The 57,671-nt window shown below is 35.6% G+C and carries 54 protein-coding genes and 2 riboswitches (1 of these 56 cut by a window edge); of the genes, 15 read left to right on the top strand and 39 right to left on the bottom strand.

The features are described 5' to 3' along the window. Positions 1-592: 592 nt before the first annotated feature. The 4 genes from H7K77_RS18665 to H7K77_RS18650 form a co-directional block, all read right to left on the bottom strand. Positions 593-1,072: a hypothetical protein gene (locus H7K77_RS18665; protein ID WP_186580144.1), complete on the bottom strand. Its 480-nt coding sequence runs from the start codon at positions 1,070-1,072 to the stop codon at positions 593-595. A 19-nt stretch (positions 1,073-1,091) separates the two neighbouring features. Continuing rightward, complete coding sequence (locus H7K77_RS18660; protein WP_186580142.1) at positions 1,092-2,444, bottom strand: RHS repeat-associated core domain-containing protein; 1,353 nt, start codon at positions 2,442-2,444, stop codon at positions 1,092-1,094. A 48-nt stretch (positions 2,445-2,492) separates the two neighbouring features. Continuing rightward, positions 2,493-3,758 (bottom strand): hypothetical protein, encoded by a 1,266-nt coding sequence (locus H7K77_RS18655; protein ID WP_186580140.1) that lies wholly within the window; start codon positions 3,756-3,758, stop codon positions 2,493-2,495. A 190-nt stretch (positions 3,759-3,948) separates the two neighbouring features. Next, a complete protein-coding gene (locus H7K77_RS18650) occupies positions 3,949-4,290 on the bottom strand; it encodes a cupin domain-containing protein (RefSeq protein WP_186580138.1) in 342 nt (113 codons plus the stop codon). Between the two features lie 358 nt (positions 4,291-4,648). Here H7K77_RS18650 and H7K77_RS18645 point away from each other — a divergent pair, with 358 nt between their 5' ends. From H7K77_RS18645 to H7K77_RS18620, 6 genes are read left to right on the top strand one after another with little or no spacing between them, the layout of a single operon-like run. Beyond that, positions 4,649-5,470: a PHP domain-containing protein gene (locus H7K77_RS18645; RefSeq protein WP_186580136.1), complete on the top strand. Its 822-nt coding sequence runs from the start codon at positions 4,649-4,651 to the stop codon at positions 5,468-5,470. Next, complete coding sequence (locus H7K77_RS18640) at positions 5,467-6,276, top strand: sugar phosphate isomerase/epimerase family protein (protein ID WP_186580134.1); 810 nt, start codon at positions 5,467-5,469, stop codon at positions 6,274-6,276. Before H7K77_RS18645 ends, H7K77_RS18640 begins: the two co-directional genes overlap by 4 nt. Further along, positions 6,254-7,054: a 5'/3'-nucleotidase SurE gene (gene surE / locus H7K77_RS18635; protein WP_186580132.1), complete on the top strand. Its 801-nt coding sequence runs from the start codon at positions 6,254-6,256 to the stop codon at positions 7,052-7,054. The genes H7K77_RS18640 and surE overlap by 23 nt, the downstream gene beginning before the upstream one ends. Further along, positions 7,047-8,057 (top strand): ABC transporter substrate-binding protein, encoded by a 1,011-nt coding sequence (locus H7K77_RS18630; RefSeq protein WP_186580130.1) that lies wholly within the window; start codon positions 7,047-7,049, stop codon positions 8,055-8,057. The genes surE and H7K77_RS18630 overlap by 8 nt, the downstream gene beginning before the upstream one ends. A gap of 8 nt (positions 8,058-8,065) precedes the next feature. Then, on the top strand, positions 8,066-9,802 hold the full coding sequence (locus H7K77_RS18625; RefSeq protein ID WP_186580128.1) for an ABC transporter permease: 1,737 nt from the start codon (positions 8,066-8,068) through the stop codon (positions 9,800-9,802). Next, on the top strand, positions 9,799-10,872 hold the full coding sequence (locus H7K77_RS18620; protein WP_186580126.1) for an ABC transporter ATP-binding protein: 1,074 nt from the start codon (positions 9,799-9,801) through the stop codon (positions 10,870-10,872). The genes H7K77_RS18625 and H7K77_RS18620 overlap by 4 nt, the downstream gene beginning before the upstream one ends. 85 nt (positions 10,873-10,957) lie before the next feature. Here H7K77_RS18620 and H7K77_RS18615 read toward each other — a convergent pair whose 3' ends face one another. Further along, on the bottom strand, positions 10,958-11,578 hold the full coding sequence (locus tag H7K77_RS18615; protein ID WP_186580124.1) for a cysteine hydrolase family protein: 621 nt from the start codon (positions 11,576-11,578) through the stop codon (positions 10,958-10,960). Between the two features lie 349 nt (positions 11,579-11,927). On the opposite strand from H7K77_RS18615, the gene H7K77_RS18610 reads away from it, so the two are divergent. Next, positions 11,928-12,647, top strand: coding sequence for a metallophosphoesterase family protein (locus H7K77_RS18610; RefSeq protein WP_186580122.1), 720 nt, complete (start codon positions 11,928-11,930; stop codon positions 12,645-12,647). A 140-nt stretch (positions 12,648-12,787) separates the two neighbouring features. Here H7K77_RS18610 and H7K77_RS18605 read toward each other — a convergent pair whose 3' ends face one another. The 4 genes from H7K77_RS18605 to H7K77_RS18590 form a co-directional block, all read right to left on the bottom strand. Beyond that, complete coding sequence (locus tag H7K77_RS18605) at positions 12,788-13,264, bottom strand: hypothetical protein (RefSeq protein WP_186580120.1); 477 nt, start codon at positions 13,262-13,264, stop codon at positions 12,788-12,790. Positions 13,265-13,506: 242 nt separating this feature from the next. After that, positions 13,507-13,806 carry a DUF5658 family protein gene (locus tag H7K77_RS18600; RefSeq protein WP_186580118.1) on the bottom strand — a complete coding sequence of 100 codons (300 nt, stop codon included), beginning with the start codon at positions 13,804-13,806 and terminating at the stop codon, positions 13,507-13,509. An 80-nt stretch (positions 13,807-13,886) separates the two neighbouring features. Further along, positions 13,887-14,561: a response regulator transcription factor gene (locus H7K77_RS18595; protein ID WP_186580116.1), complete on the bottom strand. Its 675-nt coding sequence runs from the start codon at positions 14,559-14,561 to the stop codon at positions 13,887-13,889. A gap of 836 nt (positions 14,562-15,397) precedes the next feature. Next, positions 15,398-16,261 (bottom strand): NAD(P)-dependent oxidoreductase, encoded by an 864-nt coding sequence (locus H7K77_RS18590; protein WP_186580167.1) that lies wholly within the window; start codon positions 16,259-16,261, stop codon positions 15,398-15,400. A gap of 387 nt (positions 16,262-16,648) precedes the next feature. Between H7K77_RS18590 and H7K77_RS18585 the strand changes: the two genes are divergently transcribed. Continuing rightward, positions 16,649-17,227, top strand: a complete 579-nt coding sequence (locus H7K77_RS18585) for an RNA polymerase sigma factor (protein WP_186580114.1) — start codon at positions 16,649-16,651, stop codon at positions 17,225-17,227. Continuing rightward, positions 17,224-18,000, top strand: coding sequence for a DUF4367 domain-containing protein (locus H7K77_RS18580; RefSeq protein WP_186580112.1), 777 nt, complete (start codon positions 17,224-17,226; stop codon positions 17,998-18,000). The genes H7K77_RS18585 and H7K77_RS18580 overlap by 4 nt, the downstream gene beginning before the upstream one ends. An 85-nt stretch (positions 18,001-18,085) precedes the next feature. On the opposite strand, the gene H7K77_RS21390 is transcribed toward H7K77_RS18580, so the two are convergent. Next, positions 18,086-18,529 (bottom strand): DUF6147 family protein, encoded by a 444-nt coding sequence (locus tag H7K77_RS21390; protein ID WP_186580110.1) that lies wholly within the window; start codon positions 18,527-18,529, stop codon positions 18,086-18,088. 267 nt (positions 18,530-18,796) lie between these two features. On the opposite strand from H7K77_RS21390, the gene H7K77_RS18570 reads away from it, so the two are divergent. Next, complete coding sequence (locus H7K77_RS18570; protein ID WP_235988998.1) at positions 18,797-20,257, top strand: methyl-accepting chemotaxis protein; 1,461 nt, start codon at positions 18,797-18,799, stop codon at positions 20,255-20,257. Positions 20,258-20,467: 210 nt separating this feature from the next. Further along, positions 20,468-21,943, top strand: a complete 1,476-nt coding sequence (locus H7K77_RS18565) for a methyl-accepting chemotaxis protein (protein WP_186580106.1) — start codon at positions 20,468-20,470, stop codon at positions 21,941-21,943. Between the two features lie 244 nt (positions 21,944-22,187). On the opposite strand, the gene H7K77_RS18560 is transcribed toward H7K77_RS18565, so the two are convergent. The 4 genes from H7K77_RS18560 to H7K77_RS18545 form a co-directional block, all read right to left on the bottom strand. Next, on the bottom strand, positions 22,188-23,291 hold the full coding sequence (locus H7K77_RS18560; protein ID WP_186580104.1) for a 5-methyltetrahydropteroyltriglutamate--homocysteine S-methyltransferase: 1,104 nt from the start codon (positions 23,289-23,291) through the stop codon (positions 22,188-22,190). A 138-nt stretch (positions 23,292-23,429) separates the two neighbouring features. Then, a riboswitch (SAM riboswitch) is annotated at positions 23,430-23,532 on the bottom strand. Between the two features lie 119 nt (positions 23,533-23,651). Further along, positions 23,652-23,846, bottom strand: a complete 195-nt coding sequence (locus H7K77_RS18555) for a hypothetical protein (protein WP_186580102.1) — start codon at positions 23,844-23,846, stop codon at positions 23,652-23,654. A 205-nt stretch (positions 23,847-24,051) separates the two neighbouring features. Then, positions 24,052-24,255, bottom strand: a complete 204-nt coding sequence (locus H7K77_RS18550; RefSeq protein WP_186580100.1) for a hypothetical protein — start codon at positions 24,253-24,255, stop codon at positions 24,052-24,054. 283 nt (positions 24,256-24,538) lie between these two features. Beyond that, positions 24,539-25,063 carry a hypothetical protein gene (locus tag H7K77_RS18545; RefSeq protein WP_186580098.1) on the bottom strand — a complete coding sequence of 175 codons (525 nt, stop codon included), beginning with the start codon at positions 25,061-25,063 and terminating at the stop codon, positions 24,539-24,541. A 141-nt stretch (positions 25,064-25,204) separates the two neighbouring features. Here H7K77_RS18545 and H7K77_RS18540 point away from each other — a divergent pair, with 141 nt between their 5' ends. Next, entirely contained in the window at positions 25,205-27,250 is a 2,046-nt protein-coding gene (locus H7K77_RS18540; RefSeq protein ID WP_186580096.1) for a choice-of-anchor I family protein, read from the top strand. A gap of 77 nt (positions 27,251-27,327) precedes the next feature. Here the strand turns inward: H7K77_RS18540 and H7K77_RS18535 are convergent, their stop codons facing one another. The 25 genes from H7K77_RS18535 to hemG form a co-directional block, all read right to left on the bottom strand. After that, the gene (locus H7K77_RS18535; protein ID WP_186580095.1) at positions 27,328-32,424 is read right to left on the bottom strand and encodes an Ig-like domain-containing protein; all 5,097 of its coding nucleotides are present in this window, start codon (positions 32,422-32,424) and stop codon (positions 27,328-27,330) included. A gap of 12 nt (positions 32,425-32,436) precedes the next feature. Then, positions 32,437-32,922, bottom strand: coding sequence for a hypothetical protein (locus tag H7K77_RS18530; RefSeq protein WP_186580093.1), 486 nt, complete (start codon positions 32,920-32,922; stop codon positions 32,437-32,439). 15 nt (positions 32,923-32,937) lie between these two features. After that, positions 32,938-34,878 (bottom strand): protein kinase domain-containing protein, encoded by a 1,941-nt coding sequence (locus tag H7K77_RS21770; protein ID WP_186580091.1) that lies wholly within the window; start codon positions 34,876-34,878, stop codon positions 32,938-32,940. Positions 34,879-34,888: 10 nt separating this feature from the next. Then, positions 34,889-35,659, bottom strand: a complete 771-nt coding sequence (locus H7K77_RS18520) for a PP2C family protein-serine/threonine phosphatase (RefSeq protein ID WP_186580089.1) — start codon at positions 35,657-35,659, stop codon at positions 34,889-34,891. Between the two features lie 69 nt (positions 35,660-35,728). Further along, complete coding sequence (locus tag H7K77_RS18515) at positions 35,729-36,985, bottom strand: DUF6382 domain-containing protein (protein ID WP_186580087.1); 1,257 nt, start codon at positions 36,983-36,985, stop codon at positions 35,729-35,731. 100 nt (positions 36,986-37,085) lie between these two features. Then, positions 37,086-37,388: a pore-forming ESAT-6 family protein gene (locus tag H7K77_RS18510; RefSeq protein ID WP_186580085.1), complete on the bottom strand. Its 303-nt coding sequence runs from the start codon at positions 37,386-37,388 to the stop codon at positions 37,086-37,088. A gap of 33 nt (positions 37,389-37,421) precedes the next feature. Further along, positions 37,422-37,724: a WXG100 family type VII secretion target gene (locus tag H7K77_RS18505; RefSeq protein WP_186580083.1), complete on the bottom strand. Its 303-nt coding sequence runs from the start codon at positions 37,722-37,724 to the stop codon at positions 37,422-37,424. Positions 37,725-37,812: 88 nt separating this feature from the next. Then, positions 37,813-38,007 (bottom strand): hypothetical protein, encoded by a 195-nt coding sequence (locus H7K77_RS18500; RefSeq protein WP_186580081.1) that lies wholly within the window; start codon positions 38,005-38,007, stop codon positions 37,813-37,815. Positions 38,008-38,024: 17 nt separating this feature from the next. Next, positions 38,025-39,410, bottom strand: a complete 1,386-nt coding sequence (locus H7K77_RS18495; protein WP_186580079.1) for an Mbeg1-like protein — start codon at positions 39,408-39,410, stop codon at positions 38,025-38,027. Between the two features lie 5 nt (positions 39,411-39,415). Next, positions 39,416-40,129 (bottom strand): hypothetical protein, encoded by a 714-nt coding sequence (locus H7K77_RS18490; protein WP_222599449.1) that lies wholly within the window; start codon positions 40,127-40,129, stop codon positions 39,416-39,418. 32 nt (positions 40,130-40,161) lie between these two features. Continuing rightward, the gene (locus H7K77_RS21605; protein WP_268911935.1) at positions 40,162-40,284 is read right to left on the bottom strand and encodes a hypothetical protein; all 123 of its coding nucleotides are present in this window, start codon (positions 40,282-40,284) and stop codon (positions 40,162-40,164) included. A 273-nt stretch (positions 40,285-40,557) separates the two neighbouring features. Beyond that, on the bottom strand, positions 40,558-41,244 hold the full coding sequence (locus H7K77_RS18485; RefSeq protein WP_186580075.1) for a hypothetical protein: 687 nt from the start codon (positions 41,242-41,244) through the stop codon (positions 40,558-40,560). 124 nt (positions 41,245-41,368) lie between these two features. Further along, positions 41,369-41,731 carry a hypothetical protein gene (locus H7K77_RS18480; protein ID WP_186580073.1) on the bottom strand — a complete coding sequence of 121 codons (363 nt, stop codon included), beginning with the start codon at positions 41,729-41,731 and terminating at the stop codon, positions 41,369-41,371. Between the two features lie 6 nt (positions 41,732-41,737). Continuing rightward, on the bottom strand, positions 41,738-42,490 hold the full coding sequence (locus tag H7K77_RS18475; protein WP_186580072.1) for a hypothetical protein: 753 nt from the start codon (positions 42,488-42,490) through the stop codon (positions 41,738-41,740). A 55-nt stretch (positions 42,491-42,545) separates the two neighbouring features. Further along, complete coding sequence (locus tag H7K77_RS21095; RefSeq protein ID WP_222599448.1) at positions 42,546-42,689, bottom strand: hypothetical protein; 144 nt, start codon at positions 42,687-42,689, stop codon at positions 42,546-42,548. 19 nt (positions 42,690-42,708) lie between these two features. Then, positions 42,709-42,897 carry a hypothetical protein gene (locus H7K77_RS18470; RefSeq protein ID WP_186580070.1) on the bottom strand — a complete coding sequence of 63 codons (189 nt, stop codon included), beginning with the start codon at positions 42,895-42,897 and terminating at the stop codon, positions 42,709-42,711. Positions 42,898-42,900: 3 nt separating this feature from the next. Then, positions 42,901-43,653 carry a hypothetical protein gene (locus H7K77_RS18465; RefSeq protein WP_186580069.1) on the bottom strand — a complete coding sequence of 251 codons (753 nt, stop codon included), beginning with the start codon at positions 43,651-43,653 and terminating at the stop codon, positions 42,901-42,903. 309 nt (positions 43,654-43,962) lie between these two features. Next, positions 43,963-44,706, bottom strand: coding sequence for a hypothetical protein (locus tag H7K77_RS18460; protein ID WP_186580067.1), 744 nt, complete (start codon positions 44,704-44,706; stop codon positions 43,963-43,965). Positions 44,707-44,928: 222 nt separating this feature from the next. After that, complete coding sequence (locus tag H7K77_RS18455) at positions 44,929-45,681, bottom strand: hypothetical protein (RefSeq protein ID WP_186580065.1); 753 nt, start codon at positions 45,679-45,681, stop codon at positions 44,929-44,931. A gap of 175 nt (positions 45,682-45,856) precedes the next feature. Continuing rightward, positions 45,857-46,108 carry a methyltransferase gene (locus H7K77_RS18450; protein WP_186580063.1) on the bottom strand — a complete coding sequence of 84 codons (252 nt, stop codon included), beginning with the start codon at positions 46,106-46,108 and terminating at the stop codon, positions 45,857-45,859. Then, positions 46,101-50,717: a type VII secretion protein EssC gene (gene essC, locus H7K77_RS18445; RefSeq protein ID WP_235988997.1), complete on the bottom strand. Its 4,617-nt coding sequence runs from the start codon at positions 50,715-50,717 to the stop codon at positions 46,101-46,103. The genes H7K77_RS18450 and essC overlap by 8 nt, the downstream gene beginning before the upstream one ends. An 84-nt stretch (positions 50,718-50,801) precedes the next feature. Then, positions 50,802-50,942, bottom strand: coding sequence for a hypothetical protein (locus H7K77_RS18440; RefSeq protein ID WP_186580059.1), 141 nt, complete (start codon positions 50,940-50,942; stop codon positions 50,802-50,804). Between the two features lie 1,114 nt (positions 50,943-52,056). Next, positions 52,057-52,380 carry a hypothetical protein gene (locus H7K77_RS18435; RefSeq protein WP_222599447.1) on the bottom strand — a complete coding sequence of 108 codons (324 nt, stop codon included), beginning with the start codon at positions 52,378-52,380 and terminating at the stop codon, positions 52,057-52,059. Positions 52,381-52,603: 223 nt separating this feature from the next. Then, on the bottom strand, positions 52,604-53,476 hold the full coding sequence (galU, locus tag H7K77_RS18430) for a UTP--glucose-1-phosphate uridylyltransferase GalU (protein ID WP_186580055.1): 873 nt from the start codon (positions 53,474-53,476) through the stop codon (positions 52,604-52,606). Between the two features lie 68 nt (positions 53,477-53,544). Beyond that, complete coding sequence (gene hemG / locus H7K77_RS18425) at positions 53,545-54,936, bottom strand: protoporphyrinogen oxidase (RefSeq protein WP_186580053.1); 1,392 nt, start codon at positions 54,934-54,936, stop codon at positions 53,545-53,547. Between the two features lie 283 nt (positions 54,937-55,219). After that, positions 55,220-55,307, top strand: a riboswitch (SAM riboswitch). Between the two features lie 140 nt (positions 55,308-55,447). Between hemG and H7K77_RS18420 the strand changes: the two genes are divergently transcribed. The 3 genes from H7K77_RS18420 to H7K77_RS18410 all read left to right on the top strand — a co-directional run. Beyond that, entirely contained in the window at positions 55,448-56,236 is a 789-nt protein-coding gene (locus H7K77_RS18420; protein WP_186580051.1) for an ABC transporter ATP-binding protein, read from the top strand. Beyond that, positions 56,220-56,969, top strand: coding sequence for an ABC transporter permease (locus H7K77_RS18415; RefSeq protein ID WP_186580049.1), 750 nt, complete (start codon positions 56,220-56,222; stop codon positions 56,967-56,969). Before H7K77_RS18420 ends, H7K77_RS18415 begins: the two co-directional genes overlap by 17 nt. Before the next feature lie 97 nt (positions 56,970-57,066). Next, a protein-coding gene (locus tag H7K77_RS18410; protein ID WP_186580048.1) for an aliphatic sulfonate ABC transporter substrate-binding protein crosses the window boundary here: on the top strand, positions 57,067-57,671 show its 5' portion. It continues 397 nt past the right edge of the window; only the first 605 of its 1,002 coding nucleotides appear in the window; the start codon lies at positions 57,067-57,069; its stop codon lies off the right edge, out of view.

The following is a 57,671-nucleotide window of genomic DNA, read 5'->3' as shown; positions in this document are numbered from 1 at the left end:
CGAAAATTACAATTTATGTAACGTTTTTTAAACGAATAGCGAGTATTATACGACCGTCTCTAGTAAAAATACAACCCAAAATTTAATAGAAAAAATAGTATAAGAACACTCTTTCACGTTACCCATTGTTTATCGCCACGAGCTTTGTCATTCTCGTTAGTTTGTTAGCTATGCCATGTCATAACTATTCCTGCCATGTAAAATGTCATCTGGCCTAATTCTCGTTAACTATCAGCCCATCCAAGTATTAACATGATACTCCATGATGGTACTACCTTCATGAGTTATGAATTTCAGAGAGAAAATCAATTATGTTGTCCCCTTCATAAATTTCTTTATTTTCTTTTTTTGTCCACATCCCTTATGTACCAGTGTATTTCCGCTTTTATCACTACGAGCTTTGTCATTCTCGTGTGCAATTATATATCGAGTAGTAAGTATGTTCGTTTTATGTCTTTGTCACTGTAACCAATCTCGTACATCTGCTTACCATTAGACTTTTGATTCAATTTTCGGCTATTTTTAGCCATAAACACTTTTAGTCAAGAAAAAACCTTGAAAGCCATGTAGCCAATCAAGGTTAATAAATCTTTTATTCCCAAATTTTATTTTTCCTAAAATAATTTAATATTGTTTCTTTCACTTCAATATTATTAGCGTAAATCTCAAAAAATGAATAATCAAAAGTACGAATTTCTATTTCTGCTAATGGATGTTGTAACCCCTCACTTTCTTCAGTTTCAGGTAAATGGTCGAAATCCCAATTAATTTTTTTCCCTTTTTCAACAGCTATAAATACACCTGATTCAAATTGTATTACCCTTTTTACTTTATCTATCAATTCATCTGTTGAAAGTACAGTACAATGTTCCTGTGGATTCTTAGGAAACAACTCATGAAAAGATGACTTACTTGTACCTAATACATCAAATATATACCAATCATGACTTTCTGTATAATCCTTAAGGGATAATAAAATTTCAGCAAATTGGCAACCTAAACAAGAAAGCTCTTCATTAAAATAATCACTACCACGTACCTTTAGCATAAAAGCTGGTTCTTTTAAATCCATGTTTTTACTCCTCTAAGAATTATTCTTTAAAGCTCCATGACCCATCCTTAAAAATAGCTGGGTGTGAATGTGGATTTACATGATCCCCTCTACCATGGTCTGTCCAGTCTGTCCGTTGTACCGGCTTACCATTTCTTCCCCACTCAAGTGTTTGAATATATTCTCCTTTCCGACCCTTTTTAATGCCAATTTGAGTGTGTGGATTCATAGAGTGCGGTTTATGAGAAGTACCGTTTACCAATTTTCCGTCTTTATTTTTTGGTAACCCTAATTTTTTTCCATTGCTATCCTTTGGCACATAATTAGGTTTTACCGTACCCTTAGACGCAAATGTTTGTAAATAACCAGGTCCTCCCAACATACTATCGTTCGAACCAGTATCTTTAGCTACAATACGTGGAACAGAAGGCTTCCGGTCTGGTGTTTTGACTACACTAGATTTTGGTGGTGACTTGGTTGGTGTCACCTGCTTTCCAGGATTAGCTGCTTCTCCCTTCACTTTTTTCGTTGACTGAATTGATTTGGCTGGCAGTGTCTTTGGTTTCTTCTTCAATAATTGGGATGCTTTCTTCGCTGTACTTTTGATCGCCTTAACTGTTTTGGTTACAGCTTTTGTGGCCTTTACTGCTTTTCGTGCCGAAACCGTTCCCTTAATTGCTAGTTTCGCTGCTTTTGAAACGACTCCTCCCCCCGGGATAAAGTTTGAAGCAATCGATACTGCAGCAAAAGCTTTTTGATACCACTTTGTATTCTTACTTTTAAGTGTCTTGATATCATCACCAATGACAAAGTTGTACGTCTTTTTTGCAGCTTTCTTTATTCCCTTTGATAACTTTTTCAACCACTTAGGCGCGTATCCATCTGGATCAATATTATTTACTGGATCTGACTCCGCGTAGATATAACTATTAAACGATATTGGATTCGTATCGTCCCCTTCATAAGCATCTGCGACTATGAAGCGCCCAGTGCTAGAATCATAGTCTCTCCAACCCATGAAGTATAGGCTCGTGTCTTGATCATATTGTACACTATACTGTCCTACATAGCGGAACGGATTTGCATGCGCAATTTCCTTTCCCAACTCTGTGGAAGATTCTAGTGACGTCATGTTTCCCCATTCATCATACGTATAACTCGCAATTTCTTCTTGTAACTCATTAGTAATGGCTACTACGTCTCCGCGCTGGTTAAACACGTAATCGTATATGTTACCTTTATACTCAAAATTGATGAGGCGACCGTTTCCATCCCGGTAGAAATTCATCGAGTTTTCTACCAAATCGTTTCCTACCTGTTGCGCAACGCTTACCAAATCACCATTTGTATCGTAATAGTAATACAACAGCTGTTCGCCAGTTTCATTTTTCACTCGTTTCGGCGAGCGATTTTCTTCACTATCATACGTATAGTCTATCTGTTATATAACAGTTGTTCCACGTTTTGTTGTAACGCTTTTTAATAAATTGTTTCCTGCATAAGCAAAGGTCTTTACAAGATCCACATTAGCAGTTTTTGCAGCCGTGTACGTACTTACTTCCTCGCTTATCGTTTCCTTAGAAAGTGAACCATCTACATTAAACGTATAGGTCTTTTTCACATACTTGTTTCTTTCTCTATCTAATAGAATAGAAGTATTAATGCGATTTCCTTCGTTATACGTATTCTCTTGGAGGACGGTTCCATCTTGTTTGACTGCTTTAAGAATATTTCCATTGACATCGTAGGAATACGTAATTATATCTGCACCTTTTTTGACCGTCTTCAGGAATCCTTCTTGGGTATATGTGTAGGATTTCTTCCCTTCTCGATCATTATCAATTTGTTCTTGTCCATTGTACAAGTATGACTCAGCAAAGATAACTGTATTGGAATCTTTTTTCTTAGTTATTATTTCCGTCATCTTTTCATTTGGCCCATAGCTCATGTCCATTGTAAGACGTGGACCACTTACTTTATCGATTAACTCTGATGCCGTGTAAGCAATATTAAATTCTTCATTTAAAGGCATAACTATTTTCTTCGCTAGATCATTTTCATTATAGAATACAGTTGTATTCCCAATTGCAGATTGAACAATTTCTGCGTTTTCATCGTCCTTATACGTCTTAATCGTTACCATGCCATTTTCTGTTTTCTCTTCTCGAATGAAACGATTATTAGCATCATATTCGTACGTACTTTCTGATCGTATAAATGGATAAACTGTATTATTCGTTACGGTATTAGATGTTTCATCATATACCCACTTTTTCATTAGATTTCCATTTAAATCATAAAGGAACCTTGTATCGGAATGCTTTATTGTATCGCCATTGTAATACGTCAGATACTTACGAACCACACGCCCTAGTTCATCATAAGTTATATCTGTTGAATTCACCTTAATCTGGGAAGTTTGTTTTGTCGATTTCTCATAAATCTCTGCATTAAGCATTTGCTTCTCTACTTCACCAGCTTTACTATATTGATACTTCGTTATCAGATAGGTAGTAGTTTTATCCGTATCTTCCACACGTTTCTTTTCTGTATTAATTTGTCCGTTACTATTGTATGTCCACTCTATGGTGCTTCCATCAAGGTTCGTTTGCTTAACCTTGTCACCTGCTTTATTGTACTCATAGCTTGTTTTAGTTCCTTTAAAATTGACTGATTCAATCAGATTACCCGTCGCATCTGTAACCATGAAGTTAATTGCACTTCCTCACCCCTTGGAGCGCAAGAACCTTCCCATTCCCATCTAGTGAATCTTTTATAGATGTAATATTATAATTACTATCGTACATAAAGACAGCATTCGACAAAGTATAAGACAAGAGGAATAACTGTACTTTCATCGAACAAAAAAAATGGCAGGAGAAGTTCTCCTGCCATTTTTAGATATCTTTCGCGTATTCATCACTTGGAATTTTACTTAGTACTACATACAAACTAGTATTAGCTTGGCTATTGTTGTGAAACGCTAGTTCTTCGTCGCCTGTAACCACAACGACATCCCGCTCCACTACGGTTACCTCTTGATTATCGATGTTAAATACACCTTCGCCTTGAACCACATTTAAATGTACGTTTGTTCCCGGATGCTTATGCGCTGGAAGACTTTGGCCCGGTTTAAAATTCAATACAAAGGCTGTACTAGTCCCTTCTTTGTACACCACTCGCTTTGTAAATCTTTCGTCACTATACTCTATATAAGAAGCTAAACTTTGTTTTTGCATGATATTTTCCTCCTTCAAACTATCTATAGTTACATTATAAATGAGATTAATTCTCAACTAAGTGATATCCATCACTTGTCGCGTTAAAATAAATTGCCCGTCTTCTAAACTGACGATATGAAGAAACGGTTAATTTCTTTACATTCTATTAACTAATAGAAAATCAAATCTATCTCTTACCTCCTCCAAATAGGTGGCACAACAACACTTTCACCTATTTACCCTCAACCTAAAACCTCAACGATACAATTCCTATTCTTTACATATTCTTTACGATTTTTCAATTTTCTATTTAAACAAGATTAATATTCACCTTGTAACATAATAAGTAAGAAATCACAGATCGAGGTGAATGAAGATGGAAATAGATTTACATATCCATACAACTTATTCGGATGGTGAACTAACACCTGAGGAAGTCATTCAAACAGCAGTAGACAATGAATTGCACATGATTGCGATTACTGACCATGATGAGATTGGCGGTTATCTTGCTAGTAGGTCTATGGCACAAACGTTAGGAATTACACTAATTCCTGGAATTGAGCTAAATACTGATGGCCCAGATGGCGAATTACATATTTTAGGTTATCAATTTGATCCTAACTCTCCTTCTCTGTTAGATCATTTGAAAAGAAGAAAAGAACAACGAATAGAGTGGGCTAAGCAAATTTTAAGAAAGCTAGAAAACATGCACTACACCATATCCTTTGAAGATTGTATGGCACGAGCACAAGGAGCTGTCATCGTTAGAACGCATATTGCAATGGAGCTATTCGCAAAAGGGTACTTCCCTTCCCCTAAAGAGGCTTATAACACTTTGTTACGAAAAGGCGCACCCGCATTCTGTTCCCGCCCACCTTTTACAGCAGAACAAGCAGTTCGATTGATCCATGATGCAGGGGGGAAAGCATATTTAGCACATCCAGGAATCTATGATTTCCCTGTTCCAATAGAGCGTCTAATAAGTTATGGATTAGATGGTATCGAGGCATACCATGCTAAGCATTCTCCTAGTCAAACAAGTTACTGGGAGCTAAAAGCAATTGAATTGGGACTCGCACTCTCAGGTGGTAGTGATCATCATGGTCCAAACTCACGTAATCCTTTTCCAATTGGAAGTGTTCCAATTGACGAACAATGTATCCTCCAATGGGTTAAAAAGGAGAGTATTTTATGAGATTGTATTTATCTTCTTCCCTATGTTGGGCTTATCCGTTACCAGACGTTATAAAACTAGCAAAGCTATTCCATTTCGATGGTGTTGAGGTATGGGCAGAGCATGTATGGCATTATCAAACATCGGTAAATTCCATTCTCCATGCTAAGGAAGAATACAATATAGAACTTTCTCTTCACGCAGCAAGTTGGGACTTAAACATATCCGCTATCAATGAAGGAATAAGAAAACAATCTATCCAGGAAATAGAAAACTCTATGATGCTAGCTAAACAATTAGAGGCAACAAACGTAACGATACACCCTGGTAGACGAACGTTAGCAAATCAATGGTTAGATAAACACGAGCAATTACTTATCGAAAATTTACAAATGCTCGCATATAAGGCTGAGCAGCTAAATGTAACATTATCAATAGAGCAAATGGAGGCTATTAAAAAGGAATTTATTACTAGTCCTAAACCTCTTAACGGTCTATTGGAGCAGCTACCTGATTCAATCCAAACAACTTTTGATATTGCACATGTACCATTATCAGAAAGTCCCGAAGCGTACTTTCATCAAATCAATCGTATTAATAAAATTCACATTAGTGATGCAACACATCAAATTTATCATGTACCACTCGGAACGGGACTAGTAAAGTTAGATCCTATACTTAGGATACTAAGGGATACTGACCTACCTGTTGTAGTAGAGGGATTCGAAAGTAATCGCTCACTCTCGATGCTACAACAAAATGTTAATTATCTCGACCACAAAAATCTACGAAGGAGGGAAAACGTTGAAAATCTTAGTTACGAATGATGATGGCATTTTCCATCCTGGTTTAGAAACGATGGTGAATGTTCTTCAACATTTCGGAGAGGTGTATGTTGTATGCCCTGACAAAGAACGCAGCGCAATCAGCCACTCTATTACACTTAGAAATCCATTAAAAGCAATCCAAACAAGCCTCTTCTCAACAGGTGTTCATTCCTGGATGGTGAATGGCACACCGGCAGATTGTGTGAAGTTAGCACTAGAAGTTTTGCTAAAAGAGCCTCCAGATATTGTTTTTTCCGGGATAAATATTGGCCCTAATTTGGGCAGAGATGTCTATTATTCTGGCACTATTGCAGGAGCAACTGAAGCTTCGCTATCAGATATACCAGCCGTTGCAGTTTCACTTGCATCGTTTGAAAATACAAATATCCACTACCAACAAGTTAAGCCGCTCTTTTATCAGATTGCAGAGGTGATCTTGCAAAACAAAATACCAAAAGGGATGATCCTAAACATTAACTTACCTTATACATCAAAAGAGCTATGTAGAGGTGTAAAAGTGGTCCCATTAGATATGTCTGTTCCCCGCTACCGCTATGTCGGATTAAATGATCCACATGGACAGCTTTATTATTGGCTGAAGGATGAATACCAACAACTTAGTGGTCTTGCGAAAGAGAAAGACTTTAGTGCATTAAAAGAAGGATTCATTACCGTTTCCCCTGTAGAGATGAGAGGCACTCAAAAGAGAAAAACGGATCAAATAAATAGATGGTTCTACCATTTTAATAAAAACAAGGAGGAATTTTTCCATGTCTAAATTTAAGCTCGGAATTGCTGCACTATTAAGTATAGGTCTTATCACAGGATGTACGGCACAAGGTGAAACAAAGGATTCTGGTGAGATTTCTGGTGACTTATCCTTTTATACATCTCAGCCAGATGTTGATGCAGAACAACTCGTTTCCGCTTTTAACGAAAAATACCCCGATGTAAATGTTAGTGTTTTCCGTTCTGGAACAGAAGAAGTGATCAGTAAAGTACAGGCTGAAGAACAGGCTGGTGATGTTCAAGCAGATGTATTACTAGTAGCCGATGCCGTAACATTTGAAAGCTTAAAAGAACAGGACATGCTATTATCCTATAAGTCAAAGGAAACAAGTGAAATACCAGAGGAGTTTGTCGATTCGGACGGTACATACACTGGAACAAAAGTAATGTCGACTGCTCTAGTTGTCAACACAGATGATGTATCTGAAATGCCTACATCTTGGAACGTATTATCTGATTCTGCATCTAGTGGTAGCACGATTATGCCAAGTCCACTCTATTCAGGTGCTGCCGCATACAACTTAGGTGTTTTAACTCGTAACAGTGACTTTGGTTGGGATTTCTATGAAAATATTAAAGCAAACGACACAACTGTCACACAAGGGAATGGAGCTGTACTAAAAGCTGTAGCTGCTGGAGAAGAAAAATACGGAATGGTTGTTGACTTTATTGTAGCACGCGCTGAGGCGGAAGGTTCGCCTGTTCAGCTTGTTTACCCAGAAGAAGGGGTTCCAGTAATCACAGAACCAATCGGAATTATGAAAAACACAGAAAACGAAGCTGCTGCAAAAGCATTTGTAGATTTCGTATTATCTGAAGAGGGTCAAAAGCTAGCTGCTGAAATTGGTTATACTCCAATTAGAAAAGGGATAGAAGCACCAGAAGGCCTGAAAACAATTGATGAGATGGAAGTATTAGATGCTGATATTAATGAGTTATATAAAGCGCGTGAAGCAGACAAAGAAAAATTTAGTGAATTGTTTGGAGAATAGGTGATCGAATGAAAGCAAATATACCTACCGATAGAGAGATAGTGCCTAATCAGGTATTATCTTCTCTATTTACAAACAAAAGAATATGGACATGGATAGGAATTGCTCTGATTTTTCTATTTTTCCTACTTCCTATTTACCGATTAGTTGCCCTAAGCTTCCAACAAAATGATAGCTTTTCCTTGGCCAATTATACTTCTGTTTTACAAGATGCAACGACATGGACTGTTATTCAAAATACGATTGTAATTGTAATAGGTTCCACTGCCATATCTGTTTCACTAGGGATATCTCTAGCTTGGTTAGTCGCATACACCGACTTACGGGCAAAAAAACTCATGCAAATTTTTATTATTTTACCATTTGTTATTCCATCTTATATTTCAACATTGGCATGGACACAGTTTTTAGGTGCAAATGGGCTTTTTCAACAGCTTGTTGCCCTGTTCCCTTTCCCTGTACCTGCGATAAACCTGTATAGCCTTGTCGGTATTATTTTTGTCCTTGGTTTGTCGCATTATCCATTAGTTTACCTACTATCAGTTAGTGTTTTAAGAAAAATACCACGCGAACTAGAGCAGGCTTCTAGAGTTTCGGGTGCTAGTAGGTGGACAACATTTAGAAAAGTTACCATTCCTTTAGCATTACCTGGAATCGCAAGTGGTGGGTTTCTTGCATTTTTAGCAAACCTGGACAACTTTGGCATTCCAGCATTTTTAGGTATTCCGGCTAACATTAGTGTTTTAAGTACCTATATTTATCAGCAAGTAGTTGGATTCGGTCCCACGGCCTTCGCTACAGCTGCAACACTTTCCGTTATTCTCGGAGTGATCGCGCTATTGGGAACATTTATACAGTGGCTTTTACTAAGAAAATCGAAGCGGATCGAAACGACAATCGAAGATAAACAACCTCGGTATTTTCTTGGGAAAAAGAAGCTCTTCATTGAAATTGCGTTATGGTGTTTCTTCTTATTAACTAGTATCGTACCACTTGTTTCAATGGGGATGACATCTCTATTATCTGCTTATGGAGTAGATTTTACCCTGGAAAATATTAGTCTAAAAAACTACCAATTCGTCCTTGATACGAGTCCGAAAGCCAAACAGGCTATGGTCAATAGTGTGAAATTGGCTTTGATTACTACCGTCATCGGTATTTTGGTTGGTACTGCCTTTGCCTACTATCGAATTCGTAAACCGAACCACCTAAATAAATGGGCAGAAATTTCAATCGGATTGCCATACGCACTACCTGGCACTGTTATGGGCCTTTCAATGATTTTCGCCTGGATGGAGCCTATTCCTGGCTGGAACCCTGGAATTTATGGTTCTGTTATTATTTTATTTATCGCCTATTTAACTAGGTTCTTAATATTACAAGTTCGCGGTAGTATCACAGCTGTCATGCAAGTCGATGTATCGATGGAAGAAGCAGCACAAGTAAGTGGATCGAACGGTTGGTCAAAATGGAGGAAGATTCTAATTCCACTTTTGTTACCTGGTGTATTAAGTGGAGCATTTCTAGTTTTCTTAACCTCTCTAACTGAATTAACCGTGTCCTCTCTACTATGGTCAAGTAATTCAGAAACGATCGGTGTTGTCATTTTTGGATATGAACAAGCAGGTTACTCAACCTATTCAACTGCATTCTCTAGTTTAATAGTTGGTTTGATCATACTTGGTTTTATCGTTCTCTACATATTGGAATACTTTTGGAATCGAAAGGGGCTTAAGCAAGCATGACAGCTGTAATAAAGGAGCTACAAAAACGTTTTGGAAAATTTGAAGCATTAAAGAAAATTAGTTTAGATATAGAAAATGGTGAGTTCATCGCCATTCTTGGACCATCTGGTTGTGGGAAAACGACACTTCTTCGTCTTCTTGCAGGCTTTGATTCCCCAACGTACGGCAGTATTCATATTAGTGGAACAGAGGTTGGAAACATAAACACTACCCTCCCTCCAGAAAAACGCAACATTGGCATGGTGTTTCAATCGTTTGCCCTATGGCCACATTTAAATGTGAAGGAACATATTAAATTCCCATTAGTACATCATCGTTTTGCCGATAAAAAAATGGACATTAACAAGCGAATAAAAGAAGTCCTAGACATTACAGAGTTAACCAGCTTTGCAGAGAGAATGCCTAGCGAACTATCTGGTGGTCAAAAACAACGTGTTGCACTAGGCCGCGCGATTGCTCCACAACCAGATTTATTGTTAATGGATGAACCATTAAGTAATTTAGATGCAGAGTTACGAATGGAAATGCGCAGAGAAATTCAGCAAATTCACCGTCTAACGAAAGCAACCATTATTTATGTAACACATGACCAAAGCGAAGCATTAGCAATGGCTGATAGAATTGTTGTCATGAACCAAGGTCGGATAGAGCAAGTTGGTACACCACGAGAAATTTATAGTTACCCTAAAACAGAATTTGTTGCAAGCTTTGTAGGAAAAGCCAATCTTATTAAAGGAACCTGGCATGAGAATTATTTTGAACCCGAATTAGCATCAAATCTAAAATGGACTGACCTAGGTGTTTCAGAAGAATTGAAAAAGAGGAATATCTACCCACTGCGTCCAGAACAAATCGCCCTAACAAACGACAATGAAGGTATCCCAGGAATTATTACAAGTGTTCAATATCAAGGCAAGGAGATACATTATACGGTACAAACACAAAACCAAAGTTGGGTTGTACATACGGAGATTTGGCAGGCTTTTCAACTAGGAGAATCTGTTCATGTACAAATGAAGCAAGAACAAGCAAAACTAGAGGTTAAAGAAGAGAAAATAGTAAGTTACTGAATGAGATAGCAAAGTTAATTCCTATGTTCGGAAGTGAATTAACTTTGCCGTTTTAATGTGATTTAATTCACATAAATAGTTAAAATTAAATAACCTGTACGAGCAATTCATGCAATAATTCTTTGACTGATACTACTCGTGCAAATGGAAATTCTACATTGGAAAGTGACCATTGCTCCTGTTCTTCCGTGTAGGAGGCAGTTGCTTCTTGGGGAACATATATTTTATAGTCACGGTAATAAGCATCACGAACAGTTGACTCCACACAAACGTTAGTAGGAACACCTGCTATCACCAATGTGTCAACGTTTAGTTTCACCAATAAGTCTTCTAAATCCGTTTGATAGAAAGAACTAAAACGGTGTTTCTTAACAATATAATCAGACTCATCAGGCTTAAGTTGATCAATAAACTCACAGTCCCAAGTCCCTTCCATACTAAACTCTAAATCCTGGAAACTAGGTAAAAGATCATTTAGTAAACCAACATCTGCTCCATTCGGTCGTTGTGTGTGCTGCATGTAAATAACAGGACGTTTTTTCACCTGGAAGGCCTCTTTCAATTGCCTAATTGGATCAATTACTTTGTTAAGTCTAGTTCCGTCCAAACCAGCTTTCGATAAGGCGCCTTCAGGATGAAGGAAAGCATTTTGCAAATTAACTAGTAACAGGGCGCTATTTTCTTTTTCAAAAACTAAATCACGCATAACAGAAAACCTCCTTCATTAGCTTTTTAACTTAAACATACATCTATTTTCACCATTTATAAATAATCCTGGTAATGAATTTGAAATATTGTCACTTTTTCAGACAAACAAATGTCACAGTTATGGTCATAGAATGAGAGTGCGCCAATACTTTACTATTGACGCATTTCAAGGGGAATCGACTTATATATTACCTGTTAAGACGCATTCAGTAACTAGTTCGACTCATATCTAGTTCACAACCACGCATATTGCACCTACTTCGAAGCATTTCACCAGCAGCAGTGTATTTTAATTCCTTTCATAAAACATGTTATGATGAAAAAAAGTGTTAAGAGGAGCGTGCCGAATGAGAATAGCGTTTATTTCAGATATTCATGGAAATGCAGTTGCACTTGATGCAGTTTTAGAAGATATTAATAATAAAAAGATAGACAAGATCATAGTGCTTGGTGATATAGCTTATCGTGGGCCTGAGCCAAAGCGATCGTTGGATTTAATTCGAAGTCTTCATACAACAGTCATTAAAGGAAATGCAGATGAATGGGTTGTTCGCGGTGTACAAGATGGTGAGGTCCCTAAAGCCGCTTTAGAATTAATGAATAAAGAGCGCGAATGGACTGTATCGCAATTAAATGAGGAAGACCTGACTTACTTAAAAAATCTCCCTACATACATCACGCTTCAAGAAGAAGGAATCACAATCCATGCCTTTCACGCAACACCATCTAGCCTATTTGACGTCGTTACGCCAGATGCTTCCGATGAAGAAATAGAAGAAAAATTAATGAGCAAGAAGGATGCCAATTTATATCTTTATGGACATATTCATAAATCCTATGTCCGCAATATAAAAGGAAAAACGATTATCAACCTTGGAAGTATCGGCCTACCTTTTGATGGGATTAGAAAAGCATCCTATGCAGTGGTTGATATAAGTAACAGCAATTTCAGCACTTCAATTGAAAGGGTTAGCTACGATGTTCAAAAAACTATCAAGAAGTATGAGGAAGTTGACTATCCAAATACAGCAATGATGCAAGGTGTGATCACTAAAGCAAGTTTATAGTTTTTTTTAGAAATGATGTATAACTCAAAAAAAGACTGTCCATAATTAAGCTATCCCCTAATATTTTTGGCCCCTTCAATCGGAAGGGGCCTTTTTCATGAAAAAAAAGCAGCTAACAGATACCTGCTAGCTGCTTTCCCTTATTTTTCCCACTCTATTTCAACGCCCCATTTAGATGCAAGGCTGTTTAATTCATCCTCAAAATCTACTAATAATTGATCTGACTCCTCAAAAAGAGCGGTTGCTTTGTCGTCATTACCTGCTAGCCACTCCGTCTCGGCAGCGATATACTTCTCCATAGACTGTATATCTAGTTCATGTACCTTCTTTAATTCATCTTTTTCTATTTTTTCACCGTAAGCTTTATATTCCTTTAAAATCTTTTCAAGTTCAGGAATTAACGTTTCTTCTGTATAGCTAACAATTTCCTCGGGTGTTCCTTCCTCACCCAATGTCACCTCTTGTTCTATTAACTCATTGTAGTTCGTAGTATACTCATTCGTTTCTTCCAAATAGGTAAGCATTGCATCTGAGTTACCAGACAAATTTTGAAACAAGAAATACGCCCCAATTGCTAAAGGGATAATACCAATTAAAGAATACAAGAATTTCTTCAAATACCTTCCTCATCTCTACAAAAGTATAATTACGAAATAATTATATGCTAAATTGGTTGGTTTGCCTATCTGTTTTTGTGCGGAAATAAATCAGCCCTTTAAAATTTATATACCAGAACAGATACCACTTCCAACATTCCCAATATAAGATATGACTAGTTAAAAAGTCTTCTTTTCATAGTATAGCTTGATACTAAAGTATTACTAGTCCTTATTAGCTCAAGCCGTCTCTTTTGTTCTGCTTAAATCATATACAACCATACGCAATGAGTACCTAAAACAACCGTGTACATTAGTGAAGCTGCAATGGATAACCCTCTGACTATAATTGTTTTGGGAATCTTGTCATAAGATATAAATAATAGCATCATTCCAGTGAAAGATAGCTTCGTTAAAATAAATAACAAAGAGTGCTTTTCATAGATTACGTTCATTATTGGGTTAAGTTCCCCAATTAAAGCATTTTCCAATCCGTATAAGGAAATGAATCCATCTATCATATTGACAATTGCTAGATAGATAAATAATCGTTTTTCAAGCAAATGATCAATCCTCCCATTTAAGTAATCTCCAGCTCTAGATTATCTATATAACTTAGTTTTGACATAGCTAGGTAGATTATTCACGATGATTTGGAAAGTAATTGAATTAACTCCGTACGACTTTTTATCTTTAATTTCCTATACATACTAGATAGGTAGTTTTTCACGGTTCCTTCACTAATCATTAGATCATTTGCAATCATCCGATTTGACCATCCTTTATTAACTCGCTGAATTAATTGGATTTCTTTATCACTTAAATCAGGTTCAAATTCTAAAGACTCTTTTATAAATTTAGGGGATCCCTGCACTTCTACTTTTATTAAATGACTTAGTCTCGATGAATATTGTTGTATCACAGATTGTGATGTTATGAAATAACCATCCATAATTAGCCTTAAAATCTGTTTAAATTGGGCTAAATCTGTATTTTTGAGAATATAGCCATCTACACCTATAGACATGACATTTTCAATATACCTCTCTTCTTCGTTTACCGTAATAAAAACTATTTTCATATCAGGAAAGTTTGACTTTAACCATTTTGCACAGTTAATCCCACTTAGTACTGGTAGGGAAACATCTAGAAGACAGAGTGTAGGCCTTATTTCCTTGTTCCTAATAAAATCAATAACCTCTTGTCCATCAACTAGTTGAGCAATTACCTTAAACTCATCCAACTCTTTTATAAACGTTGAGATCATTTCTCTAAATAAAGTCTGACTTTCTGCAACAATAACAGTATGCTTACTCATAATCTTGCTCTCCTTTGATTAAGGCAAATGGCATCCGCTCCGTAGTAGTATAAATTCTTCATTGCCCGCCCCCCTATTCCTTTTTTATATGTGCTTAATAGCCTGATAGCTCAAATTTGGAGTACAAAAACCTTTTTGGTAGGTTTTTTCAATGTATCCATCCCTCTTTTATTTTGGTATTTAACCTGTTAAAACCATGTCTTTTGCAAACCAGTCTAAATTTTAAAATGCTATATTCACCAAAGGCAAACTTACTTATTATAGCGCTAGATAATTACACTAAAAAGAAATTAATGTTCTTAATTAGGAACAAATAGTCGATGTCGGTCTTATATTGAGTATCATCATTAACCTAGCTTTGAATCAATCCAAGTACACCTTTATACTCGACCGATTGGCTGTTTACTTCTTAGTCCCTACCTGTCACTCTTTCAAATATATTAACTAAGCGATAATGACTATGTATGTGATTAAAAGTAATCTCCCCTAACATTACAGTTCTTTTTAATGTTATAAAAAACTAAATATCGTTCTTATTAATGAACAACATGTTAACGTTAGTATAACAAGGAAATTTAGTCATAGGAATAGGATTTTTTGTCGAAAGTAACCTAAAAGGTAAGAACATTGTTTTAATTTCACCTTTTCAAAGTAATTTAAAGAGGTAGTATTTATAGTAAATTTTGAGTATAAAAATAACAAAGTGTATCTACTAATTATGTATATAGCAGTTTAAGATAAAATTTTATTAAAAAAAGACAGACTTACATTTCCTTTTTCTACTAATATTTTAAGTGAAAATGGCCACACATTGTATTTGTGCAGCCATTTGTCATCTATTCTCTCTCCGTTATATACTGATAAATCGCCGAAAGATCCTTCCTACCAAGTCCTTTTTGTTTAGCCATGCCAAACAGCTCTTTCGTAGCATTAGCCACTGGCATTGCAGTATTACTTGCATAGGCAGCTTGGGCAACTAAATTCAAATCCTTATGCATGTGTTCTAATGGAAATTCCTCTGCAAACTCATTATTTAATAGTTTATCTCGTTTTAATTTTAATATTGGTGCTGCTGTTGGACTATTTAATAACGTGTCGATTACCGTTTCTTTTTCTAATCCAATCGCTTCCCCAAAATGGATAGCTTCTGAAAATGCTGCCATCGATTGCGCAAGCATTAAATTGATTACTAGTTTCATGGAGGATCCTTTCCCATTCACACCATGATATTGGATTGCTTTGCCCATTATTTCAAGTAATGGTCTAATCTCTTTTAAATCTGCTTCGTTTCCACCAACTAAAAAGATAAGTTCCCCTTTTTGAGCAGGGATTTTCGAGCCAGATACTGGTGCATCTAGAAATCTTACATGATACGCTTCTGATTCTCTTGCCATAAGTTCACTAAACTTAGGATCAACTGTACTACAGTCCACCCATAACTTCCCTTTCATATCACCGTTTAGAAAGCCATTATCTCCAAAAGCCATCCCTTCAACTGCAGCTTCATTCGTTAACATGGTGAAAATAACATTAGCTTCTTTCGCTACTTGAGCAGGTGATTCTGCCCATTTGGCACCTTTATTTAGTAAATTATCCGCTTTTGCTTTTGTTCGATTATGTACGATTAACTCTTGTCCGTTATCTAATAAATTCTCTGCCATATGATTGCCCATAATACCTAACCCAATAAAACCAATCATCATACACACCTCTTTTATGGATTTATCAATCTATCCTATTATTCCATTTCCTTTCGATATATTTCAACTAGATTGAACTTGTTTATAGATCATACATAAACTTGAAATATAGGAGGTGTTGCACCCATTTTGGTGACATAATTATTGGTAAGTGTAGATAAATTCGGTTAATGATTCTTTTCTTAGTTCTTTGTAAAGAACAAACAAGACTTAAAAACGATAAGTTCTATATAAATGCAGTTCCTCATTCCCACTTATTCTTTCTAATATTTGGAAACCTATTATCCTATTCTTCATTTCTTGTTATAATAGATACATAAGTGAAAAATTTCTGTTTCAAAACAACAGATTGATAGGAAGTTATACAATTCAAGGATGTGATAATAAATGCTGAAGAAACGAAGTAAGAAACACGCAGTTTCTGAAAGCGAGTTTCAGCTTATTTATGAAATGTTCTATAATCGTGTCTACCGCGATGCCTATTTTATGACAAAAGACCCTTATTTAGCTCAAGATATTTTACAAGATACTTTTATAAAGGCTTATAGTCAGATTCATAATTTAAAAGATAAAGATAAAATTGGCGCTTGGCTCTCTACCATTGCCACTAGAACAGCGATAGATCACATTCGTAAGCAGAATATTTGGAATGGGATACCTAAAGGGGACCTACTAGAAGAGGAAAAATATATAGTCAAGGAAATCTCCTCCACTGTAGAAGAAAATGTAGAAAGTCATTTTGTTCAAGAAGCTGTTATCGAAAAAATCCTTGAACTGAAAAGTGAGTATCGAGAAGTTATTTTGTTAAAATACATTCATGAATTAAAAGAGAAAGATATTGCAAAATGGTTAAACTTAAAAGATGGGACCGTAAAGTCTAGACTACACAGAGCGAAAAAAGAATTACGGAACCAAATTGAAAAAGATACATCTAATCAGCAGTTGTTAGGCGGTGAGATTTCATGACTTATCAACAAAATAAGGAAATTCTAGATGACTATCATTTAAAGCAGCATATAACAAAGGATTATGACAACTGTCCTGAACCTCCTGTTTCAAAAGATAAAACATGGGAAATGATTCGAAAAGAAATACAGAAAGATGCTAAACCTAAGAAAAAGCTTCTTCCAACAAGGCTTATGTCAATAGCTGCTGTAGCAGTTATAACTATTATTGGGGGATTATTTTTGCAGGTCAACGACAGCCAAGCGTTTGGATGGATTACTAAATACTTTATCACCTCAAATGATGAGATTACGCAAATTGGTAGTAGTATAAAGGAACCTGGTGATTCTGGCGGTCTCCCTTCCCCAGATCAGTTAGAAGAGATTGCCGTTGTAACAAAAACTGATGATATGGAACTAGCACATGCACAACAGGAAACTAATTTTCATATTCTTGTTCCTAAGGACGTGCCTGATGGATATACATTAGGGTTTGTAACGGTCTATTATGAAAATGACATGCCAAGTACGAAAGTGATTCTGAACTACCGTAATAACGAAAAGACCTTTACCATTGAACAAATTTATGTAGAACATGAAGTTGCAAGTTCAATGGTTGTTGATAATGACGATACGAAAGTGCAGAATGTAGAATTATTCACTGGACAAGGTACATTTATAAGCTTTAAAGATAACACAACGATGTTAATGTGGTCTCAAATGAATTCACAATTAACGTTGGATAGTAGCTTATCTCTAGAGAAAGCCAAAATGATTGCTAATTCAATGGAATGAATAAAAGCATGGATCAGGTAATTACCTAATTCATGCTTTTTCCTTTCCCATCATTCGACATAAACCGGGTGGTGACAGGCACCGCCTAATGCTTTATATGGCTAGAGTAGGTGGTTGTGGTTTCGGTTGCTCCGTTTTCTTTTACGGTATGTTTTCCTTTTACTCGATAGAAATAGCCCTTTGGTGCGCTGTACACAACGCTTCCTGAGACATAGCTGTCGTTTTCTTCTGTATATGTTTTTCCTGAACTATAGTCCATCCATTTTTTATTCGCACTATCCCAAACTTGTAAATATAAAGCTACAGATATACGATCTACTGTTTTATAGCTTGAAGTATAGCCTGTTAGTTTCATCGTAGAGCCTAAATTGTAGATGGAAGATTTTGTGCTTTTGACATTCTCCATAGATAAAATCGAAACTTCTAAATTCTGCTTTGGTGGTGCAGATGCTTCGACTTGAACTGAGAAACAACTTACAACCATAACTAATATAAAACTAGAAATAAATATTTTACATACCTTCTTCACTCTTTTACACTCTCCTTCTTTTTTATTCGTTTATCTATAGTCGTTTTTACGGAGGAAAACGTTCCCATTTATTTCACTTTAATTTAACTTTACTGATACCGATAATTATTGTGTTGTCAACCTTTAATAGGTATAAATACCTGTTATAAAAGTCATGATTAAGATTGTTAAAAATTAACTTTCGATATATAATGTAAGTATCTGACAGATTTCTACATATACTATTAAATTGACTGGGGTGATCATGCTTTGAATCCGATCGAAAAAATGAAATTGCAAGACACTATTCAAAAAAATATCCTGATGCTAATTACCATTTTTATAACATTAGGAGCTGCAACTGGTTTATCCATTTATCAGCAAGATACGTTTAACGTTGTGATCTATAGTATTACATTAGGCTTAATAGCATTACTCTATGTTTTATTTCAAAAGATGCTAAAAAAACCTCAACTACTACCTTACTTTTTGGTCGGCGTTGTCTATATTAATAATTTTGTGTTTATCGCTTTAAGAGAAAGTCATGTTAATATAATTCTAATTGTCTTATTCATGAGTATTTACTCAGCCATTCATTTAAACAGAAAAGTATTCTTCTACGGCTATACACTCGGCTTTTTTGTTCTTCTAGCCAATCACTTCACTGCTGATGCCAATAAAGAATCTGTTCAAAGCTTATTTAGTTATTCCGTATTAATTTATGTATTAATTGGACTTATCTTTTTTGTAGTAATTCGCTTGTCTGTACAACAGACAAAGAAATTAGAAGAGTTCCTTCAAGTTTCTGAGGAAGAAGCAAAGCGTAAGGAAGAACAAAAATCTAAACTTGAACATGATATTACAGCTATTATTGAAAGTATTTCTCAAGTTAATGAGCATTTGCAAGCTAATTTAACTGCACAAAATGAAATGGCTACAACTATTAATGAAGTTTCTGTAGGCAGTCAAAGTCAAGCTGAACAGATCTCAGATATCTCTCAAAACACTCGTAGTACAAAAGAAAGTATTGATGAAGTGCATCACCAATCAGTTGAATTATTTAATGCATCTACAAATGCTAGTAAATTAACAGATGATGGTAAAACAAAGGTCGATGAATTAAATGGTAATAACAAGACATTACAACAAGTAATTTACGAAATGAATACAACCTTTAATGTACTTACAGAAAAAATTGCTGAAACAAATTCTTTTGCTGATACGATCAAGGATATTACCGAACAGACAAACTTACTTGCATTAAATGCTTCGATTGAGGCCGCAAGAGCTGGTGAAGCTGGAAAAGGATTTGCTGTTGTAGCAGATGAAATTCGTAAGCTTGCAGATGTAACTGGACAAACTACTGAAAAGATTACAAAGAATCTATCTGAATTGAACGCTAGTAATAAACAGGCCATTGAAAAGATGGAACAAAGTCAGCAAAATATAAAGGTTGGTGTTCAGTCTACAGAAGAAGTGACAGGATATTTTGAACAAATATCTATTACAATGCAAGAATTGAATAACGGCTTAAATAATTTCCGTTACTTAGCAGAAAAGGTTCAAGACCAATCTAATGGTGTTGAAAATTCTACTAATGATCTAGCCGCTATTATTGAACAGGCATCTGCTAGCTTAGAAGAAATGGATGCTACTGTTATCAATCTATCAAATAGTAACCAAGAGCTAGCTAAATTGATGGATCATACGGTAAACAAAGCTGTTTCTATTAAAGAGAATTTTGCATAGAAACGAAGCGTTCCCTACTATAGGGGACGCTTTTTTGATATTCTTTCGATTTAATTCTTATGACTAATCTGTGAATTATTCATTATAACCTCCTAATAAATCAAAAATTTTCTAAATTTTGTTTGTGTTGTAATCAGTAGTACTTTATAATTAAAATATCGACAAATTTCTGTTTTTTTCGATCAAATTTGCATAATAGGGGGTTATTACATGAATTTAGTTGAATCAATTAAATTGCAAGATACGCTTAAAAAAAATACGTTAATGCTAATCACCATGGTAATTACACTGATTGCTGGTGTAGGGCTTAGTTTTATAAATAAGGATTATTTCACGTTAATGATTTATAGTAGTGATCTGGTGATATTAAGCTTACTTTATTTTGTTTTTCAAAAAATGCTAAAAAAACCATATATTTTACCTTACTTATTAGTAAGTGTAGTTTATTCTTTTAATCTAATCTTTGTTATAGTCAAAGATAGTAGCATTAATATTATTTTAATCATTATATTTATGGCCGTTTTTTCCGCAATTCATATGCGTAGAAGAATCTTTTTCTTTGGCTACATCTACGGCTTATTATTATTACTTGCAAACAACTTTCTTGCACAAGAAAGTAAAGAGGCTGTACAAAGCCTGTTCAGCTATACAATGTTAATTTATGTATTGATTGGACTTATCTTTTATGTTGTTCTTAAATTATTCGATGAACAATCTAAGAAATTAGAAGAATATATTATTAATTCTAATGAAGATACAGAAAGAAAAGAACGTCAAAAAGCACAATTGGAAGGCGATGTTAAGGCGATCATTGAAAGCATTTCTGAAGTGAATGACCATTTGCAAACGAATCTAACTGCACAAAATGAAATGGCCACTGCTATAAATGAAGTATCTATAGGTAGCCAAACTCAAGCAGAACAGATCGGGGATATTACTGAAAATACAAGTAGCACAAAGACTAATATTGATGAAATTCATACGAAATCCATTGAATTGTACGATGCTTCAAAAAGTGCAAGTCAGCTTACGGATAGCGGCAAGGTAAAAGTGGATGAATTAAATGAAAATAACAAAATTCTTCAGCAGGTTATCGGAGATATGAATACTACCTTTACCATCTTGACAGATAAAATTACTGAGACAAATTCATTTGCAGGGAACATTAAGGAAATTACAGAGCAAACAAATTTACTTGCACTTAACGCTTCAATCGAAGCAGCACGCGCAGGCGAGGCTGGTAAAGGTTTTGCTGTTGTAGCAGACGAGATTCGAAAGCTTGCTGAAGTAACAGGTGCAACTACAGAAAAAATCACGAGAAACCTAGTTGAGTTAAATACAAGTAACAAACAGGCTATCGAAAAAATGGAGCAGAGCCAAGAAAAGATAGAGGTTGGGGTTCGCTCAACGGAGGAAGTTACTGGATACTTCGATCAAATCTCTGAAACAATGAAACAGCTTAATAACGGCTTAGATAGCTTCCGTTACTTAGCAGAGAAGGTACAACAACAATCAGATGGAGTTGAAAGCTCTACAAGTGACTTAGCTGCTATTATTGAACAAGCTTCTGCTAGTTTAGAGGAAATGAGCGCAACTATCACAAATCTAACTCAAAGCAACGACGAGCTATCTAAATTGATGGATCAATCCGTATCACGTGCACTAACGATAAAAGAGAGCTTTTAATTTAATTTTAGAAGGCGCCCTCCATAAGGAGACGCCTTCTTTTGTTTTAGCTAGAAACCTGAATTGATGGGATATCCCCCCCTAAACTCTAATATATCAACCCAATTTAGTAATATATCCTACCTAAATTGAGATATATCTACCAAAGAATCAAATATATCCCCCAAAACCTAGCATTTATCCCCCAAACCAAAAAATTAACTCACAAAAAGAGCGTCCCTACCAAGTAGGGGCGCTCTCTCGATTAATTCCAGATTTCTTTTGATACATCAACAATGTATTTAAGCTTTTTCCACTGCTCTTCTTCAGTAAGAAGATTACCGTGGTGTGTAGAAGCAAATCCACATTGTGGGCTTACACATAGCTTATCCAGTGGGACATATTTTGAAGCTTCTTCAACTCTTTTCTTGATTAATTCCTTATCTTCTAGTTCACCTGTTTTTGATGTGAATACACCAAGCACAACACGTGGACCATCATTTGGTACATGTTCTAAAGGTTCAAAACCACCAGAACGCTCATCATCATACTCTAAGAAGAAGCCATCTACTGCTTCATTAGCTAGTAATGTTGGGGCAATTAGTTCATAGCCTCCAGCAAACGCCCATTTAGAACGGTAGTTACCACGACATAAATGAGTTGTTACTACCAGATCCTCAGGCTTACCTTCTAATACACCATTTGCAACACGCAATGCCAAGTCAATTAAGTAATCTCTTGAAAATTTACCTTCATTGAATGGAATATCAGGTGAAGAAAGACCTGCAATATAAACATCATCCAATTGTAGGTAACGTACACCTGCATCATAGAATGCCTGGATAGCATCGCGGTAAGCTTGGATGACATCTTTTGCATACTCTTCAATATCAGGATAAATGTCTTCATTAATAATACCAGCATTGAATAATTGGTTTGGACTAGGGATAGTTTGTTTTGCAACTGCTCGTCCATTCACAATTTCATTAAATAATTTAAACTCCTCAATATGTGGATGATTTGGATTCCAAGAAACTTTTCCAGTTACTCGTACATCATAACGTTCTGTTTCTTCACCTTTAAACGCGAAACCACTTTCTGGTATATATCCTTCTACTCCAGTAAGGTGCTCTAAGAAATCTGTATGCCAAAATCTACGTCTAAATTCACCATCAGTTACTGCTTCTAAGCCAACTTCTATTTGCTTTTCTACAATATGTTTAATTTCTTCTGTTTCAATTTCGAAAAGCTCTTCTTTACTAATGAGACCGTCGTTAAATTTCTTTCTTGCAATATGGATGCTATCTGGACGCAGAAGGCTCCCCACGTGATCCGCTCTAAATGGTGCTTTTGTTAATGTTTTTGTCATGTTAATTTCCCCTCTTTCGATTTGTTTAAGATGACAAATTACCTTGATCCAACGAACGTGACTTTCATTTTTAGGAAGATTACTAAACCAATATAAAAACCTCTTCTGAGTAAGAAGAGGTTTGATTTAACAGTTCTCCTCTTATCTTCAGCAGCACGCTTCTGGATTTAGCACAGTACTATGTAATAAGTCTGTTGCTGAGGTTTCAAAGGGCCAGTCCCTCCACCTCTCTGGATAAGATTAATTTGTATTAAATTTCTTAATATTAAGACTACAATTTTACGTAAAAAAAGTCAACACAATTTTCAAAAAATATTCAGTTTTCCTTCGCGAAAAAGCACCCTAGCACGGTGCTCTTTATCATTGGTCTTTTGTAAGTACTTTTTGCCTAAATATCTTCGTAGGAATTTTAATGTTTAGTAGAAAAGCAAAATATATGATTAAAATAATGTTAGCTGTGTATTGCCATATTTCAGAAAAACTATAAATTTCCTGTAAACTATCTGTTTCCCAAAAGATAAGCGCGGTTAATAAACCTAGAAAAACATACTTCATAAAACGCACCTCCATTTTACAATTGTAACCTTTTTGTAATATAAAAGTCTATAGGCTATCTTTCTCATGATTGAATTAGACGTTCATGGACTTTCAATCCTCATGAGATTGCCTTGATTTTCTACTATGTTAGGGAAAATAGCACCTATATTTACACACAAAAAAGCGTCTGAACATTTGTTCAAACGCTTAAACAAAATCCTTCTCAACCGCTGCCTCTTAGAAATCGCACTCTAATCACTCTAACCAAACTATTAATCACAATTAGAGCGCCTAAAATGATATACATAGTAGGTCTATCCAGTTGCTTAAAACCAATTACTGTTGAAACGATAAATACTATACCGATAACAATGAGTATAGTGTGGAACCAATACTGAAATTTGTTATACGATTGTTCATCAGCCATAATTAACACCTCAAGAACCTATTCTTTTATAATAATCGTAACATATTAGACGTTAATGTTAAACAAATTTACTAACCACCTCTATTGCTATGTAATTTTTACCATACTAATTAGAAAAGAGTATCACAGCAATCGCGATACCCTTTTCTTCCTATTACAGGTAAATAACCTACTCCTAGCTCCTCACTAGGGATCTGTCTATTTATAAGTGGATGAGGACCAAACCTAATTTGGAACGAAACTCAAGCAGTTTCCCTATTTAATTAATAACAGGAATGCTCATCTATCCATAGTACATATTTTGGAAATATTCATATGCTTCAAGCTGTATCTCGTCTACCGTATCAGAAACATTCGCCCAACCCATTTGCTTCGCATATAAGCAATAGGATTCGTTTAATGTTTCTTGCTGCAGAGCCATTTCAATATGGCATGTTCTCACGTTTTTATGCCTCATTTTCAATGCTGACTGGTGATTGGTGTTAGACATTCGTTCAGTCATTTGAATCAAATTCGGAACAATTAGTTGGTCTGGCATACAACTTTCCAACTCGTCATATCCTTCTAGGCTTTCCAAGTCAAATGGCTCCACTGGAGATAGGTGAATCGGTTCATTATATTCAGGGTTAATAAACAAAATCATCGCCTCTACATGACTTTCCATCACGCGTTTGTTTACACCTATTATATGCTTCAATGTAGGGTGCTGTACTACTTCTTCATAGTCACCAAGCTTATTGATCATGCCTTTATGTTTGACTAAGTGTTCTGTCATTAATCTAAAGTCTGAAACAGGTAACTTTTGCACTGAAATCCCTCCCTTTTATCTCCTACATTGTATGAATATCATCCAAAATTGTTATTTTACGTTTGCAACACATTGTATTAACACTCACTTAAAACTATTTACTTAAACTAGAGTAAGAATCTATTAACTAAGGAGGAAACTATGAAATCTATTAAATCAGTTATTACAAAGAGTGCTATTACGGCAGCTTCTTTCGCACTACTTTTCTCACCAATCCAAGCTTCCGCAGCAGAAGATTTATCCCATTTTAGTAAGAAGAATGATAGTTTAGCTGTTGATTTGGTTGGACGATATGTAAGTGGAGCAGGTATTGATGAAGGTGGAACAGAGATTGTTGCGTACGATGCGAAAAGTTATCGCGCCTTTTCCGTTAATGGTGCGGAAAAATCACTCGATATAATTGACTTATCTAACCTGAAGGAAGGAAATACAGAAATACCGCTTGTAAAAAGAATAACGTTGAGTGATATCGGCGTTTCAGCTGGAGATGTGACAAGTGTTGCTATTAGTCCTAATGGAGACTACATTGCCATTGCTGCCCCTGCTGAAGCAAAACAAGATCCGGGACATATCGTATTTTTAACGCTTGATGGAGAATCGTTAGCAAGTGTCCAAGTTGGCTCACTTCCTGATATGGTTACATTCAGTCCCGATGGCACAAAAGTACTTGTAGCTAATGAAGGCGAACCTACAGAAGATTACACAGTTAATCCTGAAGGCTCAGTTAGTATTATTGATGTTGCTGGTGAAATTAGGAATTTAACAGACAGCCATGTGACTACTGTAAGATTTTCAGAAGATGTAATCGATGCGAATATTAGAAAAGTACACCCGGATAGTAGCTATGCGCAGGATTTAGAACCGGAATACATATCAGTGGATCCTTCTGGTGATTATGCTTATGTTGCTTTACAAGAAGATAATGCAATTGCCAAACTCGATATAAACAATGCTAAATTTGTTACTGTGAAAAGCTTGGGATACAAAGACTATTCTGTTGGAGAAAATCAACTAGATGCCTCTGATAAAGACGATCAAATTAATATTCAACACTGGCCAGTTCTTTCCATCTATCAACCAGATAGTATCACTACTTTTGAGGCAAATGGTCAGACTTATATTTTGTCTGCAAATGAAGGAGATACACAGGATTGGGATGGTTTCTCAGAAGAAGTACGTGTAGAGGATCTTGTTGGTGAAGATTCACTAAATCCCGAACAGTACGAACTTAATGCTGATTTATATGAAGGTTATACCCAAGCACAATTAGATGAAATGATTAGCAACGGCTTATTTAATAAAGATCAATTGGGTAGGTTAAAAACCTCTACCTCTCATCCCAAAAATGCTAACGGAAAATATGAAGCTATCTATGGTTATGGCGGTCGCTCGTTTTCCGTGTGGAACGCTGATACGTTGGAACTAGTTTATGATAGTGGTTCGGATTTCGAGCAGTTGATTCAAGAATTTAGTCCAGACTATTTTCATTCTCAAAATGATGAAGATAATTTTGACTCAAGAAGTGATGATAAAGGTGTGGAACCTGAAAGTGTAATAACTGGTGAAGTTAATGACACTCCATATGCGTTCGTTGGTCTTGAGCGTCAAGGAGGCATTATGGTTTATGACATGTCTAACCCAGATTCCCCTACATTTAACAGTTATTTCTCAAGTCGGATTTTCCAAGGAGAGGATACAGAGGTAACTGGCACTAGTGGAGATGTTGCACCAGAAGGGTTAACCTTTATCCAAGCAGAAGATAGCCCGACTGGACAAGCACTGCTACTTGCCGCACATGAGGTAAGTGGAACAATAGCTGCATATGGACTAGGTGAAAAAGTGGAGGTTCCGGAAGATGAAGAAGAAGATTCTACTACAAACCCGACACCTGTGCGAGAACAGCCAGATCCAACTTCGCCAACTCAAACACCAGCTCCTGATGAAACACCTGTACCAGAACAACCTGAGCAGGAAAATCCAAATAAAGTAGGGAACGAAACTTCTACTGTTGAAACCGATCATAACAACAATAAATCTGAAGTGGATGACGATGAAAATTCTAGCAAAAAACAAGGAAATGAGCTTCCTAATACAGCAACAACAACTGGTAATCTCTTGCTCAGTGGTATCGTTACTCTTTTTTTAGGATATGTATTGTTTACCCGTAAAAAAATCAGTCAGGAGTAAAAAGGAATAACAAAACCGAATAATTACCTACAAATAGAAAAGCCAAGTCACGAATGACTTGGCTTTTCTCCTTTAGTTTATTCTGCTTTTTCCAAAATCTCTTCCTCTGAAATCACTTTTGCTTTCCGCCTTCTATAAACAAGCGTTCCGCCCCCACCTAAGACAACTAGACAAAGACCAGCAATAGTACTAGCAAACAGTACTTTATTTTCATAGAATTTTGTTACTGCACTCTTTTCAGCAATTTCAAATGGAATAATAGATTCTGTTACATTTCCCGCTTCATCATATGCTTCAACCTTGATTTCATACTTATTAATGTCAGATAAACTTGCTTCAATGACCTGATAGCCATCTTCTTCAACCACTTTACCATCAAATACTTCACCATTAATCATAATAGATTTGATTTTATCCTGAGGATTATCTAAGCGAATCTTCAGCTTAACCGGATCAAAATACTCTCCATTTTTCTCAATCCCATCAAAAATAATTTCTGGTGGTGTTTTATCAATGATAAATTCTACTGATAATTGTTGAATGTTTCCTGCTTTATCTTTCACCTCAAAGAATAGGACGTGCTTACCTTCTCCTTCGATTGGATCACCAATCTGATATGGTACCCCATCTAATGTTTGGGAAATAATGTCATACTCATTTAAATCATTAATCAAAAGCTCTGGTATGATATTTTCATTCAGATATTTATCCGAAATGTCTTCCTTAAACTTGATAACAGGTGATGTTTTATCGATTGTAAACACAATAGTCCTAGCACTAACATTGTTAGCTAAATCGGTAATAACCGCTTTTAAGACATAATCCCGTTCTTTTTCCAAACGTGTACCATTGACAAATGGTTGACCATTTAACGTAACAAATGTTTTGTTCCTGTCTAAATGGATGTCTGAATAAGTTACTCTTGGATTAATATTATTATTAAAGAACCCCTCAATTACTCCGTTAATGTTTAACTCGGGCTTCGTCGTATCTAACGTAAAACTTAATTCTAAAGTCGATTCATTACCTGCCTTATCACGAGCTAACACCTTGTAGTTATACACCATCTCTTTTGATGCAACTGGAACTTTCCCAGCAATATTCGATCCATTATTTAGAATCACCGAGACAATTTTATCTTCCCTTGGTTTATCTAATGAGAATTGCGGTGTAAATACTTTGTTAATGTAGGCACCATCTTTAATTACTGTACCGTCTCCTTTTATATTTGGAGTAATGACTGGTTTTGTTTTATCAATGGTAAAAGTAATTTGTTGACTAAAGCTATTACCGGCTTGGTCCGTTGCCTCAACTACTACTTTGTATTCACCTTCTTGACTAAAGTTATGAGACAGAGATGCTACTGAATCAGCATACTTTTTATTCGTGACAGAAAAGCCACCAACATTATAACTTCTACCATTTCGTGTGACATTGATCGTATTTGTTTTAAAATTCCGATCGCGAATCGTTACACTTAATCGTTTATCTTCATTATAAAAGGCGTTACCATCTACCCCTGTTAATTCAATTACAGGTTTAGTCTTATCAATGGTAAATTGTTTCTGTTTGGAAGTACTATTGTTACCTGCAGCATCTTTCGCACTAAGTTTTATCGTATAGAAACCGTCTGATGTAAAGTTATAACTTAGTTTAGAAAGTTCATTGGTATACTTCCAGTCCTTGCCTTGTTCTACTTGATTGGTAATTTCTTGCCCATCTTTGGTTACCAGAAAGTTTACACTATTTGTTTCATAATTTGTTTCTTTGACTGACATACTAACCTTCTTACTCGATGAATTATAGGAACCATTTTCTATGTTATCAATCGCAAGAATAGGTGCAGTATCATCAATAACAAACGTTACTTTCTTTGATTCCGGTTTATTACCAGATTTGTCAGTTGCACTTAATTCGATACTGTACGTTCCTTCTTTATCCGTTGAAAAATTGTGTGCAAATGTTGCGGTTGTTTTTGTGAAAGCAAACTTACTAGTTTGATAATTTTCCATCTTGCCAGTAGCTCTATTTAATTTTTTGATTAAAAGAGTTGTAGTATCTTCATTTATGTTTGTATCGTTGACACTAATCTCTACATACTTACTACTATTATAGTGGTTAATGCTATCTGTCACTTCGATTCCTTTAATGGACAGAACAGGAGCGACTGTGTCAATTGTAAACACTTCTGACTTCTCTACAGCTTTGTTACCGGCATCATCAACAGCATTAACGACAATCTTATACTTACCATCTTCATTAAATGGAAAATTAAGTTTAGTAGTTTTAGTAGCGTCTTTTTGATTCCAATCTTTAAATTTATCGGAATCATAATGCACAAACTCTCCATTGTTATTCTCTCTAAACACATCAATGGTGACAGTGTTCTTTTTAGCGTTAAATTCTTCAACTTTCACTGTAACTGTTTGTGCTTTATCATAGTACAAGTCCATGTTCGATAAGGTAATTTCAGGTTTGATGTTATCGACCGTAAAGGACGTTGTTTCTTTAGATTCTACTCCTGCTTTATCTTTAGCAACTACATCAATGGTGTACACACCATCTTTATTGAATACTTTGTTTTTAAAAATAAAATCATAAGAATCGTTTTTACCTTCTTGTTTACTCCATTGACCTATTTCAGATTCAGTAAGAGTCGCTTCTTTCCCGTCTAATCCAATATGTTTTACAGATACAGATTTTGTAGCTACATTTAGTTCTTTTAGACTGACTTTAATTAGGGAATTCAAACCCAGATCCGCTATTGTTTCCGCCGAAATATGTGAGTCAATAGTATTTGTTAATTTAAGATCTGGCTTAGTCTTATCAACTGTAAAGCTTACTTGTTGATTAGTTGAATTACCAGCCTTATCTAAAGATCTAACTACAATTTTGTAGTCCCCTTCTTGTTCAAAATCATGTCCTAATCTAGCAGTAGAATTACCGAATTCACTATCCTCTACTTTTAGCCCCTCTATTTCATACGGTTTTCCATTTCGAGTAACAGTTACTGTATTTGAATTAAAATTTCTATCTTTAATCTGAATTGTAACAGACTTTGTTTCATCATAATGGGTTCCATCTTCCACACCATCTATCGAAATTTGTGGATTCGTTTGGTCGATATGGAACTGCTTTTGCTCTAACTCAGATTTATTACCAGCCTTATCCTCCGCACTTAGATGGATAGTATAGTAACCATCTTGACCAAACTTATAGTTTAACTCTGCTAGTTTTCCTACATTTGTCCAATTACTGCCTGCTTCTTCTTCCACTTGCTCTGTTATATCCTTCCCATCCTTTGTTACGGTAAAGGATACCTTATTATCCTGGTAGTTTGTTTCTGTAACTGAAACTGCAACTTCCTGTTCTTTGTTGAGATAAAGTCCGCTTAGCTCACTCATAGATAACTTCGGCGCTGTTTTATCTATAATAAAACGAACATGATCTTCTGTTTTGTTACCAGCAAAGTCAATGGATTCTAGATCGATTTGGTATTGTCCTTCCTCTGTGAAGGTTGGTTTAGCTGATGCAGGTATTTTTGTAAAATCTAAAGCAATATCTAGCTGTTTCTCTTCATCTGTTTCCTGATTCCTATGGCTTACTTTCAAATTCGTGTCATCTCGATTAAATAAAAAGTCGATTACTTGTATATTCGCCTGTTTATCAACATTATAATGCTCGCCGTTCTTTACTCCTGCTATTTCGATAAGCGGAGAAGATTTATCAACCGTAAATAAAACAGTTTGTACCTCTGCGCTGTTTCCTGGAATGTCTGATGCATCAACGACCACTTTATAGTGCCCATCATCATTAAAAACAGTTGAACTAGTATGTGTATTTTCTGAAGTGACTTTCCAATCTGAGAATGATTTATTTATTTGTACATAGCTATCATTTTCTTTTTTAAAAACGTTAATATCTACCTTTTTATCATTGAAATGACGTTCATTAATTGTCACATTGACTGTTTTATTATGATTATTTATTTTGTCCTCAATTGAATTATCATTTTCGTCTGTAATCGTAACAACTGGTTTTGTCGTGTCGATAGTAAAGGTCAAAGGCTCAGCCATTGTGTGTATATTTTCTCCAGTTGCATCCTTTGCAGTCATGATCAGTTTGTATGCTCCAGGTTCTGAGAATAACTGACTCAAGGTTGCTTTGTTTGCATTAATAGAAAAGTCACCTACATTTTTATAAGATTCGCCATCCTTTTGTACCGTAAGATTTGCTTCTTTTAAAGGAATTCCATTTACTACTTGAAGGTCAACTGTTTTGGCACCATTGAACATTGTTCCATCGGTTATAGTTTGACCGTCACTTTGCACGATAAACTCTGGTTCCTCATTATGTACTAAAAAGGACACCTGTTGCTCCTCACTCGTGTTGCCATAAACATCTGTTGCCTTCACTTTAAGATTATATACCCCATCTTGTTCAATCTTGTACGTTTTCGTATAGCTATCCCCACCATCATCATTCCATCCGTTTCCAACTAATTCAGCACCCTCAATGGTTACGTTACTCTCATCAAAATTTTTCTCATTTACGGTAACCTTTAGCTCTGGATATCGTTTAATTGATCCCTCTTTATGGAAAAGCTCTCCTTCTGATATACCGGATAGCGTAACAACCGGTGCTGTTGTATCTTTAATAACAGAGATAACAATTGGGCTTTTTTCGGTAGGTATATCCCAGCCCTCAGTAGTTAGGATTTCTAACTTGGTACTAATCTCTCCATCCTCTAATGTGCCATCTTCATCAATAACTGTAATTGTATATTTTCCTTGAAAAGAAGTGGTTTCTCCATCCGTTTCTTGAACTTCTGTTACCTTAGTAACTAGATCATTAGTATGCGTTTGATAGGATGCCTTTACATCAAACGGTCTATCTTTGGTTACTTCTTTTTCAAAGTATTCGCTTAAATCAACTTCAAAAGTGAATTGGTCTTTTGTAGTTTTCCATTGACCATCAGGCTTTCCACTTTCACTCAAATCCCAATTAGCTTTTGTTCCATCATCCTGTTGGTATGTAATAATCATGTTTAAATCACTGGATGAAAATACGTGAGTAGAAAATAGTAGTGCTGATACAAGGAACACAGCTACAAATGGCAGCCAATACAGTTTTTTGCGTTTTTTTTGCTGATGAGTGATCGTTCTACTTTCCATTTCTTATCCCCCCTATGCTTCTATTTTGCTAGCTTCTATTTCAATAGCTGAGTGTACAATCATTATGTCTTCTTCCATAATAAAATCTGGGTTTACCCACTCTTCCTCAGTTTCTTCAGATAATATTGTTGTCTCCCCAAGCAGTCCTGTTTCATCACTATCACTTAACATCATCGTTTCCTCTACCTGATTGCCCTGTAATAACTCAGTGGGCTCCATTACGTCTTGTAATAATTCAGTAGCCTCAAAAGAATTAGCTTCCTCTGCATCTACATGCTTTTTGCGTAGCCTTATTTCGCTTGTAGTTCGGCGCTCTTTTGCTCGAGTCTCCTTCTTCTTTTCCTTTGCTTTCCTCTTAGAGTTTGGTCGAGCAGTTCTGAACCCTGTTAAATCTTGTATAGCCTGCCAGATTCCTAGTTTAATAAAGAGAACAATCATGAAAGGAAGGGTTACTATTGCTCCAGCTAGACCTCCGTAAAACATAATTTGGTATCCCATTTAGTCCCCCTCCTTTTAGATGATCTTCAGATTCACTAACCGCCTTGTATACTTTTTAAAAGCATCATGTTCCTTGGACTCTTTCATACTGTCGATTTTTTCATAAATAGAAATAGCTTCATCAAAATTACGCTTATTTTCTGTTTTTCCTTGTTCGATATCTAAAAGTAAATTGCCCAGTTTTACATGTGCATCAATACTTTGGGGATTACTTCGAATTGTTTGTTTAAATTGTTCTACTGCTTGTTGGTAGTCACCCATCTCTTGATAGATAACACCAATAGTTATTAATACTTCCTCTTTGTCTTCTACATCATTGTCTAATAGTGTATTGTAATGTTCGATCGCATCACTAAAATCATCTCTAGAAGTTACTTCATCTTTCGAATTCACCCCTCGGCTATAATAGGCTTGGGCCAGTTTATATTGGAAGTTTATCTCATACTTCAGCTCAAGGTTTTCATCATTCAAAATACTCAATAACTCATTCGCCTTTTCGATAATGTTAATGGCACTTGTGTTTGCATCTTGAATTTGACTTTTATATGAAATATAAATATTTGCTAATGAATTATAGTTATCCACCTTCTGACTGTTATTTGGCAAAGAATCATTGTATTTTTCAAAAGCTATTAGTTCATCAGAAAATTTAGCGTAATCAATATTCAAGCTACCTAAAGTGGTCGCAAGCGATTTATAGTATTTAGCATCCGGTATTTCTTCCTCATCAACGGCACGGAAGTACTTTAACGCCGACACATAATCCCGCTTTATATCAAAGTAAGTCATTCCTAGCTTGAATAAAACTTGATCATTTTTCTGGATATCACCGTACTCATCACTAATGTATGCCTCTATTTTTGCTATTCCCTCATCAGTTTCATCGCGATTAATATACAAATCTAATAAACTATTATAGGCATCTGCTCGCTCTTTATCGACTGCTATTGCTTTTTCCAATAACTCAATCGACTTAGTTTGTTCCCCTTCAATTACAGCAACACTTGCATCATTAATCAGACCAATATAATCCTGGAACTGTTCATCTTTAATCCCGTTATAACCAATAGCTGACGTCGTCGTAAATGCGGTAAATAACACGACAGGTATAAGAAAGGTGTACAGCTTTTTATATAGCTTCTTCTTATAACCTTTTGTTAATTTATCTATATTTTCTAGATCATAGGAAAGTTCTTCACAGCTCTGGTAACGATTGCTTGGCTCTAACTGTGTACATTTTGAAATAATGTGTTCAAGCCCCTCCGGAAAAGAAGCATCCCAATACCGAATTGGCTTTATCTCAAAAGGAGGTTCACTTAGGCTCTTCCCGGTTATTAAATGGTAGAGAGTGACACCAAGACTATAAATATCGGTCCGAGCATCCGTTTGTTGTCCAGATACCTGTTCGGGTGCAGCATAACCTTTCGTACCAAGATTCGTTGTATCCGTATTGTTGTCCGTTTTAAACTCACGAGCAATTCCAAAATCAATCAGTTTAATTTTCCCATCGGGAGTTAACATGATATTATCTGGCTTCATGTCACGATAAATGATTGGGTTCGGTTTACGTGAATGCAAATAACCCAGCACATCACTTAGTTGTTTAGCCCACTCAATCACTTCTTTTACTGGAATCGTCTCGTCTTTATTAAGTCTTTCCTTTAGCGATTGCCCCTCGATATAATCCATTACAACATAGATATCGCCCTCTGATTCGATAATGTCGTAAATTTTCGGGAGTGCGCCATGGTCCAGTTTTTTTAACATATTTGCTTCCACAACTAGGCTATTTAGCAGCAATTCATTATTGCTATTTGCTCTTTTTCGAATATCTTTTACTACTAATGACTTATTTAGGCGATTATCCATTGCCAAATAGACAATACTCATACCGCCTCTACCAATTTGCTTGAGGATCTCATATCTTTCATCAATTACAGTACCTATGTGTAGCACGGAAATCCCCCTAACTCGTTACCTTCATCAACACAACGGAGATATTATCGATTTCATTTCGTTGTTTTACTAACTCAACTAATTCTATTACATTGTTTTTCATTGTCTGCTTATCTATAAGATTACTTGGAGTTAAGGCTTGATAGATTTCTCGCTCAGAAATTTCATGGTAAAATCCATCTGTACATAGTAAGTACGCCGCCTCTTGTTGCAACTCGCCAGTAGAAATTTCTACATCAATATCTTGATTAGCACCAATACATTGTAGTAGTACATTGCGCTTTGGATGAATTTTTGCCTGCTCTAACGTAATATTTCCTCGCTCGACTTCACGGGCAACTAATGACTGATCCTTTGTTAACTGGATAATTCTATCTGCAATTGAATAGGCACGACTATCCCCGATCTGTACAATAAAATAAGAACGGTCAATCGTTAACATTGCAGTCACAGTCGTTCCGAGCTTCGCATCAGAAGCATTTCCGTAAGCCAATATCTTTTCATTTAGCTCGATAATACATTCTTTTAATGCCGATTGAATTTCCTGATCTAATTCTTCTGAATAAATTATTTCTGGTAATTCCCTCTCAAACCAATCAGACATTCCCCGGATCACAGCTGCACTAGCAAGTTCCCCTTGCGCTAAGCCACCCATCCCGTCACAGACTACGAATAGACCAACTTCTCCTTTTACCGTTTGGGCTGTTTTAATTAATAATCCGTCTTGGTTCGTTGCCTTTTTAATTCCTTTATCCGTATGATAGGTTGTTAAAAATGCCATATTTATCAGCCTTTCAATCCTCAATTACGTTGCTTTTTTCAAATGATTTAAAGCATGTGAAACCAAAGTTCAGAATACGTGAAAGGTAAATTCTTCATTTGCCAGTTTAATCGTATCCTCGTGTCTAATTTTCTTCTTTTCATATGCTGTTAATTTCATACCGTTAACATAGCTACCATTCGTAGAATTATTATCCTCTACAAAATACTCTCCATTACAAGAGTAGACTTTTGCATGAATTCTCCCGACAACTCTATTTGCACACATATAATCTGTATTTTTAGGATCTCTCCCTATTTTAAAAATTTCTTTGTCAATCGTTATTTTTTCATTATTGTTTTGTGCAATTAAATAAGGATATTGCGTGATGCGTTGGCTAATTCCAAGTGTTGTTGTTCCTTCCTCTTCATCCTCAGAAACAGCCCCTAGCACTGTAGTTCCTTCATTACTATTTTCTATCCAAGGATTAGACATTCCATTTCCTAAGTTGGAGCCGATATTTATCGATGTACCAGGGAGAGAATTACCCCGATATCCAGTACTATTTTCATCTAGTTCTGTTTTAGTAACACGCTTATAGTTAACTTCTTCTTCTATTTCGAGTCGTTTACTTTTTTTCTTGTCAACCTTTTTTGTACTATATTCTGAGGTTAGAACACCTTGATTGACTGAATGCTTGAATTCACTTGATCTACTTCCAGGACTATAAAAATCTGAATCATCTTCCTTAGCGGCTTGCTCCATGTTGTTACTTATGTAGGTTGGCGCTAACTCATTAAGCTTTGCTTTTAATTTCATAGCAGTTAAGTCGGCTTCTGTTGCGATGTAGTTATGCAGTTTAATAAAAAACTCCAAATCATCTGTAAGGTTATATGGTAGGGTTGATAACATTTGCCTTATAAATTCACTTAAAGAAATTTGCTCATAAACCGACTGATTATCTATAGGCAAATAGGGGATGATTAATTGGTTAGAATACGTATCGATATACATATACTTCTTATTAAATAAAAAGTTATTAGGCTGTAAACCATTATGTGCTGCTTTTATTAATGTTTCTAATAGACCACCTAAACAATTAGTCAGTTGTTGTTTGGAAACAGATCTAGATAGATAATTTTCTAAGCTTGAAGTGGAAGTGATGTCATATCTAATAAACGTGTCATCACCTGTCTTAATTGCTACACACGGTAAGATCCCCGGTACATTACTTTTTGCGATTTGATCAATAACGTTTGTAGGGACGTCTTGGTCACTGCTTACCTTATAATATAAAAAGCTTGTTGAACCGTAATCTTCTATACTTAGATCTACATGTTTAATCATTGCGATTCCACTCCAAAATACATTCTATTTGGTCACTACTTCTTGAATTGGAGGATTGACGGCTAAACCAATGTTAGCTGCCAATCCCGCCATTCCCCTATTACTTAAATGCACTAGCATTATTGTTAATTGCTGATTCTGCACTATCATAGCTTGTTACAGTAGCATCTAAAAACTTAGCATAGTTATCCACTACTTGGCGGTACTCCTCAAATCGTGGAGAAAGTGCGTTAAAGTTAGTACGAATTGTATTAGATGCATCACTATTCCAAGTTTGAGCTAGTGCATTCATTTCTTTCTTAATTTCATCAAGCTTTACGGATAAAGATTGGTTAAGATTTCGAATCTGACCAGCCGTATTGCTTACCTCATTTAAGGAAATCTTGATTCCTTCTACAGCCATTCCCTTCACCTCCTAATTCATCATTGACCTATATTAGTTAGTTAATCTCTTTGCCGCGTTGATTATATCTGTTTGTGTTTCGCGGTACGTCTTTGCACTCATGCGTAAGTATTCAGAATACTTCTGCATTAAAGAATTCATTCTATTAAAATCATCTTTGAACTCTTTAATGTGTGATACGAAAGTCATATTATCTTGACCTTGCCAAGCTGCAGCCATACCATCAACTTCGTTAAATAGTGATTTATAGATTCTTTGATATTCCCCAGCTTGCTGTTCAATTTTACTTGCAGCATTTTCTAATTTCGCCGGATCAACCGTAATCGCTCTCCCCATGTTTTCTCACCTCCTTTAAAGTGACATTTATTATGTAGTCTGTTTATAACACTTTTTACTAAGAGTTTCTTAGCAGGGAAAAAGTAACTTACAATGTTCTACGTAAGTCATTACTCACATATCTATATTTACTTGACAAAGCCTGCATATTCTTTGAGCAAACCGTAGCACCAATCCCCTTAAATTCCTGATTAATTCCATGAGATAACTCTTCTAATTCCCTAGCAATTCCATCAATTTCACGAATTATCTCTTGAATCTCTCTTTTTACAGCTGGCTTCATTTCCTACCTCCTTCTTTTTATTGAATTGCCATTGCCTTTTTATTTAAAAATGTTTCCGTTCTTTGTATCAATTCAAATGTTGTGTTTAGGTATCTAATGTTATTATTAATCCGATTATGAAAGGTTGTTAGTAAATCAGCGCGGATGATATTGTCTAAATCGAACAAATCAGCCTTCCAATATAAGCTATCTATTCTATTATTTATGCGCTTCGTTTTCCTTTTGATATATTCCAATCTACTTTCGTAGTATTTTAGTCTTGCTAGATCAACTTTTAGATAGGGTTGCACTGGAAACCCAGCACCAAATGCCCTTATCAACCCTTTAACCACAATACTTCTTACTTTTTGTTTTAATGAATCAAAGAAATTCTTTAATTCATTAATCACTAGTGTAGTAACTCCTTTTACTTTCATATAAACACCAACAGTAAGATCAGCTATTTGTTTCGCCAAAACTTCCAATCCTTTTTTAACTAAATGGATGAAGATAATAGTAGCATCCTTTATCATATAGGCAAGCTGAATTTCAGGCTGTAATTGGTTAACTTTCTGTACTATAGAAAACTGCACCCCATTCGTTAGAAATTCAGTATATGTATCTATCTCACCAGATTTAGTCTCTTCAAATCCTCCATCTATGAAGTTCACACTTGTTTCATAATGGGGATAAAAGGGGTCTGAAGTTTTTTCTTGTTTGATTTTCACTTTTAAGTCAACGTATGGTGCAAAACCGAGCTCATGAACAAAATCACCTTCATATGCAATAAATGAGAATCTATCACTCTTTAAAGCCTCTTTCTGCTCAGCATTTAAATCAGGCCAGAAAATGGGTGCTCCATTTATTACATAAGCTGACATCTTATCTTCTAAGTTATTAACAAAAACATAGGAAGCTAGATTGCCGCCTTTTGAGTGGCCTAAAATTAATATCTCCCCACCCATTTCCTTCACAGTGTTACGATAAAATTGATCCGCTTCACGTTGTTGTTGGATTTGAACCCCAATACCTGCTTCCATATTAGAAACCCAATCTGTTTTAAAATGTTCAGGATCCATCATATCCTCACTACCTCTAAAAACCGTTGCAGCATTTCCTTGATTATCTTCCCATGCATACCCAACAAATCCTGATTCTGATTCTCCGTCCATGTTTGGATTGTTATTCGTATAATCTTTTAATTTAACGTCTGCTAGATTTGAGTTTTCATATTTTTCTGGATCGTTGAAGAATTCGGATAGGGCTGCTCTTCGGGCTTCACCGCCATTTTTGGGATCACGCATAACAGTTTTCCAAAATTCTATTAGACTAATTCCATGTGGTGCACTTCTAGGTGGTATATCAAAATATGATAATTGTAATAATACATTTTTCTCCTCATCATTTAACACATTAAGTGACATAGTAACTACTCCTCGAAGGTTTCAAAATACTCGCTCAGTTGATTTGAGTTAGTAATGTTTAATCTATTATCAATTGTTATCTGTCCATATACTTTACCTATCATGTTTGACCATTGAACATTATTTACTGCTGAAGTTCTAATATAATCGGTAACATCTACTTCTTGATCTACAAATCCTATTGAAACTCCTGCCGGCTTAGTATTTGCAGTATTTGCCAACTTATTTAATTGTAAAATCTGTTCACTATATTCATTTAAACTAGGTGCTTTTGAAGTCAAAATTGCTACGTTTATTATTAAAGAACTGTCATTATGACCATTCTCGAGATAATTAAATACTGACATTTCTTTAAATGAACTATCATATCCATCTTGTGTATAAAGTAAAACTCTATATCTATAATCTATACCAGCTAAAATCTTACTAATCTCTTCTTTATAATGCTTGGTAAGCTCATCTTGCCATATAGATAAAACATAGTTATCATAGTACTCTCCTTCATGGTCACGGTCTTCACCAGCTAAAAACACATGCTCTGGTTTACCTTCCGGATGGACAATGACTTTATCTGCTCCATACATTTGTTTAAAGGCCTCGCTACCTTCCTTAAAAGCTTCCACCTCAAACTTTTCATCATATTTTTCTTCTAGATAAGCTAAAATGGCCTCTTGCGATGATGCTTTACTCATACAGCCCGTCACTCCTATTGATAGCATTAGTAAAATCAAAATGAATATTGGTCTCCTTTTCAACCTCGCACCTCGCCCTTCTTGATCCACATTTCCAATTGACGATCAATATTTATTTGTTTCTTAATACTTATCAACATCCATGATTGGGTGATAGGCATTAAGTAACAAACAAATATCATAAAATATCCTCCCATGCATAGCCAACAAATCCTGGTTCTGATTCACCTTGCATGTTTGGATTGTTATTCGCATAATCTTTTAATTTGACGTCTGCTAGATTTGAGTTTTCGTATTTTTCTGGGTCATTGAAGAATTCGGGTAGTGCAACTCAAGGGCTTCACTAACGTTTTTTGATTTCTCATTGCTTCCTTCTAAGCTGTTTGCAAATCAAAATAAGATAATTGTAATAATATGTTCTATTCTTATTCATATAAATTAATTATCGACATTTATTACTCCTCCATTGGTCGATAATACTCTTCAATTTGACTTGGATCTGTAATCTCAAATTGCTTGTGTATTGTAAGGGTGCCATACACTTTACCAATCATATTTGACCAAGGTACATTGTTTACCTCTGATGTTCTAATGTAGTCTTTGACACCAGTTGACTTTTCAACAACCCCTATAGAAACACGACTTGATTCTGCATCAATATTATTAACTAGTTTATATAATTCATAAATTTGCCCTTTGTAATTATTTATATTGGGATCACTACTTTCTTTAATTGCTAACTTTAATGCAATGCTAGCATCCTGTTTGTTATTAGATAAATATTCAAATACTGACATTCCTTTATTCGATCCGTTGTAACCATCTTGTGAATATATTAAAATTCTGTACTCATAATCAAGCCCTGTTAATATTTTACTTATTTCCTCTTTATAATGCTTTGTAAGCTCATTTTGCCATATAGATAGGACATAATTATCATAGTACTCACCCTCATGGTCACGGTCTTCACCAGCTAAAAACACATGCTCCGGGTTTCCCTCAGGATGAGCAATTAACTCGTCGCCTCCATACATTTGCTTTAAAGCCTCATTACCCTCATCAAAAGCTTCCACCTCAAACCTTTCATCATATTTTTCCTCTAGATAGGTTAAAATGGCCTCTTGCGATGATGCTTTACTCATACAGCCCGTCACTCCTATTGATAGCATTAGTAAAATCAAAATGAATATTGGTCTCCTTTTCAACCTCCCACCTCACCCTTCTTGACCTATATTTCCAATTGAACGATCAATATTTATTTGTTTCTTAATACTTATCAACATTCATGATTGGGTGATAGGCATTAAGAAATAAACAAATATGATAAAATATCATCCCATGCATAGCCAACAAATCTAATTCTGTTTTTCCATCCATGTTTGGATTGTTATTCGCATAATCTTTTAATTTAACATCTGCTAGATTTGAGTTTTCATATTTTTCTGGATCGTTGAAGAATTCGGATAGGGCTGCTCTTCGGGCTTCACCGCCATTATCACCTGACATTCTTTTTGCCCTATTCCAGATTTCTTTTATACTCTTACCTTTTATTCTTTCCTCAGGTAAATTGAAATAAGATAGTTGTAATAAAATATTTTTTTCTTCGTCATTTAAATGAGATATAGACATTTAATGTCACTCTCCATCCATTTCAATGTATTGATTGATATCCTTAGGCGTAGAAATATCCAGTGTGTTATCTATAACGACTGTTCCAAACACCTTGCCTTTCATATTAGACCAAGGAGTATTATTGATTGAAGATGTTCTAATATAATCAGACACATCAGCAGTTCCCCCTACAAACCCTATTGATAGGGTTGTAGACTCAACATCTACTGCTTTTACCAGTTGAAATAAATCAAAAACCCTCTTATTATATTTATTTAAATTTGTATTACTATTTGTTTTAACAGCCATTTTCAAAACTAGCCCTACATCCTTATTTATATTTTTAAAGTAATCCATTGCAGACATCCCTATCATAGAACTATCATATTTATCATCTTCAATATAGATTAAGAACCTATACTCATAATCACTGTCTATAAAGATACTTTTAATCTCTTTCTCATAATGCCTCGTCAATTCATCTGACCATATAGATAAAACGTAATTATCATAATACTCACCCTCATGATCACGGTCTTCACCGGCTAAAAACACATGCTCTAGTTTACCTTCCGGGTGTACAATTACCTTATCCGCTCCATACATTTGTTTAAATGTGTCGCTACCTTCTTTAAAAGCTTCCACCTCAAACTTTTCATCATATTTTTCTTCTAAATAGGTTAAAATGGCTTCTTGCGATGACACTTCACTCATACAGCCCGTCACCCCTAGTACTAACATTAGTAAACTCAAAATGAATATTGTTCTCTTTTTCAACCTCCCCCCTCCTTGCTCCACTTTTCCAATTAATCGATCAATATTTATTTATTTCTTAATACTTATCAACATTCATAATCGGGTGATAGGCATTAAGAAATAAACAAATATGATAAAATATCTTCCAATGCATAGCCAACAAATCTAATTCGTTTTCCGTACATGCTTGATTGTTATTCCAATAGTCTTTTAATTTCACGTCTGCTAGATTTGAGTTTTCATATTTTCTGGTTCGTTGGAGAATTCGGATAACTGCGATATTCGCCTCCGTTTTCATCAGAATACCTGATTGCTTTTTTCCATATCTCTCTTAAGCTTAGCTCTTGGTTCTCTGCAATTGGCAATTCAAAATGGGATAATTGTAATAAGGTATTTTTTTCTTCATCATTCAAATTATTAGTTGCCATTGTTTATTTCCTCATAGGTTGATAGTACTCTGCAATTTGACTTGAGTCAGATATTTCAAATTGTTTATGAACTGCAAGCGTTCCATACATTTTTCCAATCATGTTTGACCAAGGTACATTGTTTACTGCTGACGTTCTAATATAATCTTTAACATCTGTTGATTTATCGACGAATCCAATGGAAACACTATTTGATTCAGTATTTGTGCTATTTATTAATTTATATAAATCGTATATTTCATTGGAATACTCATCTATATTTGGTCGTTGATTTTCTTTAACAGCTAAGTTTAATATAATATCAGCATCATGATTTACATTGGCAAGATAGTCAAAGACTGACATTTCAATCATTGTCTTATCGTATTTTTCTCCTACAACATATAACAAGATCCTATATTCATAATCTACCCCCGTTAAAATTTCACTTATTTCTTTTTCAAAATGCTTAGTAAGTTCATCCGACCATATAGATAAAATATAATTATCATAATATTTACCATCATGTTCTCTATATTCACCAGCTAAAAACACATGCTCTGGTTTACCTTCCGGATGGACAATGACTTTATCTGCCCCATACATTTGTTTAAATGCGTCGCTCCCTTCTTTAAAAGCTTCCACCTCAAACTTTTCATCATATTTTTCTTCTAGATAGGTTAAAATAGCTTCTTGCGATGACACTTCACTCATACAGCCCGTCACGCCCATTAATAATATTAGTAAAATCAAAATGAATATTGTTCTCTTTTTCAACCTCCCCCCTCCTTGATCCACTTTTCCAATTGATCGATCAATATTTATTCGTTTCTTAATACTTATCAACATTCATGATTGGGTGATAGGCATTAAGTAATAAACAAATCCTGATTCTGATTTCCACCTTATTCGGATAGAGCCTTCCTGCGAATTTCACAGCGAATTTCACAGCTATTTTCAGAATCTCTCATAGCTTGACCAATGTCCTTCAAACTTGCACCTTTTACGTTCTTCGTTAAATCAAAATACAATAACTGCAACAATATATTATTTCTTCATCATTTAAGTTATTAAGTGACATTTTTATCACTCCTCAAACCCTTCATAGTACTGGTTTACGTGCTCTGGTTTATGAATATTATGCAGCGTATCTACAGTAACAGCCCCATATACATCACCAACCAGATTAGACCATTGAATATTATTTACAGCAGATGTTCTAATATAATCCACTATTTTTGTAGACTCATTAACAAAGCCAACTGATACAGTGACATCCTTAACACCTGTACCCTCTATTAACTTTAATAAATTTAAGATCTGTTTGTTATATTGATTAATATTTGGACCCTCCGAGGTTTTAATTGCAACATTCAAAATTAACCAGACATCTTTATTATCTTTCAAATAATCAAAAATAGATTTATCCATATCCGAACTGTCACTTTTTTCATCAAGAATGTTTAATCTAACCTCATAATTCCTTTCTAATAATATATTATTGATCTCTTTCTCATAATGCCTCGTCAATTCATCTGACCATATAGATAAAACGTAATTATCATAGTACTCACCCTCATGGTCACGGTCTTCACCAGCTAAAAACACATGCTCTGGTTTACCTTCCGGATGTACAATTATTTTATCCGCTCCATACATTTGTTTAAATGTGTCGCTACCTTCTTTAAAAGCTTCCACCTCAAACTTTTCATCATATTTTTCTTCTAGATAGGTTAAAATAGCCTCTTGCGATGACGATTCACTCATACAGCCCGTCATTCCTATTAATAACATTAGTACTATCACTATGAATATTGTTCCTCTCTTCAACCTCACACCTCCCTACCTTGTTATATTTTCCAACTGGTCGATCTTAATATTTATTTGTACTCATGATTGAGTGATAGGCATTAAGTAAGTAACAAACAACTATCACAAAATATCCTCCCATGCATAGTCAAATTTTTAATTCTATTCTTTGGCGGAAAATTAAAAATAAAATAATTGAAGTAGTATATTTTTTTCCTCATCATTTAAATTGTTTAGTGTCGATCATTCCGCTAACTTTTCATAATATTCTTCTACTTTATCTGGACTATTAATATCCAATCTATTATCCAAAGTTACAGTTCCATATACTTCCCCTACCATGTTTGACCATGGAGTATTATTTATCGCCGAGGTTCTAATATAATCTTTGACATCAGCTGAATTATGTACAAAACCAATTGACACACCCGTTGTTTTAACATTTATAGCATTTGCTAATTGCAACAATTCATAAATTGCCTTTTTATATTCTTTAATATCAGGTGAATCTGACGTCTTAATCGCTACACTAAATGTTAGTGAACCCTCATTATTCTCAGTTTCAAAATAGTCAAATGCTGACATACTTTTCATTGTCTTATCATAATTTTCTCCTAATACATACAATAAAACTCTATACTCATAATCCATCCCAACGAGAATTTCACTAATTTTTTCATCATAATGTCTTGTTAATTCATCTTGCCATATCGACAAAACATAATTATCATAATACTCCCCATCTCGCTCTCGGTACTCACCAGCCAGAAACACATGCTCCGGTTTTCCCACAGGATGAGCAATTAATTCGTCACCTCCATACATTTGCTTTAAAGCCTCATTACCCTCATCAAAAGCTTCCACCTCAAACTTTTCATCATATTTTTCTTCTAAATAGGTTAAAATGGCCTCTTGCGATGAAGCTTCACTCATACAGCCCGTCACGCCCATTAATAACATTAGTAAAATCAAAATGAATATTGTTCTCTTTTTCAACCTCACACCTCACCCTCATGATGTTTAAAAGATGATGATCATATTCCCCATTGGCATTACAATACGATGCCAATGGGTGAGCAAGTAACAATTAGTTAGTACATGTTCATGACAAACAAAATTAAAGGTGCTTGATTGTACAGAATCTCCTCGTAATCCACAATAGTATTTTCATTTAAACCAACATCAACTTTGAACCGTTTATTAATCCTATTTCCTCCGCCGTAGCATTGATGTCTAAAATGATTCCTGTATCCCTTTCACACAACACTGTATCTTTCGTACTTCGATAATACCCTTGAGAAAGTTCTGTCATTGTATTGGATACAAGGTGCACCACTTCATGTATCTTACTTTCTATAGGGACAAACACATCAAAGGTTTGACTGGATGCAGGAACATATATTTCTACTAAGACCTTATCCATACACTAGCTCCTCCTCAGTAGCGGTAGTAGTTAGTAATTTAACAAGTCTTGGATTACCTTTTGTTACTACATAGCCAAATTCTTCTGGTATTTCCTTATACAGTTCCGTTGACATTTTTAACTTCAATGCAAATTGATCAGTAATTCCATTACCAATCCATATTAAATCACTTAGTGACACATGTTTTTTATACCATTCATCAAAAGAAAACGTATTAAGCTTATCAGGACTATCTGATATAATAATCGTTACTTGAAGGCCTTCACCTTTATCCAGGAACACCTTCAATTTGTCCAGGCTGTCATCAGATAAATAGTTTTGGAGCTCTGAGAATGAATCAATTAAACAAACTATGTCATCAAAGACTGGTTTCTCTAAACCATTTTCTATAGCATCCTTTAGCGTGTTATTTCGGTGTACAAGCGTATCAAATAACTGAATAGCTTTGTTCTCAAGTTGCGTAGGTCCTGAAACATATTGATAACTACTGTGCAACGTAGAATCAAAGTTCTCACTAGGATCAAGTACAATAACTTCACGCTCTGTTCCAATAGAAAGTAAATTGGCAAAGCCCTCCATAAACGGACTACAGTCACTTCCACTACTCGCAAGTACTAGGTTAATGTAACTTTCAAAGTTAAAGTTACAGATCTCAAGCGATTGTTTCTCTACGCCAATTGGTAGCCTCATGGATTGCTTATTTCGAATTTCATCTAACAAATATTCAACATCTACATGCGCTGGAAGAGTAGGGATCTTTTTAGCTCCCGACTTCCCCCACCTGTTTTGATAATTTAAACAATACTCTGTAATGAACTGATAATTATCTTCCACTTGTTCAGAAATCTTTGCTACTTGAAACTCATAAACCTCATCCGTTTTGAATATCCCTCTCCCTTTAAATTTCGAAGGATAAACACCATCTACATTCCCTATTACACCTGAGTAGTCAGAAGGGTCATTCAACTGCAATAAATACATTTGCTTAAAGTTTTGTAGTAATCTAAAACGAATTGCTCCCGTATTAGATGCAGTAACGATAAAGTAGATTCCATATTTGGTTCCCTCTCTCGTTAAAAATGATACGGTTTCTTCATATTCTTCAAAAATCTCAGAGAAGACAGCATAATTATGTATGATCACAACAACAGATGGAAGGCTATCAGCTGCTTGCCTGTTATAGGTTAAGAAGTCCCCCCCATAATTCGAGAATAGCTTCTTCCTCTTTTCAATTTCACTGCCCAACATCTTAAATAAGTTCGCGATTTTTTCACTATCATTAGATAGCATGACATCCCCAATGTGTGGCGCTTGTTTAAACCACGTCATCGTTTCTGAACCAAAATCAAGTAAATAGAGATTCACTTCATCTGGTGTATGAGCCTCCATTAGTGAGTAAACCAATGTTGAAATGAAAGTTGTTTTCCCAGAGCCTGCCACACCGTAGATAATCGAATTTCCATCCTCTGTGATAGGCATCCGAAGTACCTCTTGCTTTTGATTAGCCGGATCATCATATTCACCAATAATCGGGTTAAGCACAGTTGCATTATCCTCAAGAGATGGGTATTTATTAAGTAAATTATCAAGATAAATATGCTCAGGTATTGGCTCTAACCATAGTTGCTTCACTTTAATCTTTTCTTTTGCAGCTAAACTAGCTAAGTACTTGGTTACTTCATCAAGCTGTTTTGGTGGATTTTTTACCTTTGTGTGCTTCTCTAATCGCGCATTTTTAATAACGCGACCCAAGTTATCGATCACAACTACACTATCATCCTTAGACTTTTCCACCTTGTCAGTTGGATAATATGGTGCTCCACCCCAGGCAGACTGACCAAGTTCAAATACTTCGTTATAACCGACCTGCAAGTAAAAGCGTCCAGTTGTTGAGAGCTCAGCAGCATCAGGTCGTTTAATAACCTCCATGCTGTCAGCCTTCTCTTGTACTTTTAAACTAATACGAAATTTACTGTTACTCCAAATTTGATCATCAACAACACCGGAAGGCTTTTGTGTAGCAAGAATAAGGTGCACACCAAGGCTTCGACCAATCCTCGCAGCAGAAACTAATTGATCCATGAATTCTGGTTGCTGTGTTTTTAACTCAGCAAACTCATCTGAAATCATGAACAAATGCTGTAACGGTTCAGTAACTACACCTTCTCGATAAAGTTTCTGGTACTTGTATATGTCAATATTACTCTCGTTTATACGTCTACTAGTTTCACTAAAAATTGCTTGGCGACGTTTTAGTTCACTTTGGATCGAGATTAGCGATCGCTTGACTGCTGCACCGTCCAAGTTAGTAATCGTTCCAGCCAGGTGAGGTAGTTCATGGAATGCATTGGCCATCCCACCACCCTTATAATCTATTAAAATAAACGAAACTTCGTCTGGGTGGTAATTAACGGCAAGTGACAAAATAAACGTCATAATAAATTCACTCTTACCTGAACCTGTCATACCGGCAATTAAACCATGAGGACCATGGTATTTCTCATGAAGGTCCAGTTTAAACAATTCGCCAGAGGTGCGGACACCAATTGGAGTTTCGATCGTCAAGGTAGGATTATTTTCTTTCCATCGTGTAAGTGCATTTAAGTGTTCAATTTTACCGACACCAAACATTTCTAAAAAGGTAAGCATCTCAGGTAATGTGTACTCTTCCACAGAACTAGATAGCTGGATGTTCGCAAGTTGAACCGCTAAATCAGTTGCATCCTCTGGCATGTACACATCCACATCAAACGCAGTAAATTGACCTGTGATATCGTCTTTGTCATAAATTTTTGATGTTTCGTCGTTTAATTCGACAACCATCGTCGATTCTTTTGGTAGATCCTTCAACTCGTCATATAACGTTAGTAAACTAAAACCGATATTTTTCTTTTCTTTTAATAATAGATTGATCATTTCTGCCTTTGATGCCAGTGCTTTGTTCATAGAAAAGACCACATAATGTTGGGTTAGTTCCCCTAACTCGTTTCCATCAAATTCAGATCTACGGCTTATCTCTTTTTCCAGATAAGCTGATAACTCCTTCACTTCATTAGCATCGGACGCAACAAAACGGACTGCTTTTCCCTCATCCCATACATGAGGTAGCCATCTCAGAAATTGCCATACATCTTGTTCATCTTTATCATAAATAAATACTAGTTTTAACTCGTCGTAACTATGTAAGGCTGTCAATTGAAAAATTAGCCCTTTAACCATGTCTTGAACTAATTTCCGTTTACCAATAATTCCCGTAATCGGCTCTTCAATTAAGGAAAGCGTAACTGGAACATCCTTTAATGTCTTTGGTGTATCAGCTAATTTATATAGTTCATCTTGAAGATTGTCGTCATCTAATGAGAATTTCTTCTCCGGAAACTTAATTTCCGCATTTAAAGGGACATCGCCTATGCCGAGTCTCAATTTCAAGAAATCATTCTGTCCAATTACTCTTTCCCATAAATTTCGATCACGGATGCGAATTCTGTTAATACAATCATTAAGTGGAATATGATTTTCATGGAGTATTTCACTTTGGTGCCTACATTCCTCCTCAATGACAACTTTCATATCTTCTAAGTACTTTTTATATTTTTCTTGTCTTATTTTTTCATTTTCTTTTTTCTTTTTCTTCTCATGCTTCTTCGTAAGAATAGGCCATAACACTGTCCCAAGTAACATACTTAAAGACATCATCAGCGTCGGTAGAGCATACATAATATCGCCATTAGTTCGCATTACATTTTGTAAAGTAAATAAACCAGTAAATAAAGAAGCCATCCCCATCGTAATAGATGGACCTAGCATCAACATTAATGGAGTCTCCTCCATGTTATTTTGTTGCGGAGGAGGATCAATCTTGATTTCAGTATTTTCGATATCACGCTTAAATCGTGGGGAACGATAAAATAAATCCTTTGTTTCTTCTTCCACATTAAAGTCATCTAACTCGTCCTCATCTTCCATAACCGGTTCTTCAGGTTGGTAAGGTTGAAAGGCATGTTTATCTAAAAAAACAGATAAATCTGGATTATTTAGAGAGAGAAGTCTACCATTATAAATAATTTTCAAACCCATTAGATAGATAACGTCGCCGACGATTAACTCCTTTTCCTCAATTCGCTCACCATTAACATAGGTCCCATTTGCACTATGTAAATCTTTGATTACAGCTGCATTTTGATTGAATTCAATTACACAGTGAGAACTAGATACTAGTTTATTTGCAAAACAAATCTGGGAATCCTTAGCACGACCTATTTTTATACTATTGGAAGTAACATAATGCTTAGTGTACTCATTTCTGTCCTGAGTACCTGAAGGCTCTACATATAATAGTGCAGGGGCTGATTGATTATCCCTAAATATTGTGTATGTTTGATAAGGCTTTATCGCTGTATTAATTAAGATTTGGTTGTCTGTCGTTTTTAAAAAAGCAGTTTTGTTTGATTTTAAATACCAAACTCCGTCCTCTGCTTCTATTGCCATCAAGTCTACAGACTGCTCCTTATCATCAACGGTCGTAAGTATGTATCTACCAGTAATTGTTTCAGGTAAAACCAAATTTAGTGCTTTACCTTGATCAAATAACGTTAATATCAATTTCATCGCTCCCCTGCGAAATCCTAAACTTAGGTTACCCTTTGGTTATGTTTACTGGATTGGCTTAACCCCAGTCTTAAGAAATACATATTAAAAAGATTCGTCCCCTGAGACAACAGGAAACATTGGTGTTACTTGTTTAAGATTTTGCTCATCCATGTAATCAATTAATAATCGAAAACCAACCTCTGTATCTTTTTCTAAATCGCCAAACAGACATATGGAAATCACATTATCAATACTATAGATTGGAGCATTGACACCTATGATTCCATCACCGTAAACATCAAAATAAATATTTAAAAAGGGTTCTGTTAAGGAGAGTTACTGAACTTTTACACAAGCTTTAGAACCTTATGTATTCCCTCTAAATCCTTGTCTATATTAACTACAGCATTTTGCTGAACATAAAAAGTGTATTCTGTGGATTAATTTATGGTATTGATTTTATCAACCTGTACTGTAAATCCCATCGAACTTGACTATCGTACTAATGACATTTTGAAGTACATGGACATCGTTTAATGTTCATTATTTACATCCCCTGATTTCTCATTTTTGTATGGTAAAACATTACTAATTTACTATTGGGGATAAAATACATGAGGTTTCTGTATTGTCTGATTAAAGTCGACACAATACTATTAAATTCATCAAATCGTTGAAGTTAAAAAATATATATAGTTATGAAAATAATGGAAAACAGCCTAAAACAAATTTACATCTTATACCATTTGAAATGAATAGGTAAAATTAGTTAATTTTATTCCTTTATAAACAGGTAAAAAGTTCTAGTTTTTAAATGTGAAGGGGGCTATTGTCACCATAGTTAATACGGTTAAATACATTTCATGAGGATATATACTTATTTTACATCTGTTAAAAGTCTCGAGTTCGATATACTTGAATATAGGTGATTATGTATAACTATTAAAAAAACTCTTTTCAAACTCCGGATTGGTAGTTGAAAAGAGTTTTTGTTTGATTGTTTAGTTAATTTTGCGATTTTTCCAACTCTCAGGCATTTCTACAATGAAAGATTTGAATCTGAATTTGCAATAGGAAATGAGGAAAAACTCAGGCCAACCATTGCAATTCCGTATTGGAGTCCTACACAGAAAAGTAACGCAATGTATAAATCTAAGTTACACCCAAAATTTCCAAGCGTTTGACCAATTAAGCCTCCAAACATAGTAACCGCGAAAAATTCCAGTCAACTTGGTTTCTGATTGATTCGAGGTGATTTTCTACGTTGGGAATGGTGTTGTATGTAGAAGGAAACTGTGTAATTATATTATAAATATAATCGACTTTTATATCTATTTCACCCAAGAAAATCCTCCTTCTAGTCAGCTTGCTTCATCTCTCTTAATCTTTCAAGGCGCTCCAACCTTGCACGTTCTCTTGCTTCTTCCTCTCGCTTTATTTCATAAGCAGTTGAAACAATGTCGGATCCAACAGAATCTAATTCAGAAGAAAGTCTGCTAATCTCACTGTTAATTTTACTAACTGCAGCATTAATATAAGTTATCTCATCCGCTTTCCATCCATGATTAACATTTTGCAGAAAACCATTTAATTTAGTTTTCACACCTCTTAATTGATCAGCGTTTCTATGGATGGAATTTGCTTGATATTTTGCGGCACTAACGTTAATTCCCAATTTCATTCACCTACTTTTACAAATACTTTAGCGTCAAAACACACCTATGTTAAACTTACATCTTTTTACAAATAGATGAAATAGGAAATTACGGTTAATTTTCTAATAGGGAGGTAGTCAAATAGTGCTAATGATCGTCTTTTTGTTCGTAATAGTAATTTTAGTACTGTTTGTATAAATAAAAAGGATTCCCTAGTATTTCGGAAATCCTTTTGAGCAAACATCTTATTCACTTTTTTGATAACTCATTTATTATTCGTTGTACTTCTTCACCAATAGCTTTATCCTTAAGTGCAAATTCAATCGTCGTTCTAACAAACCCTAGCTTTTCCCCAACATCATAACGATCGCCCTCAAAGTTATACGCATAAACGTTTTGAATCTGATTAAGCATTTGGATGGCATCCGTTAGTTGAATTTCTCCACCTGCACCAATTTGCTGTTTATCTAAAAAGCCAAATATTTCTGGTGTGAAGACATAACGACCTGTTATCGCCAAATTAGATGGAGCTGTTCCTTGTTTTGGCTTCTCCACGAAATGGTTGACTTGGTATCTACGGCCAACATTTTCTCCCGGATCAATAATTCCATATCGATGTGTTTCCGAATACTCTACTTCTTGAACACCAATAACCGAGGATTCCGTCTCCTCATATTGGTTAATGATCTGCTTCAGAGCTGGAACCTGACTCTGTACTAAATCATCCCCAAGTAAAACGGCGAAAGGCTCGTCCCCGATGAAATTACGAGCACACCAGACAGCATGACCTAAACCTTTTGGCTCTTTTTGTCTAATATAATGAATATCAGCCAAAACGGATGAATGATGAACTTTGGCCAGTAAATCGAGCTTTCCTTTTTCAGCTAAATTTCTTTCTAATTCAGGTGCTGCATCAAAATGATCTTCAATTGCTCGCTTTCCTTTTCCGGTTACGATTATGATATCCTCAATCCCAGAAGCCACTGCTTCTTCAACAATGTACTGAATAGTTGGTTTATCCACAATTGGTAACATTTCTTTCGGCATTGCTTTCGTAGCAGGAAGAAACCTTGTCCCTAACCCAGCAGCTGGAATAATTGCTTTTTTAACTTTCTTTACCATTCTGAATTTCCTCCATTCGTTGATAACTACCTTTAATCATACGACTCCGGGACTGGAATGAACAGTATTTAATGCATGTCTTTTATTAGCCTTTCCGCAGTAACCTTTCCGTTTTTAATACAATCAGGGATACCAACTCCATAGTATGAGCAACCCGCGATATAAATTCCGGGATAATTGGTTTCCAATTCAGCTTCCAAATCCTGAACAACATCTGCATGCTCCTTTTGATAGTTAGGCATATTATCTGACCAATTTGTTACTTCACTTATTACTGGATCTACTTCTAATCCTAGTGCCTTCTTAATATCCCCACGAGCAAAGTTAAAAAGCTCTTCTTCTGACATGAATTTCATTTTTTCAAAGATCGGAAGGTTACTTTTATAAAAAAGACGCACGAGTAAGTTACTCTCATCCGATGTATGCTCCCACTTTTTACTCGTCCACGTGCACGCATTACAGACAACTTCATCACTACTAGCCGTAATAAAACCTGTTCCATTAGTTGGAAGCACGGAATCTGGAACGTTATAACCTAAGTAAATACTTATGAGCGAGCTACTCTTAAACGGTTCAAATTTTGCTTGAAGCTGATTATCTTCAAACAAATCTGCTGCTACTTCATCTGGAATGCTTAAAATAATATGTTGTGCCTTCACTATTTCCCCGTTATCAAAGGTTACTTGGTACCCGTTTTCTTTTTTTAGAATACTCGTTGCTTTTACGCCTTTTAAAATATCAACATCGTTGGCTAATTTCTTTTCCAACGTATCGATTAATATACTCATTCCACCCTGGAAGGAAATAAACTTTTTGTCACCACCGCTTCTGAACCTTTCCATATTTGCTTCTACGCCTTTCATTATGCTTCCATATTCCTTTTTATAATCTAATAAATATGGTAGCGTCGCGCCTATCGTCAAATCATGAAGAGATCCAGAATATACTCCCGAAAGTACAGGTGCAATCTGCTTTTCTACTAGTTCTTTCCCAAGGAAATGTTCCAAAAAGGAGCCTACCGAATCTTTTTTTGTAAAGGAGTCATTTGGTGTGTAATAATCCTTTAATGCAGCCACTTTTCCTTCAGCTGATACGAGCGTACTATTAACTAGAGACTCTAGACCAGCTGGAATACCAAACACAGCATCTGTCGGTATTTGTTTTAATTCGCCATCGATATATAGATATGAACTACCCGAGGCATTGTACACGACTTCTGATTCTAGGCCTAGTTCCTCGATGAATGGAATTACATTTTCTTTTCGAGCAACAATGGAATCTGCTCCCGTTTCCATCACAAAACCCTTTTGTTTTTCAGTATGAATTTTACCTCCAAGCAATTTATTCGCTTCAACAAGCATGAGTCTGATATCACTGGCATTTTGCTTTTTCCATTTATCTAATTCATGTGCAGCTGATAACCCTGTAATACCGCCACCTATAACTAAAACGGTCTCCATTTATATACACCTCTAGATTATTATTTAGACATGTTAAAAGTTTAACATATCTAAAGTTAGATACGTCATTCATTAACTAATGTTCAAAATATATACACTTTTACAATTCCATTACATACTTTACAAGTAGATTGTTCTATATCCATGATTTTAAAAATACAATCGTTTTACAGGGTTATAAGAGATTGGCTTATCAGAATAGCCATACATTAAAATTAGTTTTCCCCTTGAATTATCTGTCATTTTACGTTATAGTTTATAAAGCTTATAATTTATTTCCATAAACTTATCAAGAGAGGTTAAGGGATCTAGCCCAATGACACCTCAGCAACCAGCTAAAGCATGGTGCTAATTCTAGTAATAGATAAGAAGATTAGTGATTAAATTCAGGACCTTCTTATTGGATAGGGTCTTTTTTTGCGACTTAGCGGACCTTGAACCAATTTGTGAATTTCCCTCGGTTTAATTCCGATTAATTTGATAAGAATTATACGAATAGGTGTGATAAACGATGTTTGTATCTATAAATCAATTAAATAAACAGTTTTTAGATAAAGACGAGAAACCAACAACCGTACTAAAGGATATAGACCTACAAATTGAAAAGGGTGAATTTGTTTCGATTCTGGGACCTTCTGGTTGTGGTAAATCTACGCTTCTATCGATTGTTGCTGGATTAACTGAGGCTACAAGTGGTGACATCATAGTGGATGGAACAACTGTTAAAAAGCCAGGGAAAGACCGTGGTATGGTCTTTCAACAAGCAGCACTTTTTCCTTGGATTAATGTCCTTGAAAACGTGATGTTTCCTTTAAAAAAAGAAATGGCAAAAGAAGAAGCTGAGGCACAAGCAAAGAAGTATCTACAGATGGTTCAACTCGGTAATTACTTAAACCATTATCCACATGAATTGTCCGGTGGAATGCAGCAGCGGGTTGCTATCGCCAGAGCACTAGCGATGAACCCAGAAACATTATTAATGGATGAACCGTTTGGTGCTTTAGACGAACAAACGCGAACTCGATTACATGGACAGTTAGAGGACATTTGGTTAGAAACAAAAAAGACAATATTGTTTGTGACGCACAGTATCTCGGAATCTATAAAGCTCTCAGATCGAATTATTGTAATGGGTACACGTCCTGGAATTGTGTTAACAGATATTAAAGTAGACCTACCACGTCCGAGAGATCAACACAAAGAAGAAATGCTTGCGATTGAAGAAAAAATTATGCGTTATTTGAAAAAAGAAATAGATAAAGTAGTTAGTGAGGAATTAAGCCATGAAGCCAGTCGTTAAAAGATTTATATTTATTGTTGTTATCTTAGGCTTATGGGAATTAGGCTCGAGAATGGGGTTATGGGCAGAGCTCATCCTCCCATCACCTACTAATGTTGCAATTGCTTTATTTGATGGCATTCAAAACATGACATTAATTTACGATTTAGTTGCAAGCTTTAGAAGACTTGCAATCGGTTTAGTGATTGCCTTAGTAATCGGTACTGGAATAGGGGTTTTAATCGCAAAATCGAAGACAGCGGACGACACAATTGGTTCGATGCTTTTAGCTTTTCAAAGTGTACCAAGTATTGTCTGGTTGCCACTTGCGATGATGTGGTTCGGACTAAATGATAAAGCAGTTATCTTTGTCGTTGTCTTAGGCGGTACATTTGTAATGGCATTAAATGTTCGAACAGGAATCAAAAATGTATCACCCCTTTATATTAGAGCAGCGCAAACGATGGGGTCTAAAGGAATTGATTTGTTTATCCGAGTTGTATTCCCTGCCTCTATTCCTTATTTTGTTACAGGTACGAGACTTGCATGGGCATTTGCATGGAGAGCATTAATTGCTGGGGAACTGTTAACAACAGGGCCTGGACTTGGATACACACTTAGGTATGCATCTGATTTTGGAAATATGAGCTTAGTAATTGGGGTCATGATTATCATTGGTGTAATTGGAGCAATTGTTGATCAACTCATCTTCCAACGTATTGAAAAGTCTGTAGCAAGACGTTGGGGACTGTAATTTTGAGCAGACGTGGTTTATAAGTATGTTAAGTTATTTTTTTAAATAGAGAAGAATGTTTTTAACATCTTAAGAATTTATAGGAGGGCAATTTATTATGAAAAAAGCACTTATTTTATTAGCAACAGCTATTCTGTTTGTTGGCGTCTTAGCCGGCTGCGGTAGTTCATCATCGTCATCTTCTTCTGAAGGGGAAAAACAAGTAGTAACAATTGGGTATTTTCCTAACATTAACCACGTACCAGCTATGGTAGCAAAGTCAGAAGGATATTACCAAGAACAATTGGGTGATGATGTTACGATTAAGTACCAAACATTCCCTGATGGTTCTGCTTTTATGAATGCACTAAAAACTGGTGAAATTCAAGCTGGGTTAGTTGGACCTGGACCTGCAATGAATAACTACACTACTGGTACCGATGTGAAAATTATTGGTGCTGGGTCAACTGGTGGTACAGTAATTCTTGCAAGAGAAGGTAGTGGGATCGAAACAGCTGAGGATATCGCAGGAAAAACATATATTACACCACGAGTTGGTTGTACACACGACGTTCAATTTGAGAATTTCATGAATGAACTTGGCATTACGTCTAAACGTATTGGCGGTACTATGATTCACCAAACAGGTAAACCTGCAACATATCAAGCTATGTTTGAAACTGGAAAAGTAGACGTAGCCGTTGCCCCTGAACCATGGGCATC

Origin of the sequence: Aquibacillus kalidii (assembly GCF_014280935.1) — a bacterium.
GTDB lineage: Bacteria > Bacillota > Bacilli > Bacillales > Amphibacillaceae > Aquibacillus_D > Aquibacillus_D kalidii.
This window is presented reverse-complemented; position numbering and strand designations above follow the sequence as displayed.

Coding starts and splice junctions, on each gene's coding strand:
- H7K77_RS18490 (WP_222599449.1), bottom strand. CDS start 40,129: ATGCTATCAATAGGAGTGACGGGCTGTATGAGTAAAGCATCATCGCAA.
- H7K77_RS18485 (WP_186580075.1), bottom strand. CDS start 41,244: ATGAGTAAAGCATCATCGCAAGAGGCCATTTTAACCTATCTAGAGGAA.
- H7K77_RS18520 (WP_186580089.1), bottom strand. CDS start 35,659: ATGGCATTTTTAACAACCTATCATACGGATAAAGGAATTAAAAAGGCA.
- H7K77_RS18450 (WP_186580063.1), bottom strand. CDS start 46,108: ATGGATAAGGTCTTAGTAGAAATATATGTTCCTGCATCCAGTCAAACC.
- H7K77_RS18510 (WP_186580085.1), bottom strand. CDS start 37,388: ATGGCTGTAGAAGGAATCAAGATTTCCTTAAATGAGGTAAGCAATACG.
- H7K77_RS21605 (WP_268911935.1), bottom strand. CDS start 40,284: ATGATATTTGTTTGTTACTTAATGCCTATCACCCAATCATGGATGTTG.
- H7K77_RS18505 (WP_186580083.1), bottom strand. CDS start 37,724: ATGGGGAGAGCGATTACGGTTGATCCGGCGAAATTAGAAAATGCTGCA.
- H7K77_RS18560 (WP_186580104.1), bottom strand. CDS start 23,291: ATGACAAAAACATTAACAAAAGCACCATTTAGAGCGGATCACGTGGGG.
- H7K77_RS18585 (WP_186580114.1), top strand. CDS start 16,649: ATGCTGAAGAAACGAAGTAAGAAACACGCAGTTTCTGAAAGCGAGTTT.
- H7K77_RS18480 (WP_186580073.1), bottom strand. CDS start 41,731: ATGTCTATATCTCATTTAAATGACGAAGAAAAAAATATTTTATTACAA.
- H7K77_RS18630 (WP_186580130.1), top strand. CDS start 7,047: ATGTCTAAATTTAAGCTCGGAATTGCTGCACTATTAAGTATAGGTCTT.
- H7K77_RS18620 (WP_186580126.1), top strand. CDS start 9,799: ATGACAGCTGTAATAAAGGAGCTACAAAAACGTTTTGGAAAATTTGAA.
- H7K77_RS18515 (WP_186580087.1), bottom strand. CDS start 36,985: ATGATTAAACATGTAGATCTAAGTATAGAAGATTACGGTTCAACAAGC.
- H7K77_RS18570 (WP_235988998.1), top strand. CDS start 18,797: ATGAAATTGCAAGACACTATTCAAAAAAATATCCTGATGCTAATTACC.
- hemG (WP_186580053.1), bottom strand. CDS start 54,936: ATGGAGACCGTTTTAGTTATAGGTGGCGGTATTACAGGGTTATCAGCT.
- H7K77_RS18610 (WP_186580122.1), top strand. CDS start 11,928: ATGAGAATAGCGTTTATTTCAGATATTCATGGAAATGCAGTTGCACTT.
- H7K77_RS18550 (WP_186580100.1), bottom strand. CDS start 24,255: ATGGCTGATGAACAATCGTATAACAAATTTCAGTATTGGTTCCACACT.
- galU (WP_186580055.1), bottom strand. CDS start 53,476: ATGGTAAAGAAAGTTAAAAAAGCAATTATTCCAGCTGCTGGGTTAGGG.
- H7K77_RS18590 (WP_186580167.1), bottom strand. CDS start 16,261: ATGATTGGTTTTATTGGGTTAGGTATTATGGGCAATCATATGGCAGAG.
- H7K77_RS18535 (WP_186580095.1), bottom strand. CDS start 32,424: ATGGAAAGTAGAACGATCACTCATCAGCAAAAAAAACGCAAAAAACTG.
- H7K77_RS18540 (WP_186580096.1), top strand. CDS start 25,205: ATGAAATCTATTAAATCAGTTATTACAAAGAGTGCTATTACGGCAGCT.
- H7K77_RS18595 (WP_186580116.1), bottom strand. CDS start 14,561: ATGAGTAAGCATACTGTTATTGTTGCAGAAAGTCAGACTTTATTTAGA.
- H7K77_RS18415 (WP_186580049.1), top strand. CDS start 56,220: ATGAAGCCAGTCGTTAAAAGATTTATATTTATTGTTGTTATCTTAGGC.
- H7K77_RS18640 (WP_186580134.1), top strand. CDS start 5,467: ATGAGATTGTATTTATCTTCTTCCCTATGTTGGGCTTATCCGTTACCA.
- H7K77_RS18420 (WP_186580051.1), top strand. CDS start 55,448: ATGTTTGTATCTATAAATCAATTAAATAAACAGTTTTTAGATAAAGAC.
- H7K77_RS18625 (WP_186580128.1), top strand. CDS start 8,066: ATGAAAGCAAATATACCTACCGATAGAGAGATAGTGCCTAATCAGGTA.
- H7K77_RS18530 (WP_186580093.1), bottom strand. CDS start 32,922: ATGGGATACCAAATTATGTTTTACGGAGGTCTAGCTGGAGCAATAGTA.
- H7K77_RS18650 (WP_186580138.1), bottom strand. CDS start 4,290: ATGCAAAAACAAAGTTTAGCTTCTTATATAGAGTATAGTGACGAAAGA.
- essC (WP_235988997.1), bottom strand. CDS start 50,717: ATGAAATTGATATTAACGTTATTTGATCAAGGTAAAGCACTAAATTTG.
- H7K77_RS18500 (WP_186580081.1), bottom strand. CDS start 38,007: ATGAAGCCAGCTGTAAAAAGAGAGATTCAAGAGATAATTCGTGAAATT.
- H7K77_RS18580 (WP_186580112.1), top strand. CDS start 17,224: ATGACTTATCAACAAAATAAGGAAATTCTAGATGACTATCATTTAAAG.
- H7K77_RS18435 (WP_222599447.1), bottom strand. CDS start 52,380: ATGAAATTGGGAATTAACGTTAGTGCCGCAAAATATCAAGCAAATTCC.
- H7K77_RS18555 (WP_186580102.1), bottom strand. CDS start 23,846: ATGAAGTATGTTTTTCTAGGTTTATTAACCGCGCTTATCTTTTGGGAA.
- H7K77_RS18645 (WP_186580136.1), top strand. CDS start 4,649: ATGGAAATAGATTTACATATCCATACAACTTATTCGGATGGTGAACTA.
- H7K77_RS18655 (WP_186580140.1), bottom strand. CDS start 3,758: ATGGTTACAGATGCGACGGGTAATCTGATTGAATCAGTCAATTTTAAA.
- H7K77_RS18470 (WP_186580070.1), bottom strand. CDS start 42,897: ATGGCAACTAATAATTTGAATGATGAAGAAAAAAATACCTTATTACAA.
- H7K77_RS18665 (WP_186580144.1), bottom strand. CDS start 1,072: ATGGATTTAAAAGAACCAGCTTTTATGCTAAAGGTACGTGGTAGTGAT.
- H7K77_RS18565 (WP_186580106.1), top strand. CDS start 20,468: ATGAATTTAGTTGAATCAATTAAATTGCAAGATACGCTTAAAAAAAAT.
- H7K77_RS18495 (WP_186580079.1), bottom strand. CDS start 39,410: ATGTCACTTAATGTGTTAAATGATGAGGAGAAAAATGTATTATTACAA.
- H7K77_RS18615 (WP_186580124.1), bottom strand. CDS start 11,578: ATGCGTGATTTAGTTTTTGAAAAAGAAAATAGCGCCCTGTTACTAGTT.